The organism is Streptomyces achromogenes subsp. achromogenes (assembly GCF_000720835.1).
In the GTDB taxonomy this organism is placed as follows: Bacteria; Actinomycetota; Actinomycetes; order Streptomycetales; family Streptomycetaceae; genus Streptomyces; species Streptomyces achromogenes.
Genome location: NZ_JODT01000015.1, coordinates 55,406 through 111,228, shown reverse-complemented (window position 1 = coordinate 111,228; position 55,823 = coordinate 55,406). Strand labels below are relative to the sequence as shown.

Genomic DNA, 55,823 nt, shown 5'->3' with positions numbered 1-55,823 from the left:
GGCGACGGGCATGCGGTCGTTCCAGTGCTTATAGGCTTCGGCAGGCTGGTCCCGGTATACCGTGAACTGCTGGCTCACATACCCCAGTGGACTTGGCAGGCCCGGCGGGAGTTCGAATCCGAACGAAAGCTTCCTTCTTTCTGCCTGAGCCTTAGCGATCTCCCACTCGCCGATCCAGTTGGCGACACTCTTACCGACACTCGGAAGGGCCGTCAGCGAGAACAGATCAGGCGCGAGCGGGACAACAAACCCGGTGGACCCGATAATTACATTTCTGTTCAGTGCACCAACATTAGGTCCTAGGTCAACGAAGACATATTCTGCTGAGACCAGCGCAGCGGTCTCGGTGATGAGTCGATAGAAGGCGGTGCTCACCTGAAATCCCCGAGGGAGCCCCGCAAGGGCTTCGGTCCACCCAGTAGGAGCGAATTCCTCATATTCACTCAATCGGATGTCTCCCGGTAGGATCCAAGCTGTATCCCTGATCCGCACAGGAGAAATAATCTCCAACGCCCCGGAGCCCTCAACCACCGGACGAAGACACGAGTAGATTGTCTTTCCGGTATCGAAGAGCGACTCGACATTAGTTACGGGGATGGCAGCACTAGTGAGGTTAGCCTGAGCGTCGGCATCGATGAAAAGGACTCGCTTCTTCTTCGCGAGTGCGATTCCGATATTGTAAACGAGGGTGGTTTTTCCTACGCCACCCTTGTGGTTGAAGAATGAGATGATCTTCATTCGGCGCTCTCCATGATCTAGGGCGGATTCTGGTGCCTACGACATAGGCCGGCCCGATCGCCGCTAAGCGTCAGGCCGGCCGTAAGTTAGCCGCGCAGTATCACATCACGTTTCAGGGAAGATCTCAGCCCACCGATCCAACTCCGGCTCCCGCACCTCGATCTCTATCATGCGGCGATACATTGCCTCAGGAAAGGCCGAAAGAATCGAGTGGACGTCGCGAGGCGACCAGACGAATACGTCACGCAGGAAGCTCGACACGCTCTCGTTCACCTTGACGATGCACTCGTACTTCCGCTCAAGCGCGCTGGTCAGATCATCGGCCGACATAAGCGACACGTGCGACGCCGCATCGACCATGAGCGCAACTCGTCGGAAGCCGGCATACGTTGCACTGCTGACGAATTGCTCAAGCCCCTCCCACGACACGCTCTTTCCACGCACTTCAACGGTAAGCAATGGATCGCCGTCCAAAATCACTTGGACGTCACCAGGAAAGTCGCGAGAAGGGTCATTGATCCTCCGCGAGACGACCTCGCTGTAGACCATGTCAAGGCCAGCCGCAACACAAGCCTGCAGCTTTCGTGGAACGTCGTGGCCACTCACAACGAAGCTCTGAGTCTCAGCGATTAGGCTCGCCTCGACGATGGCACTCCCGACGGCAACGCGCTGCTTTTTGTTCGCCACAGAGATACACACGGCCAAGACAGCGACAAGCGCTCGGAACGACTCTTCAGTGGAATAGTCTTCTTCATCGACCCTAGCAAGGGCACTGCTTACTCGGTCCAGATAGGGGCGCGCCTTCGTCTGGACCCTGACGATCTCGCTGTAATGGTCGTAACGGAAGAATGGCTGATTGTTGATCGGCTCGCGGCCCGTAGCCCCCAGATCAAATCCAAGTTCTACGGACATCGGAACCACTACACCGTGGCAAAGGGTACGCAGAGAGAAGGCGCGATCGTCGTACTTCTCTTTGATAGAGCGTGGGTCAACCCTGTCATCACATGCACGCGCGAGCAGTGCTGTCACAAGCGCAGCCGTGTAAGTCCTTGGAGCATCTACCTCGCGTAGCGAAGTAGCCAGAAATATCCAATCTTCGAGGAATACATCATCCGAAGCGGCCGCCTCGTACGCCTTCCTCAAAACCTGCTCCGCCGTGCTCTTTTTAATTGTTATTCCCATTGCCCCCCCATGCCGCTCTAGATCAATTCAAGCTGTTCGTGTCCAGCCTGGCTAGGAATAGTAGTACCGCGAGAATCAAGATAGCCGAGTTGTTCCATCAGGGCCCGGACGACGACCTTCCCCAACTCCACCGGGACGGCATTACCGATCTGCCGCTGCACCTCGCGCTTCACTCCGGTGAAAACGAACTCATCAGGGAAAGTCATGATCCGCTTCATTTCGGCAACGCGAAACCTACGCGCTCGCTCTTCCCCGTTCGCGTTCTTCACGTTCTCCCAGTGAAATGGTCCGACCCATGGACCTGGCTGAGCCTGCAGCGTCGTAGAAGGGCGGTCTGGGTCCGCCTTCAGCAGGAAGGTCCAATAGCGGCTACGCCATTTGAACTCGTTGCGACCGCCATATCGGTCGGTGTGCCATAGGTAGTTTTGCCCAGGAGGAACTTCCGCAGCGAGTTCGGCGTAGGTTCCCTCAACAACTTCTCCAGCCTCAGGAACGTCCGGCAGTCCGGCAAGTGCCTCGCGAAGACTCGTGAACGGAATCTTGGTGTGATCAATCACCCGATCCCGCTCCGACTCGCCAGAGTGCGTGGTTTCGGGGAAGTGGAAAGCCTTACCGTCACGTCGCCCCACAACGAATACTCGCCTGCGGAGCTGCGGAACCCCATACTCGGCCGCAAGGAGCACACGGAACGTCGGGTTGTAGCCCGCATCCTTAAGGCCCGCAATGAGTCGGTCGAACTGAGCCTGATGGGTCTTGTACGTCAGGCCCTGCACATTTTCCAGGATGAAGGCTTCGGGCTTGCTCTCCCGAACCACACGGACGTACTCGTCAAGGAGGGAGGCATTGGGATCGGCGCTGTTGCGCTTCTCCTCGATCCAGAATCCGGACTTACTGAACGGCGTACAAGGAGGACCACCGATGACCAGGGTGGGATCGCCGGGCTTCAGCCCGCCGGCTTCCAGCAACTCTGCGGTCGGGATCGTTTGGATATCCCCACACAGCGTCTTGGTGTGCGGGAAGTTGGCCGACAGTGTATCCAGAGCGGTCTGCTCATAGTCAGTGGCAACCGCGACACGTAGCGGAGACCCGGAGCCGTCCTGGACCAGCGGTGGCTCAGCGCAGCTCTCGATGGCGCAGTCGAGGCCACCGGCCCCGGAGAACAGACTGATCACAGGAAGCTCATGGTTCACCGCGCCACCCTAACGTATCGCAACCTCGGGAGGACCGTGATCGCTACAGTGACACTGGCCAGCTCGCCACCATCCCCTCTGGCCCTCGTGCGCAGATGGCTACGACACCGGTTACCTCGAGCGCACCCGGCAGCCGGGCGGCACACGACCAGCCGCTTCCCGCTCGACTTGCGATGCTCGCCAGCGTCCTGCGGTATAGACAGCCCAGGCGTGGACTATCTGTGGACGAGCGGTCACATCTGCGGGCTGCTCGGCACCCGTGACCTGCACAGACGACTGGGACACAATCGCCCTCCGGAGCCGTGTGCGCAGGTTCGAATCCTGCCGGGGGCACTTCGCAGGAAGTGTCTGAAGACCCCGTCATCAGCGGAAACGCTGGTGGCGGGGTTTTTGCGTATGTGCGGGGAGGGCCGGCCGGGCCTCCGGTGGCGGCGCGTTCTCATCTGGTCGGGGCCTTTGGTGCGTGGGCCGGGGTCGGGGCCGGTTCCGGGGTCGGGCCCGCTGTGCGCATGCGGCCGTAGGCGTAGACGCAGCCTGCCAGGGCCAGGTCGGACAGGAGCATGTAGCCGATGGAGTAGGAGGACTTGGCGGTGTAGACGGCGCCCATGACCAGGGGTGGGACGAAGCCGCCCAGGCCCCCTGTCGCGCCGACGATGCCGGTGACGCTGCCCACCTGGGGCTGGGGGGTGACCCGGGAGACCAGGGCGAAGACCGAGCCGCTGGCCGTGCCGAGGCCGGCCGCCATCAGCAGCAGGCAGACCGTGGCGGTGGGGACCAGGACCGGGTCGAAGGACTGGAGGATCGCCAGGACCGCCACCAGGCCCAGCGCCCACGCCGTGACGACCGCCGGGTGGACGCGGTCCGCGAGCCAGCCGCCGAAGGGGCGGAAGACCACCGTGACCAGGGCGAAGCCGGCCGCCCGGGTGCCGGCGTCGGTGGGGTTGAGGCCGTACCAGGTGCGCAGGTAGGTGGGGAGGTAGACGCCGAACGCGACGATGCCGCCGAAGCCGATCGCGTAGAGCGCCGACAGCTCCCAGGTGACGCGGAGGCCGGCGGCCCGGGTGAGGCGCGCGGTCAGGGGGGTGGAGGGGATCCGGCGGTCGGGGCGGTCGTTGATCAGGACGGCGGCCAGGACGGCGTACACCGCCAGGGCTGCCGCCATGACCAGGAAGGGCAGGTGCTCGTCCCGGTGGTACATGCGCGGGGTGAGGAAGCCGGACAGCGCCACCCCGCCCATGCCCATGCCGAAGACACCGAGGGCCGCGCCCCGGCGGGCGGGCGGGAACCAGGAGTTGACCAGCGGCACGCCGATCGCGAACGTCGTGCCGCCGAGGCCGAGGACGAAGCCCACGAGGAGCAGGGCCACGTACGACGACCGGGCCGGGATCAGCAGCAGTACCGGGATGATCGTCAGGGCGCTGGTCAGCGGGAACATCAGGCGGGCGCCGTAGCGGTCGGTGAGCGCGCCGGCCGGGACCCGGCCGAGCGAGCCGACCAGGACCGGGACCGCGACCAGGAGGGACTGGGCCGAGGCGCCCATGTGCAGCCGTCCGTCGAAGTCGGCGGCGAGCGGGGCGACCAGGTTCCAGGCCCAGAAGGTGAGGGTGAAGCCGACGGTGGCCATGACCAGGTTGCGCCAGGCCGCCGCGGAGGGTCTGTCACCGGTCATCGTCACACTCCCAGGAGGTCGGCCCGGCCCTGACTGTCCCTCCCCTCGCGACGACTTCCATGGTCGGGGACCTGGTCGCGGTCCGCATCCCGGGACGTCTCAGTCGCCGTCCGGCGGGGTCCAGGCGGCCACCAGGTCCAGCAGGCCGGGGAAGCGGGCGTTCAGGTCGGCCACCCGGACCTGGCTGCGGCGCTCCAGGCCGTACTGGCGCTGCCGGGTGACGCCCGCCTCGCGCAGGGCCCGGAAATGGTGGGTCAGCGAGGACTTGGGGCGGTCCAGGCCGAACCAGCCGCAGGTGTGGTCGAACTCCTCCGATTCCAGGAGGAGTTTGCGGACGATCCGCAGTCTGAGCGGGTCGCTGAGCGCGCCCAGCACGGTTTCCAGCCTGATGTCGGCGGCGGCCGGTTCGGGCAGCGGGTCGGGTAGGCCGGGGGGCTCCGGCCGCTCCTCGACGCCTACGGCCGGCTGGGTCGCTTCGGTCCTCTGCCCGGTCAACTGCGGCTCCCCTCTCGCGGACTTCCTGTACGACTCCGATCGTACTGCATGCTAAGTTCGACTCCACTCGTACAAGTACGACTTGACTCGTACCGAAGTTCAGGGGAGGACTGTGCCATGACGACGGCGACCGCCGGTGAGCGTGCCCGGGAAGCGGTGGGCGGGGGTGAGGTGCCCGTCCGGTGGGTGTGGCTCGCGGCCTGGCCGGTGACGGCGGTGTTCGTGCTGTCCAACGCGGCCACCCCGCTGTATGTGCTCTGGCAGCGCGAGATGGGATTCGGCAGGGGCACGCTGACCGTGGTCTTCGCCTGTTACATCGCGGGGCTGCTCGGGTCCCTGCTGGTCTCCGGGATCGTCTCCGACCGGGTCGGGCGCAAGCCGGTACTGCTGCCCGCGCTGGGCCTCGCGCTCGTCGCCTGCCTGGTCTTCGCGACCGCGGGCGGCGTCGGCGCGCTGATCGCGGCCCGGCTGTGCACCGGTATCGCGGTCGGCGCCGTGGTCTCGGCGGGGATGGCCGCGGTGACGGACGTGGCGGGGCCCGCCCGGCGGCGGCTCGCCGCGCTGCTCGCCTCCTGCGCGATGGTGTTCGGGGCGGGGCTGGGGCCGTTGCTGGCCGGGGTGCTGTCCGAGACGCTGCCCGGGCCCGCGGTCACCGTGTTCGCGGTGGAGGCGGTGCTGCTGGTGTCGGCCGTGGTGGTCGTGGTCCGGATGCCGGTGGGCGCCGCTCACGAGGGGCGCGGTGAGGGTGGTCGCGGTGCCGGGGGGTGGGTGCGGGTGCCCGGGGTGCCTCGCGGCGCCGGAGGGCAACTCGCCCTGGGGATAGCTGTGTTCGCGCCCGGGATCACCGCCACCTCCTTCGTGCTGTCGCTCGGCCCGTCGCTGCTGGCGGGGCTGCTCGGCACGGGAAGCCGGGTGGTGTCCGGGGCGCTGGCGTTCGCGATGTTCCTGTCCGCCACGGGGGTGCAGTTCGCGGTACGGCGGCTGGGGCGGCACACCGTGCTGGCCTACGGCGCCGGTGCCACCGCCCTCGGTATGGCCGCGCTCGTCCTGGCCGTGCGCACCGGGTCGGTCGCGGCGCTGGCCGGGGCGGCGCTGCTGGCCGGGGCCGGGCAGGGGATGGGACAGCTCGGGGGGCTGTCCCTGCTGAACTCGGCCGTGCCGGGGGCGCGGCTCGCCGAGGCCAACGCGGCGCTGAACGTCGGGGGTTACCTGCCCGCCGGGCTCCTTCCGGTGAGCGCGGGATACCTGAGCGACGCGGTGGGCCTCACGACGGGCGCGACGGTCTTCGGCACGGTGCTGGCGGGGCTGGCCGTGGCGGGGGGCGGGGTGGTGCTGCTCGGGCGGCGGGCGTCTTCGGCCACCTGACATCCCGGGGCCCGGCGCACGCCTCCCCTCATGCCGTCCGCTTCCGGGACGCCGTCTTCTTCGTCGCCGTCTTCTTCCCTGCCGTGCTCTTCGCCGACGCGGTGCTCTTCGCCGACGCCGTCTTCTTCGCCGCCCCCTCCCCCGCCTTGGACGTCGACTTGCGGGCGGGGGCGGCCTTCTTCGCGGCCGGGGTCTTCTTCGTCGACGTGGACTTCTTGGCGCCCGTTTCCTTCGGTGCCGACGCGTCCCGGCGCAGTTGTCTGACCTCCGCCTCCTCCTCCGGCGCGCCCCGGGACTCGCGGGCCGCCCGGACGCTGTTCTCCAGGGCGGCCATCAGGTCCAGCACCTTGCCGCCGGCGGCCGGGGCCGGGGACTCGGGCGGGGTCTCGCCGGAGGCCTTCGCGGCGATGACCTCCTCCAGCGCCTCCCGGTACTCGTCGTGCAGGTCCTCCAGGTCGACCTCGCCGAGGGTGTCCATCAGGGCGTCCGCGAGGTCCAGTTCCTTGTCGCGGATGGTGACGTGCTCGTCCGGCGCGACGCCCTCCGGGGCCCGGACCTCGTCCGGCCACAGCAGTCCGTGCATGGCGATGGCGTCGCCGACCACCCGCAGCATGCCGAGCCGCTCCCGCCCGCGCAGCGCGTACTTGGCGATGGCGACCTTGTTGCTGCGCTTGAGGGCCTCGCGCAGCAGCGTGTACGGCTTGGCGGCCTGGGCGCCGCCGGCCGCGAGGTAGTACGCCGCGCCCATCTGGAGCGGGTCGATCCGGTCGCCCGGCACGAAGGCCACGATCTCGATGGTGCGGGCGGTGGGGATGGGCAGGTGGGAGAGGTCCTCGTCGCTGATCGGGATCATCGTGCCGTCGGCGTCCTCGTACGCCTTGCCGATCTCGGCCTGGCTGACCTCGCGGTCCTCCAGTTCGCACACCTTGCGGTAGCGGATGCGGCCGTTGTCCTCGGTGTGGATCTGGCGGAAGGAGATGGCGTGGCTCTCCGTGGCGTTCACCAGCTTGATCGGGATGCTGACCAGGCCGAAGGAGATCGCGCCGTTCCATATCGATCGCACGTGCCGCACCCTTCCATCGCCGTTTTCTCCGGTTTGTCTGGGATTGTCATCCTATGACGCCTATCACAGAGGTGGAGGGGCGCCGGGTCGCGCTCAGCAACCTGGAGAAGGTGCTCTATCCGGAGACCGGCTTCACCAAAGCGGAGCTGCTGCACTACTACGCGACCACCGCCGGCGCCCTGCTGCCCCACCTGCGCGACCGGGCGGTGTCCTTCCTGCGCTATCCGGACGGCCCCGGGGGGCAGCTGTTCTTCACCAAGAACGTGCCGCCGGGTACGCCCGAGTGGGTCACCACCGCCGAGGTCCCCCGCTCCTCCCCGGACAGCCCGGCCCGGATGGTGGTCGTCCAGGACCTGCCGAGCCTGGTCTGGGCGGCCAACCTCGTCGCCGAGTTCCACACCCACCAGTGGCTGGTGCGGTGCCCCGAGGAGGCGGACCGGCTGGTCTTCGACCTCGACCCGGGGCCGCCCGCGCACATCGTGCACTGCTGCGAGGTCGCCCTGTGGCTGCGCGAGCGGCTCGCGGCGGACGGGATCGAGGCGTACCCGAAGACCGCCGGGTCGAAGGGGCTGCACCTGCTGGCGGCGGTGCGCGGCAGCTCCTCCGAGCGGACGTCCGAGTACGCGAAGGCGCTGGCGGTGGAGGCCGAGCGGGCGCTGCCCCGGCTGGTGGTGCACCGGATGACGAAGAGCCTCAGACCGGGGAAGGTGTTCGTCGACTGGAGCCAGAACGCGGCCCGCAAGACCACGGCCACCCCCTACACCGTGCGCGCCCGCCCGGCCCCGCTGGTGTCCGCGCCGGTGACCTGGCAGGAGGTCGCCGACTGCCGCAATCCCGCGCAGCTGGAGTTCCGGGCCGACGACATCGCCCCGCGCCTGGCGGACCACGGCGACCTCATGGCACCCCTGCTGGACCCGGAGTCGGCCGCTCGGCTGCCGCGCGCAACGCCCGGTCCGGAGTCGGCCACTCGGCCGCCGTGAGCCACGCCCGATCCGGAGCCGGCCGCCCGGCTGCCGCACCCCACCCCGGACCCGGCCAACCCCTGCCACGGCCCACGCGGAACCCGGAGCCGGCCGCCTCACCCTGCCGTGTCGCGCTCGCCCGGACCGGCCGGGTCTCAGACCCTCAGCCAGACGTTCCGGTCCCGTGCCATCCCGTGCAGTGCCTCCACGTCGGCCGGCTTGAGCACCCCGCCCAGCCGGGCCAGGTCCGCCAGTTCCGGCTCCCGCAGGATCCGCACCCCGCGCGGCTGGGCCACCACGGTCACCTCGGCCGGGCCCACCAGGGCCAGCAGCGGGCGGACCTCGGCGGTCAGCGCGTAGGAGGCGCGGTCGGCGGCGGAGCGCAGCGGGCGCAGCAGCGGCTCGGCCTCGCGGCGGCCGAGGGCGACCAGGGGATCCACGATCCGGACCCGGGCCCGGCGGGCGTACAGGGCGTGGACGGCGAACAGCCCGCCGGGGCCGATCACCAGGTGGTGGATGCGGTCGCCGCCGGGCAGCGGGACGGAGTGCAGGGTGTGCCAGCCGGCGCCCTCCAGTCCGTCCAGTGCCCCGCCCACGGCCTGCTCGGCGGTCAGGGCGCGTCGTCGCGGGTCGGGGCGCAGCCGGTGCGCGGGGCCGGGGTGGCGGTCCAGGGCGACGAGCAGGGCCTCCCCGGGGCGGTTGGGGGCCAGGTCGTCGTCCGGGTGCAGGGTCAGCCGGGCGAGTTCGGCGGGGGTCGGGACCGGGGGCGGGCCCACGGTCACGGGGCCGGTGAGGAAGGGGTGCAGCGCCTGGAGGACGGCGTCCCGCTCGTCCTCGGCGAGGAGGTCGACCCGGCCCGTCCCGCGGTCGTACCAGGCCACGCCGGCTCCGTCCGCGCGGCAGACGTACAGCCGCTCACGACCGTGCCGGAAGGCCGGCACCACGCGCAGTCCGCTCATGCCATCACCCCTCGACCATGGGAACAGGCGGGGTGCTCCCGGGGCAAGACCGGTTACCTTGGTGTGCGGCCCTGTGCGGGGACTTGGGGAGGCACCGTTGCGGACCCGCGGAAAGCAGCCCGACGTACCGGCTCCGAAGAGCCCGTGGGACGAGATCGTGCCCGGCCTGTGGATGGGCGGTCACGAGTTCCGGGACCGGTCCGGGCGCCTGGAGCTCGCCGTCGTACGAGACGAGTTCGACGTGGTGCAGACGCTGCTGCGGCTGCCCGGGTACGGGCCCGGTCCGGGCGTGGAGCACCATGTGTGGCCGATCCCGGACGGGCCGCTGGACGGCACGCAGCTGGCCGGGGTGATCCGGCTGGCCCGGGCGGCGAACGACGCGCTGGACGCCGGGCGCCGGGTGCTCGTGCGCTGCTACCACGGGTACAACCGCTCGGGGCTGGTCGTCGCGCACGCGCTGGTCCAGCGGGGCGACACGGCCGACCAGGCGATCCAGCTGATCCGGGCCCGGCGCTCGGCGTGGGCGCTGCACAACGAGCTGTTCGTGGAGTACCTGCGGACGGGCCTGGCGACCGTACGGCTGCTGGAGGAGCTGGCCGAGTAGCCCGGGACGCGCCGGCACGCGGGGCGGAGGGCCCGCCGCGTCCCCGCCCACGGCACACACGCCACACCAAGCAGCACAAAGCAGACTTCGGTCAGAATGTAGGGATGCCGGCCCGTCGACCCGCCCGTACCGCCCTCGCCCTGGCCGCCGTCGCCCTGCTGTCGGCGACGGCGACGGCCTGCGGGGACACCGGCGGCCTGCGCGGCGCCGGGCCGACCACGACCGCCGTCAGCCCCACCCGGCTGTGGCCCGACCTCAGGCCCGCGTCCAGCCCGGCCTACCCGTACGCCGTGGCGACCCGGGAGACCGTCAAGGGCGTCACGGTCCCCGGCGGCGACATCCGGAAGGTCGACCCGGTGGACGTCGTGGAGGCGGAGCTGAAGGCGCACCCCGGGGACTACGGCCCCAAGGGGACGTACCACGCGACCGTGGACCGGATGCGGCAGTGCCGGCCGGGCGGCGAGCGGGACCGCTGCCCGCTGCTCAAGCCGTACCACCGGGACCTGACCGGGGACGGCCGGGCGGACCTGACGCTGGGCTTCCGGCTGTACCCGACCAACCAGACGGCGGTGCGGGTCTACACCGCCGAGGGTCACCGGCTGGTGCAGGTGCTGGCCGACAACGACGCGCTCCTCGGGGTGGAGCTGGCCGGGCGGGCGCTGATCGAGCGCTCCCCGGCCGACACCTCCGGCTACGAGTACCGCACCACCTGGGTGTGGGACCCGGGCCAGCGCGCGATGGTGTTCTCCCGCGACGAGTACCTGCACGTCGGCGACGGCCCGCATGGCCGGCGGACGCCGTCCCCCTCGGCCTCCCCGGGCGCGCGATGAGGCTCGCGCTGCCGCACTGGTCCGGTGCGCTCGCCGTCCGGGCCGCCGCGTTCATGACGGTGATGTGCTGCGCGCTGGCCGCGCTGCTCGGCGTGCTGGTGCACGTCTCGGTGACGGACCAGACGGTGGGCCAGGCCCGTGACCTGGCGCTGTCCCGGCTCGCCGACGCCACCGAGGCGTACGAGGCCGGGGACCGGCTGCTGCCGGGCGCCCGGGTGGACCCCGCGGAGCTGCCCCCGGCGCTGCGCGGGCTGGCGCTGTCCGGGCAGCGCGGCACGATGGTCGCGACCTACCGGGGGCGCCCCGCCATGTGGGCGGCGGGTCCGGTGGCCGGGCACCGGGCGCTGGGTGTGGCGGTCGACTACTCGCAGCAGTCCCGCACCATCGCCGGCCTGGACGAGTCGATCGTGTGGTCGTCGGCCCTGGCGATCGGGGCGACCGTGCTGGTCGGCGTGTTCGCGGTGACCCGGGTGACCCGGCGGCTGCACGGCACGGCGCGGGTGGCCCGCCGGATCAGCGCCGGCGACCTGGACGCCCGGGTGAACGATCCCCGTACGAAGGATCCGACCCGGCCGCAGGACGAGGTGGCCGCGGTGGCCGCCGCGCTGGACTCGATGGCGGCCTCCCTGCAGGGCAAGCTGCTGAGCGAGCAGCGGTTCACCGCGGATGTGGCGCACGAGCTGCGCACCCCGCTGACCGGGCTGCACGCGGCGGCCGAGCTGCTGCCGCCGGGCCGGCCGACGGAGCTGGTACGGGACCGGGTGGCGGCGCTGCGCACGCTGACGGAGGACCTGCTGGAGATCTCCCGGCTGGACACCGGACGGGAGCGGCTGGAGCTGGGCACGGAGGCGCTGGGCGCGCTGGCCGAACGGGTGGTGCGGGCCTCGGGCACCGACACCGAGGTGCGGGTCCTGCGGGACGCGTGGGTGGAGACCGACCGGCGGCGGCTAGAGCGGGTGCTGGGCAACCTGGTGGCCAACGCGCACCGGCACGGGGCGCCTCCGGTGGTGCTGACCGTGGACGGGCCGGTGGTGACCGTACGGGATCACGGGCCCGGGTATCCGGAGTACCTGGTGGCGCACGGCCCGCAGCGGTTCCGCACGGAGGGCGGGGCGATGGGGCACGGGCTGGGGCTGACCATCGCGGTGGGGCAGGCGGAGGTGCTGGGCGCCGCGCTGGGCTTCGGCAACGCGGCCGACGGGGGCGCGGTTGCCGTGGTGAGGCTGCCTGGGTGCGAGTAGGGGGCGGGGGCTTCGCTGCGTCGCGGAGTGCGGGTGCGTTGTGGTTGCCCGCGCCCACGCGGCGGAGCCGCATATCGATACAGCCCCGCGCCCCTTGAGGCGCTTCGCGCCCCGGGGCGCCTGCCCGGACAGACTGTGCCATTTCGGTAAGTTCCGGACATGACCAAGGCCGGAAGCACTCTGGAGGCGGCCACCGCTCCCGTGCGCGCCGTGCGTCTTCCCCGGCGGCGGGGTGTCGAGCTGTCCCTGCTCGTGCTGGCCGTCCTGCTGTCCGTGTACGGCTACTGCGCGGTGGGGCTGGCCCGGTCCGGGACCGTGCCGCCGGGTGCCGTCGGGTACGGCGCCGGGCTCGGGGTGCTCGCCCTGTTCGCGCACATCGCGGTGCGGATCCGGGCGCCGTACGCCGATCCGCTGCCGCTGCCCATCGGGGTGCTGCTCAACGGGCTGGGGCTGGTCCTGATCTACCGGCTGGACCTGGAGACACCGGGCGACCGGGCGGCCCCGACCCAGCTGGTGTGGTCCACGCTGGGCGTGGGGCTGTTCATCGGGGTCGTACTGGTGCTGCGCGACCACCGGACGCTCCAGCGGTACGCGTACGTGTGCGTGGTGGCCGCCCTGGTCCTGCTGGCGCTGCCGATCCTGTTCCCGGCGGTCAACGGGGCCCGGATCTGGATCCGCATCGCCGGGTTCTCCATCCAGCCCGGCGAGTTCGCGAAGGTGCTGCTCGCGGTGTTCTTCGCCGCCTATCTGGCCGCCAACCGCAGCGCGCTGGCGTACACCGGGCGCCGGCTGTGGCGGCTGCAGTTCCCGACCGGCCGGGTGCTGGGGCCGATCCTGACGATCTGGCTGGTGAGCGTCGGCGTCCTGGTGCTGGAGCGGGACCTCGGGACCTCGCTGCTGTTCTTCGGGCTGTTCGTGGTGCTGCTGTACGTGGCCACCGGGCGCACCGGCTGGATCGCGGTCGGGCTGCTGCTCGCCGTGCTCGGCGCCGTCGCCGTGGGACGGCTGGAGCCGCATGTGGGCGGACGGATCGAGGACTGGCTGCACCCGTTCGCCACCATCGACGCCGGGCAGGGCCCCAACCAGCTCGCCCAGTCCCTGTTCGCCTTCGCGGCGGGCGGGATCCTGGGCACCGGGCTGGGGCTCGGGCACTCCACGCTGATCGGCTTCGCCACCAAGTCGGACTTCATCCTGGCGACGGCCGGGGAGGAGCTGGGCCTCGCCGGGCTGGCGGCGATCGTGCTGCTGTACGCGCTGCTGGTGGAGCGCGGCTACCGGGCGGGCCTCGCGCTGCGCGAACCGTTCGGCCGGCTCCTCGCGGTCGGGCTGGCCTCGATCGTGGCGCTCCAGGTGTTCGTGATCGCGGGCGGGGTGACCGGGCTGATCCCGCTGACCGGCATGGCGATGCCGTTCCTCGCCCAGGGCGGCTCCTCGGTGGTCACCAACTGGGCGATCGTGGCGCTGCTGGTCCGGGTGAGCGACTCGGCGCGCAGCCAGTACGACGGCCGGGAGGCGCCGTGACCGAGTACGGCCCGCTGCCCGACGGCGGGCGGCCGATGGCCCGGTACATCCGGCACGCCCGCGCCTTCTGCGCCCTGCTGCTGGCGGCGCTGCTGGCCAACGCGGCCCGGGTGCAGGTGGTGCGGTCCCACGAGTACGACGGCAACACGGCCAACCGGCGGGCCGCGATCGCCCGGTACCAGCAGCCGCGCGGGAACATCCTGGTGGACGGCCGTCCGGTCACCGGCTCGGTGGACACCGGCGAGCAGCTGCGCTACGAACGCTCCTACGCCGACGGCCCGTTGTACGCCCCGGTGACCGGCTTCGCCTCGCAGCGGTACGGCACCACGTTCCTGGAGCACACCGAGGACGGGCTGCTGTCCGGCACCGATCCGCTGCTGCGCCCGCTGCCGCTGTGGAGCGACGTGAGCCGGGCGCGCGGCCGGGGCGGTGACGTGGTGACGACCCTCAACCGGCGGGCGCAGGAGGCCGCGTACCGGGGCCTGGCCGGGCGCAAGGGGGCGGTGGCCGCGGTGGAACCGGCCACGGGGCGGATCCTGGCGCTGGTGACCAGCCCGTCGTACGACCCCTCGGAGCTGTCGGGCAACAGCGAGGCGGTGGTGTCCGCCTGGGACCGGCTCAACCACGATCCGGAGAAGCCGATGCTCAACCGGGCGGTGCGGCAGACGTATCCGCCGGGGTCGACGTTCAAGGTGGTCACCGCGGCGGCGGCGCTGGACGCGGGCGTGGTCACGGACCTGGACGAGCGCACCGACTCCCCGGACCCCTACCGGCTGCCCGGCACCACCACCCGGCTGACCAACGAGGGCGACGGCTGCGCGGACGCCTCGGTGCGGGACGCCTTCGAGTGGTCGTGCAACACGGTGTTCGCCAAGCTGGGCGTGGACGTGGGGGTGCGGGACATGGTGGCCACGGCGCAGGCGTTCGGGTTCAACGACACCGAGGTGCGCATCCCCTTCTCCGTGGCGCCCAGCACCTTCGACCCGCACGTGGACCGGGCGCAGCTGGCGCTGTCGTCGATCGGGCAGTACAACACGCGGGCCACGCCCCTGCAGATGGCGATGGTCGCGGCGGCGGTCGCGGACGGCGGGGTGCTGCGTCCGCCGTACCTGGTGGAGCGGACCACCCGGCACGGCGGCGCGCTCCTGTCCGGGAGCGGGGCCCGGCCCGGCCGGCAGGTGATGCGGCCGGCCACCGCGGCGCGGCTGGCGGAGCTGATGGCCGGGGTGGTCCAGGAGGGCACCGGCACCAACGCGGCCCTCCCGGGCGTGCTGGTCGGCGGCAAGACCGGCACGGCCCAGCACGGGGTCGGCAACACGGGCGTGCCGTACGCCTGGTTCGTCTCCTGGGCGCAGTCCGAGGACGCGCCGGAGCCGGAGGTGGCGGTCGCGGTGGTGGTGGAGGACGCGGCGGCGGACCGGGGCGAGATCAGCGGCGGCGGCACCGCGGCCCCGATCGCGAAGGAGGTGATGCGGGCGGTGCTCGGCGGCTGAGCGCGGGGTCAGCCGGCGGGCTTCAGCAGCTCGGAGCGGACCCGCAGGGCGGTGCGCGCGGCCTTCGCCAGGTCCACGTCGTCGGGGTCGCGCACGGAGAGGTCGACCTCGCCGACGGCGGCCGCCGTGTTGCCGTCCGCCCAGGCGCAGACGCCGTAGGTCAGGGTGGTGGAGGCGCTCTTCTGGGTGAGCACCTGGCAGCTGACGGGGGTGGGGGCGCCGGCGGGGATGACGTCCGTCGCGGGCCGCTCCACCGTCACGCCGTCGGCCTCGGCGGCGCCCTTGAGCAGGCCCCGACGGATCGCGGGGGTGTGCTTGAACCGGCCGTACATGCCGGAGACGAGCAGCATGGATCGGGAGGCGTCGCCGGGCGGGCTGTAGCGGCCGACGGTGGCGTGGACGTCCTTGACGTCCCAGGCGCCGTCGGCCTCGTCCTCGACCTTCTTGCCCTCGGTGCCGGAGAGGTCCTCGGCGAGGGTGTACTCGCCGTCGAGCAGGCTGTGCGGCAGGACCAGCTTGTGCTCCGCCGCCGGGAAGCCGCTCCCGGCCACCGCGCCGAGCACGACGAGACCGGCGACGACGACCGTGACGACCGCGCCCACGATGCCGAGCACCAGCCCGACCCGGCGCTTCCTGGGCGGCGGCGCCATGGGCGGCACGCCCCAGCCGGGGTAGGGCTGCTGCGGCGGGTAGGGCTGCCCGGCGGGGTACTGCTGCCCGCCCGGGTACGGCTGCTGCGGGTACGGCTGTTGCGGCGGGTAGGGCGCCTGCTGGGGGTACGGCGAGCCGTACGGGCCGGGGGCGGCCTGCGGGGGCTGCTGCCCGTAGGGTCCCGGGTACGGCGGCTGCTGCTGCGGAGGCATGGACACGCCAGCACGCTACTGCACCGCGCCGACACCCCCGCCACCGCGCCCCGCACGCCCCACCGCCCGCGCGGCCCGTCAGTCCTCCGTCGCGCCCGACTCGATCGCCGCCTCCACCTCCGCCACCCGCTCCCGCTCCTCCGTGGCGAAGCGTTCGGCGTCCAGCCGGTCGGCCAGTTCCTCGTCCTGGGCCATGAGCAGGTCCAGGTTGGAGTCGCCGAGTTCGAAGACGCCCATGTCCACGTAGGCCCGCTGGAGGCGTTCGCCCCACAGGCCGATGTCCTTGACGCACGGGACGATGCGGCTGAACAGCAGCTTGCGGAACAGCCGGAGGAACTCGGACTGTTCACTGATCGCCTCCGCCTCGGCCTTCGGGATGCCGAAGTTCTCCAGCACCTCCGCCCCGCGCAGCCGGTCGCGCATCAGGTGGCAGCCCTCGATGACGAACTCCTCGCGCTCGCGCAGTTCGGCGTCGGTGAGCTGCCGGTAGTAGTCGCGCAGCGCCATCCGGCCGAAGGCCACGTGCCGGGCCTCGTCCTGCATGACGTAGGTCAGGATCTGCTTCGGCAGCGGCTTGTCCGTGGTGTCCCGGATCATGCCGAACGCGGCCAGGGCCAGGCCCTCGATCAGCACCTGCATGCCGAGGTAGGGCATGTCCCAGCGGCTGTCGCGCAGGGTGTCGCCGAGCAGTGCCTGGAGATCGTCGTCGACCGGGTACAGCAGGCCCATCTTCTCGTGCAGGAACCGGCCGTATATCTCGGCGTGCCGGGCCTCGTCCATGGTCTGGGTCGCGGAGTAGAACTTGGCGTCCAGGTCGGGCACCGACTCCACGATCCGCGCCGCGCAGATCATCGCGCCCTGCTCGCCGTGCAGGAACTGGCTGAACTGCCAGGAGGCGTAGTGCCGGCGCAGTTCGCCCTTGTCCCGGTCGGAGAGCTTGCCCCAATGGCGGGTGCCGTACAGGGACATGGCCTCCTCGGGCGTGCCGAGGGCGTCGTACGGGTCCACCTCCAGGTCCCAGTCGATGCGGGTCCGCCCGTCCCACTGCTTGTCCTTGCCCTTCTGGTACAGGGCGAGCAGACGGTCGCGTCCGTCGTCGTACTCCCAGGTGAACCGGGCCGCGCCGGTGGCGGGTACCCGCCAGAGGGAGTCTCCGGGGTCGTTCGCGTACAGGTCGTAGGTCCCCATATCCCCAGGCTCACGCGTGGTCGCCGGGTCAACAAGTCCTGCGCGAGGGATTGACGGCCTTACTGACAAGGAGTCTTATAAGAACAGGACGACTACCCCCGGGTAACGAGGTGAGGGAGCCATGACGACCCTGACGGAAGCGGACGCGCTGGAGGGGCTGCGCGACGCGCTGGGCCTGCTCAAGGACCGGGAACAAGTGGCCGAACGGCTGCTCGCCTCTTCCGCCAAACACTCCTTCGACCCGGACAAGGAGCTGGACTGGGACGCGCCCTTCGAGGAGGGCAAGTGGTTCTGGCCGCCGGAGCTGGTCTCGCTCTACGACACCCCGATGTGGCGGCGGATGAGCGAGGAGCAGCGCATCCTGCTCTCCCGGCACGAGGCCGCGGCGCTGGCCTCGCTCGGCATCTGGTTCGAACTCATCCTGATGCAGCTGCTGGTCCGGCACGTCTACGACAAGGCGGCGACGAGCGCGCACGTGCGCTACGCCCTCACCGAGATCGAGGACGAGTGCCGGCACTCCAAGATGTTCGCCCGGCTGATCACGCACGGCGGCACGCCCTGGTACCCGGTGAGCCGGGCCCACCAGAACCTCGGCCGGCTGTTCAAGACCATCTCCACGACGCCCGGTTCGTTCACCGCCACGCTGCTGGGCGAGGAGATCCTGGACTGGATGCAGCGGCTGACCTTCCCGGACGAGCGGGTGCAGCCGCTGATCCGGGGCGTCACGCGGATCCACGTGGTGGAGGAGGCCCGGCACGTCCGGTACGCCCGTGAGGAGTTGCGGCGCCAGATGGTGACCGCCCCGAAGTGGTCCCAGGAGTTCACCCGCGTCACCTCCGGCGAGTTCGCCCGGGTGTTCTCGGTCGCCTTCGTCAACCCGGAGGTGTACACGAACGTGGGTCTGGACAAGCGGGAGGCGATGGCCCAGGTGAAGGCCAGTGGGCACCGGCGGGAAGTCATGCAGACGGGTGCGAAGCGCCTGACCGATTTCCTGGACGACATCGGTGTCCTGCGGGGCGTGGGGCGGCGGCTGTGGCGGGCGTCGGGTCTCCTGGCGTAGGTCCGGCGGGCCCTTTTGGGGGGCGCGGGCGCGGCGCGCGTGCGCCCCGGCCACCCGCGAGCGCCGCATGGCGGCCACGCGACGGCGGTTAGGCTGACCGGCATGACCCAGTCGGCCACCCCCGCATACCGCCGCCTGAGCGTCGAGGAGCGAAAGACGCAGCTCCTCGACGCCGCGCTCTCGCTCTTCGCGCACCGCGCGCCCGAGGACGTGTCCCTCGATGACGTGGCGGAGGCGGCCGGAGTCTCGCGTCCCCTGGTGTACCGCTACTTTCCGGGCGGCAAGCAGCAGCTCTACGAGGCCGCGCTCGGGTCGGCCGCCGAGCAGCTGAACCAGTGTTTCGACGAGCCCAACGAGACGTCCGCGCTGTCCCGCCTGTCCCGCGTGCTGGACCGCTACCTGGAATTCGTGGACCAGCACGACACCGGTTTCAGCGCGTTGCTCCAGGGCGGCAGCGTGGTGGAGACCAAGCGCACCACCGCCATCGTGGACGGGGTGCGCCGGTCCGCCGCCGAGCACATCTACCAGCACATGGAGATCAGCGAGCCCGGCGCGCCGCTGCGCATGACCGTGCGGATGTGGATCGCGGCCGTGGAGGCGGCCTCCCTGATCTGGCTGGACAACGACAAGCAGCCGCCGCCCGCGGAGCTGCGGGACTGGCTGGTGGAGCAGTTCGTGGCCGTCCTGAAGGTCACCGCGGGGCGCGACCCGCAGACGGCCGCTCTCGTCGCCACGCTCGCCGAGGAGAACCCGGTGCCGGCCGCGTGAAGAGCCAGGACACCCCCTTCGAGGGCGGCCCCATGGACGGCAGGGTGCTGCCCGTCCTGCTCGGCCCCACCGGGCACCCCCCGAAGACGTACCGCATCCCCGTCCCGGACCCGGACGGCGGCCCGCCCACGGTGCTGGTCTACCGGCGCGAGCCGCGCGGGCACAGCCGGCGGCTCGGGCTGGTCCAGGGCTGGAAGTACCGGTACGACCCGGACGACACCACCGGCGGACGGCTCAGGTGGCCCTGGTCCAAGCCGACCGCACCGGCCGCCCCGGCCGCTCCCCCGCCCGACGCCCCGCGATCCGGCAAGCCGGGTGACACGAACGAGTGAAAGCGGTGGGCCGAACCGCGCAGCCTTCCCGCATATTGTGTGCCGACACGTCTGATTATCACCGTGCGACGGACGGCGGAGAGCCCGCCCTCCGCGCCCCGGAGGTGATGACGTGTCAGCAGTGCTCCGGCGTCTGGCCGGTACGGCCGCGGTCGCGGCCCAGGCCGTCCTCGCGCCCGTACCCGCCGCGGCCGTGCCGGATCCGCAGCCGCCCCTGTCCGCACCGGACACCCGGCCACCCCTGACCGCACCCGGCGAACAGCCTTCGGTGGCTGAGCTGCTGACGGATCTTCAGCGGCTGTACCGGCAGACCGAACAGGCCACCGAGACCTACAACGCCACCACGGAGAAGCTTCAGCGGCAGCGCGCCGAGGTGGCTCGGCTGGACGCCGAACTCGCCCGCTCCCGGCTGGCCCTGCGGTCCCGGCGGCTGGACGCCGGCCGGCTGGCCCGGCAGCAGTACCAGCACGGGGGCGGCCTCGGACCCTACGTCCGCCTCCTCCTCGCCCCCGATCCGCAGGCCGCGCTGGACGAGGGGCACGTCATCGGCGAGCTGGCGCGCGAACGGGCCCGTACGGTGGCCCGGCTGACCGTCGCGGAACGGCGCCAGGACGCCCTGGCCCGCGCGGCCCGCAAGGCCCTGGACACCCAGCTCGGCCTGGCCGCCCGGCAGAAGCGGCAGCGCGACGACGTCCGGACGAAACTGGCCGGCGTGGAGCGCGTGCTGGCCACCCTCACCCCGGACCAGCTCGCGGCCGTGGCCCGGCTGGAGGAACAGGGCGTCGCGAAGGCCCAGCGCGAACTCACCACCGCGGGTGCCCTGCCCGCCGACCGCCCGGCCGCACCGCCCGCCGCCGGCCCCGCCGCACCGGCCGCCGACCGCGCGGTCCGCTACGCCCTGGACCAGGTCGGCAAGCCCTACGCGTGGGGCGCGGCGGGCCCGGACGCCTACGACTGCTCGGGGCTGACCTCGCGGGCCTGGGCCCAGGCGGGCGTCCCGGTCCCGCGCACCAGCCAGGAGCAGTGGGACCGGCTCAGGAAGGTGCCGCTGCGCGGGCTGCGCCCCGGGGACCTGGTGGTGTACTTCCCCGAGGCGACGCACGTGGCGATGTACGTGGGGGACGGAAAGGTCGTCCAGGCACCGCGACCGGGCGGGCGGGTCACGGTCTCACCGATCGCCGCCCACCCGATCCTGGGTGCCGTACGTCCCGCTCCTGGACGACCCGGCCAGACCTAGCAGAACCGCTTGGTCGCCGCGTCCACGCCGGCGTTGAACCCCCGCTCGAAGTTCTCGTCCACGCGCGCGAACCCCCGCTGCGGCTCCCTCCTGTCGCAGTTCTCCCGCACGGCCGCGAATCCCTGCCGGAAGCCCTCGTTGAACTGCTCCTTGGCGTTCTTCTGCTCCCCCTCCGCGGCCGTGCCGCACCCGACCACGGGGCCGCCGATCTGCTGGGCGCTGACGGTGCCGCTCGCGTCGGTCACCGTCAGGGAGAAGCGACCGGTGGCGTCCGCCCTCACGCTGCCCTCGGACCCGTTGGCGGATTCCACGGCCACGGACCTGTTCGGCCTGAAGTCCCTGCCGCTGACCAGCAGGTTGTTGGGGTTGTCGGTGCCGGTGACGCTACAGGTAGGCGATGCCGCCGTCGCTGTGGGGGCGGAGAAGGTCACCGCCCCCAACGCGAGCGACGACACGGCCAGGGGCGCCAGAACCGCGAGGCGTACACGTCGACCGTTCATGGAAACTCCTCCATGGCTTGTCCCCCCTGCACACCTGAACCAGCGTCCCCCCGCCGTCATCAGGTGTCAAAAGGGGGCAAAACCATCAGGCTCCGGTGAACGATCCCAGGTAGGCGGCCGCCTTGTCCGGGTCGAAGAAGAAGTCCTCGAAGTCGGCCGGGTCGTTGAAACCGTTGGCGAAACGGTCCGCCACGGGCTGGAGCGACCCGGCCGCGCCGATGAGGTTCAGCACGTGCTCCGGCGGCGGCGCCAGCATGGCGTTGGTCCACTTGGTGACGTGCTGCGCGGTGGCCCAGTAGCGGTCGAAGGTGGCGCGCATCCACTCCTCGTCGAAGGGCTTGTCGCCGCGCTCCAGGATCGAGGCCAGGTACGCCGCCGCGCACTTGGACGCCGAGTTGGAGCCCTGCCCGGTGATCGGGTCGTTGGCCACGACCACGTCGGCCACGCCCAGGACGAGGCCGCCCGAGGGCAGCCGGCCGACGGGGTTGCGCACGGTCGGGGCGTAGCGCCCGGCCAGCGTGCCGCCCGCGTCGGTCAGTTCGACCTTGGTGGCCCGCGCGTACTCCCAGGGCGTGAACCGCTCCATGAGTTCCAGGGTCAGGGAGAGGTGCTCCGCCGGGTCCTTGACGCCGCGGAAGACGTCGAGCGGGCCGCCGGGTATGCCCTCCCAGAACAGGATGTCGGCGCGGCCGGAGACGGTCAGCGTCGGCATGACGAACAGCTCGCCGACCCCGGGGACCAGGTTGCAGCGGACCGCGTCGAACTCCGGGTGCTCCGGGCGCGGACCGAGCCCGTGCACGTACGCCACCGCCAGCGCCCGCTGCGGCTCGGCGTACGGGGAGCGCTCGGGGTCGCGGGCGAACATCGACACCAGCTCGCCCTTGCCGGCCGCGACCAGCACGAGGTCGTAGGTGCGGGAGAAGTAGTCCAGGTCGCCGACGGCCGCGCCGTGGATGACCAGCTGGCCGCCGCGCTGCGCGAACGTCTCCATCCAGCCGGCCATCTTGACCCGCTGGTCGACCGACTGCGCGTACCCGTCCAGCTTGCCCACCCAGTCGACGGCCCGCTGGGTGGGGCCCGGGTCGTGCGAGCCGGGCGCGGCGACCGAGACGCCGAGTCCCTCGATCTTCGGGGCCTGGGACTCCCAGAAGTTCAGCTTCAGGTCGCGCTCGTGCTGGAGTGCGGTGTGGAACATGCACTGCGTCGACATGACCCGGCCGGAGCGGATCTCGTCCGCGGTCCGGTTCGACATCAGGGTGACCTCGTAGCCGTGCGACTGCAGGCCGAGGGCGAGCTGGAGGCCGGACTGGCCGGCTCCGACGACGAGTATCTTCCGCATGCGGGTGAGGACTCCTATCAGGACTACTCGGGGGTTTCGTCCAGCGCGTGGCCGACGAGGGCCAGGAGGGTCTCGATCACCGAGAACCGCCGCCGCGCGTCCATGATCATGACAGGGATGTGCGCGGGTATGGTCAGCGCCTCCCGCACGTCCTCCGGCTCGAACCGCTCGCTGCCGTCGAAGTGGTTGACGGCGACGACGTAGGGCAGCCGGCAGCTCTCGAAGTAGTCCAGCGCGGGGAAGCAGTCCTTCAGGCGGCGGGTGTCGGCCATGACGACGGCGCCGATCGCGCCGCGCACCAGGTCGTCCCACATGAACCAGAACCGCTGCTGGCCCGGCGTGCCGAACAGGTAGAGCACCAGGTCGTCGTCGAGCGTGATGCGGCCGAAGTCCATGGCCACGGTGGTGGTGAGCTTGCCCGGGGTGGCGGACAGGTCGTCGGTGTCCTCGCTGGCCTCGGTCATCAGCGCCTCGGTCTGCAAGGGCGTGATCTCCGAGACGGAGGTGACCAAGGTGGTCTTGCCGACGCCGAAGCCGCCCGCCACCACGATCTTCGTCGCGATGGGGGCCCGCGTCCGGTCGGTCTGCCAGGACCTCAGGTCCTCGTCCGGCTCGCCGTAGGAGGCGACGGGGCCGGCGCCCCCGAAGGCGGCGGTGGCGTCAGAGACGGCGGAGTCCACTCAGCACCCTTTCCAGCAGCGCGCGGTTCGGCCGGCCGGTGCCGTGACCGGTACCGGTGCCGTACACACGGATCTTTCCCTGGTCCGCGAGGTCGCTCAGGAGGACGCGGACCACGCCGAGCGGCATCTTCAGCAGCGCGGCGATCTCGGCCACCGTGCGCATACGGCGGCACAACTCGACGATGGCCAGCATCTCCGGCATGCCCCGGCCTGCCTGCGAGCCGTTCGTCAGTTCCTTGCGCTCCTCGGGGGCCTCCAGCGCGGCCACGAACGTCTCCACGAGGAGGACGTGGCCGAAGCGGGTACGGCCGCCGGTGAGCGAGTAGGGGCGGACGCGGGCGGGTTTGCGGTCGCCGCCGCGTACCGGGAGCCGCTGCTTGCCGGGCTTGTTCACGGATCCGCTCACCGGGTGCTCCCCGCCGACTCGGCCTCCATGGACTTGCGCAGCTCGCTGCGGAGTTCGGGCGTCAGGACGTGCCCGGCGCGGCCCACGAACAGCGCCATGTGGTACGCCACCACGCTCATGTCGCACTCGGCGGAGCCGTGCACGCCGAGCAGCGAGCCGTCGCTGATCGACATCACGAACAGGCTGCCCTCGTCCATCGCGACCATGGTGTGCTTGACCCCGCCGTACTCCAGCAGCCGGGCGGCGCCCACGGTGAGGCTGCCGATGCCGGAGACGATGGTGGCGAGGTCGGCGGAGGACCCGCGCGGGCCCTTCGTCGGGCGGGCCGCACGGGACTGCTCCGTGTGGGCCGGGTCGGACGACAGCAGCAGCAGTCCGTCCGAGGAGACCACGGCGACGGACTGGATGCCGGGTACTTCCTCGACCAGGTTGGTCAGCAGCCAGTGCAGGTTACGGGCTTCGCTGCTCAGTCCGTAGGTAGTGGGCGCGGTCAACTGCTTGCCTCCTCGGCTGTGCCCCCCGTGGCTTCTTCGGCGTGTGCGTAGCCGGCCGGCCGTCGGTGGCCGGCCGTCTTCTCGGCGATCTCCGTCTCCACGTCGCGGTAGCCGGCCTCGGCGCCGCTGCGGAAGCCGCCGAGCCTGCGGCGCAGGGCTTCGGCGTCGATGCGGGTGTTGCGTGGGCGGGGCGGGGCGGCGGGGGCGGTGATCTTGGGTGTGCGCTTGGGGAGACCCTTGCTGGTGAGCCGCTCCGTCTCGTCTGACGGCGTCTCGTCGGCCTGCGTCTCGTCTGCCTGCGGCGCGTCGGCCGGTGGCTTCGCCCCGGCTTCACCGTCGGCTTCCGGATTCTCACCCGCACCACCCGTGCGGGTTTCGTCGTCGGGTGCGGGTGTCCCCTGTGGGGCGTGCTCGCCGTCGGCGGCCGCCGGGTCCTCCGTCGGCTCCTCCTGCGGTGTCGGCAGGAGGAGTTCCATCGTCGTCTCGGCGGGGGTCTCCGTCGGCTTGGGGCGGGTCTCCGTGGGATCGGTGGGCGGGGTGGCCTGCTCGTGGGTGTCGCGTACCGCCCGTTCGGCCAGGGCCACCAGCGGGTCCTTGGTGCGGGCCCGCAACTCGTTGGAGTTGGCCTCCGCGTCGGCGCCCGGCAGGGTGTACGTGCCCGTGGTGCTTCCGGACGCGGCCGCCGGCGGGAGGGCCGTCGGCGGGGCCTCGGCGAGGAGCTGCGCCGGCAGGACCACGACCGCCGCGGTGCCGCCCTGCTTCTGCTCGCGCAGCTGGACCCGCACGCCGTGCCGGTGGGCGAGGCGCGCGACGACGTAGAGGCCGAGACCGAGGCCGTCGGCGTCGTTCTGGTCGTGCAGGGACTGCGGGTCGAAGTCGGCGAGGCGGGCGTTGAGGCGGGGCAGGCGCTCCTTGGCCACGCCGATGCCCTCGTCCTGGACGGAGAGCATGACCTCGCCCGACTCCAGCAGCCAGCCGGAGACCTCCACCGGCAGCTCCGGCGGGGAGAACGACGTGGCGTTCTCCATCAGCTCGGCCAGCAGGTGGGAGAGGTCGTCGGCGGCGAACCCGGCCACGTGCGCGTGCGGCGGCAGGGAGGCGATGCGGACGCGTTCGTAGCGCTCGATCTCGCTGACCGCCGCGCGGACCACGTCGACCAGCGGCACCGGGCCGGGGTGCTGCTGGACGTGCTCGGTGCCCGCGAGGACCAGCAGGTTCTCGCTGTGCCGGCGCATGACCGTGGCGAAGTGGTCCAGCTTGAAGAGGGTCGCGAGGCGGTCGGGGTCCTGCTCGCGGTCCTCCAGGCCCTCGATGACCGCCAGCTGGCGTTCGACCAGGGCCAGGGTGCGCAGCGCCAGGTTGACGAAGGTGGAGCCGATGCTGGTGCGCAGCCGCTCCAGCTGGGCGGCGGAGTCGGCGAGTTCGGCGCGCAGTTCCTCGCGGGCGTCGGCCATCTTCTGGCGCTGGCCCACCAGGTGCTTGCGGTCGGTCTCCAGGGTGGCCACCCGCTCGTGCAGGGCGACGGCGTGCGCGTGCAGGGCGTTGACCGAGCGGACCACCTGGGCGAACTCGTCGTTGCGGCCGGTGAAGGCGATCGGGTCCTGGGCCGCCGGGTCCTCGGCCCCGGCCAGCCGGGCCGAGCCGCGGCGCAGCACCGACAGCGGGCGGGTCAGGCTGCGCGCCATGGCGGTGGCGACGCCGACCGCGACCAGCAGCAGTACGCCGAGGACGGCGACGCGGATCTCCAGGGCGGTGACGTCGTCGTCCCGGAGTTTCTCCAGGTCCTTGGTGCGGTGGTCGTAGAGCGCGGACTCGGCGCCGCGCATCAGGTCGACGCGGGCGGACAGGGCCGCGTCCAGCTTCTTGGTGCTGGTGGTCAGCTCGCTGTCGGCCAGGGTCGGCTGGTCGGTGAGCGCGGTGAGGAACTTCTCGGCCGAGTTGACCTCGGGGCCGGTGACCGTGGAGTCGTAGGAGTCGACGGCCGCCTCGGGGGCGGTGGCGCGGAAGTCGGCGAGGGCCGCGTCGGCGCGCAGCCGGGCCTGCTGGGCGGCGGCGGTGAGCGCGTCGCGCTGCCGGCGGTCGGTGTCGTCACCGCCGGCGGAGGTGGCGGGCAGGCCGGTGACGGGGTCGATGACCGTCCGGGTGGGGGCGGGGGTGTTCAGCGCGGCCAGCAGCAGGCCGCGGGCGGCGGCGGACTGCTGGACGGCGGAGTCCAGTTCGGCGAGGGCGTGGGTGCCGGAGCCGGCCCGCGGGGGCAGCTGCTCGGCCAGTTGCTCGGCGAGCCGGTGCAGTTCGGTGATCGCCGCCGAGTAGGCCTGGTGGGTCCGCAGGGCGTCGGTCTTGCCGGTGAGGGCGGCCCGGCGGAGCTTGTCGACGCCGTCGAGGGCGGTGCGCAGGCGGGCCGGGGTGTCGGTGTCCGCGCGCAGCTCCGCGACCTGCCGGTCCACGCGGGCGCTGCGGTCCTCGGAGGGCGCCTTTGAGCGGGGGCGGCCGGCCGCGACGTAGGAGGTGACCTGGTCGCGTTCGTCGGCCAGGGAGTGGGCGAGGGTGAGCGCGTCCTGGGTGCGGGCGGCGAGCGTCACCAGCTCCTGGGAGTCACCGACGTCCTGGGAGGCGGCGAGCAGCGCGGGCACGCCGGCCCCGGCCACGGCGGCGGCCACCACCGCGACGGCGACGATCAGCCGGGTGCGCACATGGGTGGGACGGCCGGTGCCCACGGGGGTCTGCGGGACGGTCCCCGCGGGGGCCGGCTGACTGCCTGTGCGCCGAGGCCGCTTTTTCTGCACCGGTGCTCGCATTCTCGAACTCGTCTACCCAGGGGCCCGGGTGGTACCCCGTCACTTCGGGGCCAAGTGGTGCGTACACCCGGTTCGTACGGTTCCCGACCCTCCCAGCGCCGGTGGGCAGTGGTCGCGCATCACCTGACCCGCCACCCGAAGGAGTGAACATCGGAGGGGAGTTGGCGGGCAAGTTCCTCCGGCGTGTGCCCGGCCCGGACGCGGCGGGCCGGTTGGACGCGCGCGGCAGGCTTTGGCAATATTCGCCACCACGTCTTCCCGGAGCGCCTCATTCCTGCCCAAACCAGGCGCCTGACCTGCGAGGTCGCGGGAATTGCCGGGCGCTCGCCGACCCATGGCGCGCCATGTGAAGGGCTCGTGCAGACTGACCGCGTGCGTACTGATCTCGTTTCGGAACCCGGTGACGCGACCCGCCCCAACGAGGACTTCGCCGGTGTCGGACTACCCGCCTGCGGACAGGGAGGTTGCGTGATCGTCCTGGACGGGGTGACACCGCCGGACGGCGGGACGGGCTGTCTGCACTCCGTGCCCTGGTACACCGCGCGGCTGGGCGGCGCGCTGACCGAACTGACCGTTTCCGGCCGAGATCTGACGCTGCCGGAGATTCTCGAGCGGGCGATCCGGCGCACCGCGGAGGCACACGCGGACACCTGTGACCTTTCTCACCCGCGAACGCCTCAGGCAACCGTCGCCCTGGCCCGCTGGTCCGCCGCCGAGGTCGAGTACCTGGTGCTGTCGGACGCGGCGCTGCTGCTGCGGGGGCCCGACGGGGTGGTGGCCCCGGTGCTGGACGACCGGCTCGCCCGGCTCCCCCGGTCCGCGCTGGCCTCGGACGCCCTGATCGACGCCCACCTGCGCAACAAGGAGGGCGGGTTCTTCACGGCCGCCGCCGACCCCGCCGTGGCGGCCCGCGCGGTCACCGGTGTGCTGCCCCGGCGCGAGGTGCGGGAGCTGGCCGCGCTGACGGACGGCGCGACCCGGTGGACGGAGATGTTCGGCGAGGGGGACTGGACGGCCCTGTTCGACGTGGTCGCCAAGGAGGGCGCCCGGTCGCTGGTCGAGCGGGTGCGGGAGCTGGAGGCGGCGGACCGGGAGCGGCGGGCCTTCCTGGGGCGGGGCAAGACGCACGACGACGCGACGGTGGTGTACGCGCGGCTGTGAGCCGCTATTTCGCCATGACGTCGTTCAGCTCGTGCAGCAGCCGGGCCAGTTCCGCGACCTCGCGGCGGTCCCAGTGGGACAGCTCGCGGACGTAGCGGGCGCGGCGGGCCTCGCGGACGGTGCCGACGCGGCGGCTGCCCTCCTCGGTGAGGGTGACCAGCCAGGCGCGGCCGTCGGCCGGGTCGGGTTCGCGGGCGATCAGGCCCAGTTCCTCCAGGGCGCGCAGTTGCCGGGACATGGTGGCCTTGCCGACCCCGATGTAGCCGGCGAGTTCGGTGGCCCGCTGGCCACCCTGCTCATCGAGCCGGATGAGCAGGCCGTAGGCGGAGGACTCCAGGTCGGGGTGGACCTCCCGGGCCATTTCGGCCTGGTTGGCCCGGGCGCGCCGCAGCAGCACGGTCAACTCGCGTTCCAGCGACAGGAATTCCTGGTCTGCACCACTGGGCGTCACCTGGCAGGCGGCGCCTGGCCCACCGCTGTTTCTGTCCTCGTGCACGTCAGCACCCCTGATCGGTTTCGCTGTCCTGAAAGTTTCTGTCACACGTCGTCATTGCCGCAGCTCGGTCAGTATTTCGCAGGCGTAGACCAACGGCGTCGTCCGGACCCCCTTCCACGCCGTCATCTACGTGCGTAGCTTCTTTACCACGCCCTTAATGGCATGCCCACGCCCAGTGGGCCCGGCGGTCACCCCCCACGCTCCCCACATCGCTCCCCCACTCCCCATCCGGAGGCACGCCATGACCGTGCTCAGACCCGGTCCCAGCCGTCGTACCCGCCCGCTGCGCCCGCGCCCCCTCGCCGTCCTGGTCACGGCCCTGCTCGCGGCGCTCTCCCTCACCCTCCCCCTCACCTCCGCCCGGGCCGCGGACGCCCCCGCCCGCGGCTCCGCCCACATGGGCATGGGCGTCCTCGCCCACGACGGGCGCAGCGGCACCCCCAGCACCGGCGACGTCACCCAGACCGAGGGCGTGGACGTCTCGGCGTACCAGGGCAATGTCGCCTGGTCCACGCTGTGGAACAGCGGTGTGCGCTGGGCGTACACGAAGGCGACGGAAGGCACGTACTACACCAACCCGTACTTCGCCCAGCAGTACAACGGCTCCTACAACGTGGGCATGATCCGCGGCGCCTACCACTTCGCCACCCCGGACACCACCAGCGGTGCCACCCAGGCCAACTACTTCGTCGACCACGGCGGCGGCTGGTCGCGGGACGGCAAGACCCTGCCCGGCGTCCTCGACATCGAGTGGAACCCGTACGGCGCCGCCTGCTACGGCAAGACCGCGAGCCAGATGGTGAGCTGGATCGCCGACTTCATCAACACCTACAAGGCGCGCACCGGGCGGTACGCCGTGATCTACACCGCCACCAGCTGGTGGACCCAGTGCACCGGCGACTACGGCGGCTTCGCGGTGAACGACCCGCTGTGGATCGCCCGCTACGCCTCGGACCCGGGGACGCTGCCGGCCGGGTGGTCGTTCTACACGATGTGGCAGTACACCTCCTCCGGTCCGACGGTCGGGGACCACGACAAGTTCAACGGCGCCCTGGACCGGGTACAGGCCCTGGCCAACGGCTGAGGCGACGGCCGGCCGCGAGCGCCGGACCGCTCCGGCGCGCGTGCCCCGGGCGCGGGCCGTTCCCCCCGGCCCGCGCCCCGCGTTCCGCCCGGCGTCGCTCCCCGGTCCGCGCCTGCGTTGGTGCTCCGCGCCGCCCGGGATCATGCTGGTCAGGAGAGCCTGCCGAGCAAGGGCGAGATGAGCGGCGATGGAGCGACCAGCGACGTACACGGCCACGGCCACCATCGATGAGCGGGGCATCCTGACCGGCTGGAGCGACGGCGCGCGGCGGCTGCTCGGCTACGACTCCCCGGCGGTGGTCGGCCGGCCCGCCGCCGCCCTGCTCGCCACCGATCCCGCCGGCGCCCGCCGGACCCTGGCCGGCCGCGGCCGCTGGCACGGCACCCTCCCGCTGCGCCACCAGGACGGCCGGCGCCTGGAGCTGGACGTCCTCGCCCACCGCCGCACCTCCCCCGCCGGGCGCACCGACTGGCTCGTGGTGAGCGCGGTGACGGCCCGGCCGCAGCCGCCCCGGGGCGACCCCCTGGAGGAGTGGACCTTCCTCCAGTCGCCCTTTCCGCTGGCCGTCTTCGACCCGGACCTGCGCCTGCTGCGGGCCAACCGCCGGCTGGAGCACGCCCTCGCCCTGCCCGAGGCCGCCATGCGCGGGCTGCGCCTGATCCACATCGTGCCCGGCGCCGCGAGCGAGGAGGCCGAGCGGTCCATGCGGGCGGCGCTGGAGTCCGGCCGGCCGCAGGAGGCGCACGGCCGGCTCGGCCCGGACTTCGGCCGGACCGCCGTCCTCACCCCGCTGAAGGATGCCGACGGCCGGGTACGGGCCGTCTGCCTGTCCGTGTCACGGCCGGCCCCGGACGCCGGCGGGCCGCGCCCGGCGGACGGGACCGGGCCGCACGCCACGACGGCGGCGGACCAGATCCTCGCCGCCCAGGAACTCGGCAAGGTCACGGTCCCCCGGCTGGCCGACGTGATGGCGGTCGACCTGCTGGACCGTCCGCGCTCCGGCGACGGGGCCGGCGGCCCGCAGCCGGGGCAGGTCGTGCTGCGCCGGGCCGCCCTGCGCGCGGTCCCGGACGGCGAGGGGGCCGGCCGCGGCACCTGCGTGGGCGAGGCGGTGGTCTGCCCGGCCGGCTCGCCGCCCGCCCGCTGCCTGGCGACGGCCCGCCCGCTGCTGTACGACACGGCGGAACCGGGCATCGCCGAGTGGGCGGCGCTGGACCCGTGCGCCGGATGGCTGCGCGCGTCCGGCACCCGGTCCCTGCTGGCGGTGCCGCTGGTCGCCGGGGGCGGCACGCTCGGCGTGGCCCTGTTCGGCCGGACCCGGCAGCGGGAGCGGTTCGGGCCGGAGGACGTGCGGCTCGCCGAGGAGCTCACCGCCAAGGCCGCCGCCTGCATCGAACAGGCCCGCGCCGAGGCCCCGGCCCCCGGCACCGCGCCGCTGCGGCACGGCCTGCTCCCGCACCCGCTGCCCGAGCAGGCCGCCCTGGAGATCACCACCCGCTGTCTGCCGGCCGCGGGCGGGTCCGCGCCGGGCGGCGACTGGTTCGACGTCATCCCGCTGTCGGGGGCGCGGGTGGCGCTCGTCGCGGGCGACGTGGCGGGCCGCGGCATCCGCGCCTCGGCGACCGTGGGCCGGCTGCGCACGGCGGTGCGCACCCTGGCCGACGTCGACCTGCCCGCCGACGAGCTGCTCGCCCACCTGGACGACCTGGTGCTGCGGCTGGCCGCCGACGAGAGCAGCGCGGACCCGGCCAGCGAGACCGCCGGCGGCATCGGCACCACCTGCCTGTACGCCGTCTACGACCCCGTCTCGCGCCGGTGCGTGGCGGCCCGGGCCGGGCATCCGCCGCCGGCCGTGGTGACCCCGGACGGCGCCGTCCGTCTCCTCGACGTGCCCGCCGGACCGCCGCTCGGACTGGGTGGGCCGCCCTTCGAGACGGTCGAGACGGAACTGCCCGAGGGCAGCCTCGTGGCGCTGTGCGCGAACGGCCCGGCCGAGCCCCCCGACCAGGTCATCGGCCGGGCCCTGGACGAGGTGTCCGGCGCGCCGGACGGCCCGGCGCCGTCGCTGGACTCGGTGTGCGACCGGGTCCTCACCGAGCTGGCCGGCCCCCGCCCGGACAGCCGGCTCTCCCTGCTGCTGGCCCGCACCCGGGCCCTGCGCGGGGACCGGGTGGCCTGCTGGGAGCTGGACCACGAGCCGACCGTCGTCTCCCGGGCCCGCCGGTACGTGGAGGAGCAGCTGTCCGCCTGGGAGCTGGAGGAGGCCGCGTTCACCACCGAGCTGATCGTCAGCGAACTGGTCACCAACGCCATCCGCTACGGCCGCCCGCCCGTCCGGCTCCGGCTGCTGCGCCCGGGCTCCCGCCTGATCTGCGAGGTGTACGACGCCAGCGGCAGCACCCCGCACATGCGCCGGGCCCGGATTTACGACGAGGGCGGCCGGGGCCTGCTGCTGGTCGCGCAGCTCGCCGAGCGCTGGGGCACCCGGCACGAACGGACCGGCAAGACGGTGTGGGCGGAGCAGACCCCGGCCGCGCTCTGAGGGAAAGCGCCGGCCCCGGGGCACGGCGAAGGCCCGGGCCTCCCTCACGGGACCCGGGCCTCGCCTTTCCCATGGCGTCCGTCACGCCGCCACGGGAACCGCCGGCTCCGCGCCGGTCGCGGCCGGCGCGAGCGCCAGTTCCAGGACCTGGCGGACATCGGTGACGGTGTGGACGTCGAGCTTGTCCAGCACCTCGGCCGGCACGTCGTCCAGGTCGGGCTCGTTGCGCTTGGGGATGATCACGGTGGTCACCCCGGCGCGGTGGGCGGCGAGCAGCTTCTGCTTCACGCCGCCGATGGGCAGGACCCGGCCGGTCAGCGAGACCTCGCCGGTCATCGCCACGTCCGTGCGGACCAGCCGGCCGGACAGCAGCGAGGCGAGGGCCGTGGTCATCGTGATGCCCGCGCTGGGGCCGTCCTTGGGCACCGCGCCCGCCGGGAAGTGGATGTGCACGCCCCGGTCCTTCAGGTCGGCCACCGGCAGCTCCAGCTCGGCGCCGTGGCTGCGCAGGAAGCTCAGCGCGATCTGCGCCGACTCCTTCATCACGTCACCCAGCTGGCCGGTGAGGGTCAGGCCCGCCGCGCCCGTCTCCGGGTCGGCCAGGGACGCCTCCACGTAGAGCACGTCGCCGCCGGCGCCGGTGACCGCGAGACCGGTCGCCACCCCGGGCACCGCCGTACGGCGCTCGGCCGGGTCCTGGGCGGACTCGGGCACGTGGTGCGGCCGGCCGATCAGGTCCCGCAGATCGCCGTCGGTGACGGTGAACGGCAGCTCCCGCTCGCCCAGTTCGTGCTGGGCGGCCACCTTGCGGAGCAGCCGTGCGATCGAGCGCTCCAGGGTGCGCACGCCCGCCTCGCGCGTGTACTCGCCGGCCAGCTTGCGCAGGGCGCTCTCCTCCAGGGTGACCTCGTCCCGGTCCAGGCCGGCCCGCTCCAGCTGGCGCGGGAGCAGGTGGTCGCGGGCGATGACGACCTTCTCGTCCTCGGTGTAGCCGTCCAGGCGGACGATCTCCATGCGGTCGGCGAGGGCCTCCGGGATGGCCTCCAGGACATTGGCGGTGGCGAGGAAGACCACGTCGGAGAGGTCCAGCTCGACCTCCAGGTAGTGGTCGCGGAAGGTGTGGTTCTGCGCCGGGTCGAGGACTTCGAGCAGGGCGGCGGCCGGGTCGCCCCGGAAGTCGGAGCCCACCTTGTCGATCTCGTCCAGCAGGATCACCGGGTTCATCGACCCGGCCTCCTTGACCGCGCGCACGATCCGGCCGGGCAGCGCGCCGACGTACGTACGGCGGTGGCCGCGGATCTCGGCCTCGTCGCGGACGCCGCCGAGGGCGACCCGGACGAACTTGCGGCCCATGGCGTGCGCGACGGACTCGCCGAGGCTGGTCTTGCCGACGCCGGGCGGGCCCACCAGGGCCAGCACCGCGCCGCCGCGCCGCCCGCCGACGACGCCCAGGCCCCGGTCGGCGCGCCGCTTGCGCACGGCCAGGTACTCGGTGATGCGTTCCTTGACGTCCTCCAGGCCCGCGTGCTCGGCGTCGAGCACGGCCCGGGCGCCCTTGATGTCGTACGCGGAAGCGCTGTCATCGGTCCGCTCGTTCCACGGCATCTCCAGGACGGTGTCCAGCCAGGTGCGGATCCAGGAGCCCTCGGGCGACTGGTCGGAGGCGCGCTCCAGCTTGTCGACCTCCTTCAGGGCGGCCTCGCGGACCTTCTCCGGCAGGTCGGCGGCCTCCACGCGGGCGCGGTAGTCGTCGGACTCCTCCCCCTCCTGCTCGCCGTTCAGCTCGCGCAGCTCCTTGCGCACGGCCTCCAGCTGACGGCGCAGCAGGAACTCGCGCTGCTGCTTGTCGACGCCCTCCTGGACGTCCTTGGCGATGGTCTCGGCCACCTCCTGCTCGGCGAGGTGGTCGCGCAGCTGCTGGGTGGCGAGGCGGAGGCGGGCCACCGGGTCGGCGGTCTCCAGCAGTTCGACCTTCTGCTCGGTGGACAGGAAGGGCGAGTAGCCGGAGTTGTCGGCCAGCGCGGAGACGTCGTCGATGGCCTGGACGCGGTCCACGACCTGCCAGGCGCCGCGCTTGCGCAGCCAGCTGGTGGCGAGCGCCTTGTACTCCTTGACCAGTTCGGCGACCTGACCCGGCAGCGGGTCCGGCACGCTCTCCTCCACGGCGGCGCCCTCGACCCAGAGCGCGGCGCCCGGTCCGGTGGTGCCGGCGCCGATGCGGACCCGGCTCCGGCCGCGGATCAGGGCCCCGGGGTCACCGTCGGCCAGCCGGCCCACCTGCTCCACCGTGCCGAGGACGCCGGTCCTGGCGTACGTGCCGTCGACGCGCGGCACCAGCAGCACCTTGGGCTTGCCGGGTTCGGAACGGGCGGCGGCCTGCGCGGCCTCCACCGCGGCCCGCACCTCGGCGTCGCTCAGGTCCAGCGGAACCACCATGCCGGGCAGTACCACCTCGTCGTCGAGCGGCAGCACGGGCAGGGTCAGCGTGAACGCCGGTGACTCAGCAGCCATGATCTCCCCTTAGGCAGTCAACTTGAGCTATGCCGACTCAATGTTCCGGCGGAGCCGATTGTTCCCGGGGATTTGTTCGCTCTGAGCGATCAGCCGCTCCGGCCGGCGGAGCCACTCGTCCGTGGGCGTCCTGCCCCATTCCCGTGACCGCCCGGCCCCGTTCGAGCAGGATGGGGGACATGACTGCCGTGTACGACACTCCCGTGGTCCTGGATCGACGCGAAGGCCCGTACGGCGAGGTGGTGCTGCGCAGGCACGGTGCGCTCCTGCAGATCATCGCCAACGGCTGCTTCCTGATGGACACCTCCGACGGCCGCTCGGAGCGGCTGCTGGTCGACGCCGCCCGTGCCGCGCTGGACGGGCGCGCGGCCCCCGCGGTGCTGATCGGCGGGCTGGGCGTGGGCTTCTCGCTCGCCCACGCCGCCGCCGATCCGGGGTGGGGCCGGATCACCGTGGTGGAGCGCGAGCCCGCCGTCATCGACTGGCACCGGGACGGCCCGCTCGCCGAGATCTCCGCCGGCGCCCTCGCCGACCCCCGCACCACGATCGTCCGAGCCGATCTCGTCGCGTACGTCAATGAGACATCCGACACGTTCGACGCGCTCTGCCTCGACATCGACAACGGGCCCGGCTGGACCGTCACCGAGGACAACGACAGCCTCTATTCACCGGCCGGACTGGCGGCCTGCGCAAGGGTGTTGAGGCCCGGCGGAGTACTCGCGGTGTGGTCCGCCGAACCCTCTCCGGAATTTGAAGGAACCTTGCGGAATGCCGGGTTCCAGCAGGTGCGTACCGAAGAGGTGCCCGTTGCCCGGGGCGTTCCCGACGCCGTCCACCTCGCCGTCCGACCTGGATAGCGACAGCGCGGTGAGTCCCCGTAATGTGCTGCCCTGACGCGGATCATTCAAGCGATCATTCAGGCGTCGGACGCAGACATGGGATCACCCCACGGATTCCGGAAAGCAACACAACAGGGGCGGGCGATGGAGCAGACACACACCTCCCAGAGCGGCGCGGCGACGACCACCCCGGGCGCGCAGCGCCGGGTGCTGGTCGTCGAGGACGACCCCACGATCGTCGACGCCATCGCGGCCCGGCTGCGTGCCGAGGGATTCCTGGTGCAAACGGCGGCCGACGGCCCGGCCGCCGTCGACACGGCCGAGGCCTGGCAGCCCGACCTGCTGATCCTCGACATCATGCTGCCCGGCTTCGACGGGCTGGAGGTGTGCCGGCGGGTGCAGGCCCAGCGCCCGGTGCCGGTGCTGATGCTGACCGCGCGGGACGACGAGACGGACATGCTGGTCGGACTCGGCGTGGGCGCCGACGACTACATGACCAAGCCGTTCTCCATGCGCGAGCTGGCGGCCCGGGTGCACGTACTGCTGCGCCGGGTGGAGCGGGCCGCGCTGGCCGCCGCCACGCCCCGCACCGGCATCCTGCGCCTCGGCGAGCTGGAGATCGACCACGCCCAGCGCCGGGTGCGGGTGAAGTCCGAGGACGTCCACCTGACCCCGACCGAGTTCGACCTGCTGGTGTGCCTGGCGAACACCCCGCGCGCGGTGCTCTCCCGGGAGCAGCTGCTGGCCGAGGTGTGGGACTGGGCGGACGCCTCCGGCACCCGCACGGTCGACAGCCACATCAAGGCGCTGCGCCGCAAGATCGGCGCGGAGCGGATCCGGACCGTGCACGGCGTGGGCTACGCGCTGGAGACACCGACCCCGTGAGCGGCAGCGGGCGCCAGGCCGCACGGAGGAGCCCCGGGACCCTCGGCGAGGAACCCTGGGGCGGCGTACGCCCGTTCTCGATCAAGACCAAGCTGGGCGCGCTGGTCGTCATCGCGGTGCTCATCACCACCGGCCTGTCGCTCGTCGCGGTGCACACCAAGACGGAGCTGCGCTTCATCACGGTCTTCTCGATGATCGCCACCCTGCTCATCACCCAGTTCGTGGCGCACTCGCTGACCATGCCGCTGGACGAGATGAACACGGTGGCCCGCTCCATATCGCAGGGCGACTACACGCGCCGGGTACGGGAGAGCCGCCGCGACGAACTCGGCGACCTGGCCCAGACGATCAACGTCATGGCCGACGAGCTGGAGGCCCAGGACAACCAGCGCAAGGAGCTGGTGGCGAACGTCTCGCACGAGCTGCGCACCCCGATCGCCGGGCTGCGCGCGGTGCTGGAGAACATCGTCGACGGGGTCACCGAGGCCGATCCGGAGACCATGCGGACGGCCCTGAAGCAGACCGAGCGGCTGGGCCGGCTGGTGGAGACCCTGCTGGACCTGTCCCGGCTGGACAACGGCGTGGTGCCGCTGAAGGCACGCCGGTTCGAGGTGTGGCCGTACCTCTCGGGCGTGCTGAAGGAGGCCAACATGGTGGCCTCCGTGCGCGCGGACATGGCCTCCGGCTCGGGCAGCCACACCCGCAAGGACGTCCATCTGCACCTGGACGTCTCGCCGCCGGAGCTGACCGCGCACGCGGACCCCGAGCGCATCCACCAGGTCGTCGCCAACCTGATCGACAACGCGGTCAAGCACAGCCCGCCGCACGGCCGGGTGACCGTGAAGGCGCGGCGCGGCCCGCAGCCGGAGTCGCTGGTGCTGGAGGTCCTGGACGAGGGACCCGGCATCCCCCGGTCCGAGTGGCACCGGGTGTTCGAGCGGTTCAACCGGGGTGCGGTCACCCGGCCGCACGGCCCGGGCAGCGACGGCGGCACCGGGCTCGGGCTGGCGATCGCCCGGTGGGCGGTGGATCTGCACGGCGGCCGGATCGGGGTGGCCGAATCCGAGCGTGGCTGCCGGATCATCGTCACTCTTCCGGGACTGACTTCCCTGGCGAGTTGACGTAGGGTCCGAACCGGAAGCACAAGATCCACGACGGTCCCCGGCGGTTTCGCGCGGCAGGACACGTGTGATCGGCGCAGACCCGGGCACCCGCCTGACGACGGCGGCGACGGGCTGCGCCGGTGCATCCTTTCACCTGCGGAACCACGCTTGTTTCCCGCCATATCAAGCCCCGAAACAAGATTTCTGATGTGACTTACGCGACGATGACCTTGCTCGACCTGACCTTCCCGGCCAGGGAGGCGTAGCCTTTATTCCCGCTGTCCATCACCTTGTGAAGCGGAAGAGGGCGGTTGCCGCCGTGTCGCCACAGTCCCCCAGTAACTCATCGAGTCTCTCCACCGACGACCAAGCCGGGAAGAACCCCGCAGCAGCGTTCGGTGCGAACGAATGGCTCGTCGACGAGATCTATCAGCAGTACCTCCAGGACCCGAACTCCGTAGACCGCGCCTGGTGGGACTTCTTCGCCGATTACAAGCCGGGGGCTCCGGCCACCCCGGCCCCGGCGGGTGCCGCGGCCACGGGGGCCGCGCAGACCACCCCGGCCCCGCAGGCACCCGCGGCCCCGGCCCCCCAGGCCGCCGCCCCGGCCCCGAAGCCCGCCGCGGCCCCCGCTCAGGCCCCGGCCCCGGCGGCTCCCGCCGCGCCCGCGGCGAAGGCCGCCCCGGCCAAGCCGGCGCAACCCGCACAGGCGCCCGCTCAGCCGAAGCCCGGTGCAAGCACCGGCTCCACTGGAGCGGCTGACGCCGCGCGGTCTTCGGCGAAGGAGGCCCCCGAGGGCCCCGAGCTGGTCACGCTGCGCGGCCCGTCCGCCGCCGTGGCGAAGAACATGGACGCCTCGCTGGAGATGCCGACCGCCACCTCGGTCCGCGCCGTCCCGGTGAAGCTGCTGTTCGACAACCGGATCGTCATCAACAACCACCTCAAGCGCGCCCGCGGCGGGAAGATCTCCTTCACGCACATCATCGGGTACGCGATGGTGCAGGCCATCAAGGCCATGCCGTCGATGAACTGGGCGTACGGCGTCAAGGACGGCAAGCCGACCCTGATCAAGCCGGCCCACGTCAACCTCGGCCTGGCCATCGACCTGGTCAAGCCCAACGGTGACCGCCAGCTCGTCGTGGCCGCCATCAAGAAGGCCGAGACGCTGAACTTCTTCGAGTTCTGGCAGGCCTACGAGGACATCGTCCGCCGCGCCCGCGACGGCAAGCTGACGATGGACGACTTCTCCGGCGTCACGGTCTCCCTGACCAACCCCGGCGGCCTCGGCACCGTCCACTCCGTGCCGCGCCTGATGCCCGGCCAGTCCGTGATCATGGGCGTCGGCTCCATGGACTACCCGGCGGAGTTCCAGGGCACCAGCCAGGACACCCTGAACAAGCTCGGCGTCTCCAAGGTCATGACGCTCACGTCGACCTACGACCACCGGGTCATCCAGGGCGCCGCCTCCGGCGAGTTCCTGCGCCAGGTCGCCAACCTGCTGCTCGGCGAGAACGGCTTCTACGACGACATCTTCGAGGCGCTGCGCATCCCCTACGAGCCGGTCCGCTGGCTCAAGGACATCGACGCCAGCCACGACGACGACGTCACCAAGGCCGCCCGCGTCTTCGAGCTGATCCACTCCTACCGGGTCCGCGGCCACGTCATGGCCGACACCGACCCGCTGGAGTACAAGCAGCGCAAGCACCCCGACCTGGACATCGTCGAGCACGGCCTCACCCTGTGGGACCTGGAGCGCGAGTTCGCCGTCGGCGGCTTCGCCGGCAAGTCGATGATGAAGCTGCGCGACATCCTCGGCGTGCTGCGCGACTCGTACTGCCGCACCACCGGCATCGAGTTCATGCACATCCAGGACCCCAAGCAGCGCAAGTGGATCCAGGACCGGGTGGAGCGCCCGCACTCCAAGATGGAGCGCGAGGAGCAGCTGCGCATCCTGCGCCGGCTGAACGCCGCCGAGGCGTTCGAAACCTTCCTGCAGACGAAGTACGTCGGCCAGAAGCGCTTCTCCCTGGAGGGCGGCGAGTCCGTCATCCCGCTGCTGGACGCGGTGATCGACTCCGCGGCCGAGTCCCGCCTGGACGAGGTCGTCATCGGCATGGCCCACCGCGGCCGCCTGAACGTGCTGGCCAACATCGTCGGCAAGTCGTACGCGCAGATCTTCCGCGAGTTCGAGGGCAACCTCGACCCGAAGTCGATGCACGGCTCCGGCGACGTGAAGTACCACCTGGGCGCCGAGGGCACCTTCACCGGCCTGGACGGCGAGCAGATCAAGGTCTCGCTGGTCGCCAACCCCTCCCACCTGGAGGCGGTCGACCCGGTCCTGGAGGGCGTCGCCCGCGCCAAGCAGGACATCATCAACAAGGGCGGCACGGACTTCACGGTGCTGCCGGTGGCGATCCACGGCGACGCGGCCTTCGCGGGCCAGGGCGTGGTGGCCGAGACCCTGAACATGTCGCAGCTGCGCGGCTACCGCACCGGCGGCACGGTCCACATCGTCATCAACAACCAGGTCGGCTTCACCGCGGCCCCCGAGTCCTCGCGTTCCTCCATGTACGCGACGGACGTGGCCCGCATGATCGAGGCCCCGATCTTCCACGTCAACGGCGACGACCCCGAGGCCGTCGTGCGCGTGGCGCGGCTCGCCTTCGAGTTCCGCCAGGCGTTCAACAAGGACGTGGTGATCGACCTCATCTGCTACCGCCGCCGCGGTCACAACGAGTCGGACAACCCGGCCTTCACCCAGCCGCTGATGTACGACCTGATCGACAAGAAGCGCTCGGTGCGCAAGCTGTACACCGAGTCCCTGATCGGTCGCGGCGACATCACCCTGGAGGAGGCCGAGCAGGCCCTGCAGGACTACCAGGGCCAGCTGGAGAAGGTCTTCACCGAGGTCCGCGAGGCCACCTCGCAGCCGGCCACCGGGGACGTCCAGGCGCCCCTGGACGGCTTCCCGGTCGCGGTCCCGACCGCGGTCTCCACCGAGGTCGTCAAGCGGATCGCCGAGTCCCAGGTCAACATCCCGGACACCATCACCGTCCACCCGCGGCTGCTCCCGCAGCTCCAGCGCCGGGCGGCCATGGTCGAGGACGGCACGATCGACTGGGGCATGGGCGAGACCCTCGCCATCGGCTCCCTGCTGCTGGAGGGCACCCCGGTCCGGCTGGCCGGCCAGGACTCCCAGCGCGGCACCTTCGGCCAGCGCCACGCGGTGCTGATCGACCGGGAGACCGGCGAGGAGTACACCCCGCTGCAGTACCTCGCCGAGGACCAGGCGCGGCTGAACGTCTACAACTCGCTGCTGTCCGAGTACGCGGCGATGGGCTTCGAGTACGGCTACTCGCTGGCCCGCCCGGACGCGCTGGTGATGTGGGAGGCCCAGTTCGGCGACTTCGTCAACGGCGCCCAGACGGTCGTCGACGAGTTCATCTCGTCGGCGGAGCAGAAGTGGAGCCAGACCTCCGGCGTCGTCCTGCTGCTCCCGCACGGCTACGAGGGCCAGGGGCCGGACCACTCCTCCGCGCGCCCCGAGCGGTTCCTCCAGCTGTGCGCGCAGAACAACATGACCGTGGCCATGCCCACGCTGCCGTCGAACTACTTCCACCTCCTGCGGTGGCAGGTGCACAACCCGCACCACAAGCCGCTGGTCGTCTTCACGCCGAAGTCGATGCTGCGCCTGAAGGCCGCCGCGTCCAAGGCGGAGGAGTTCACGAACGGCCAGTTCCGCCCGGTCATCGGCGACAGCACGGTCGACCCGGCCGCGGTCCGCAAGGTCGTCTTCTGCGCCGGCAAGGTCTACTACGACCTGGAGGCCGAGCGGCAGAAGCGGGGCGTCACGGACACGGCGATCATCCGCATCGAGCGCCTGTACCCGCTGCCGGGTGACGAGCTCCAGGCGGAGGTCAACAAGTACCCGAACGCCGAGAAGTACCTCTGGGCGCAGGAGGAGCCGGCGAACCAGGGTGCCTGGCCGTTCATCGCGCTCAACCTGATCGACCACCTGGACCTGGCGGTCGGCGCGGACATCCCGGCCGGCGAGCGGCTGCGGCGCATCTCGCGTCCGCACTCCTCGTCCCCGGCGGTGGGTTCCGCGAAGCGGCACCAGGCCGAGCAGGAGCAGCTGGTGCGTGAGGTGTTCGAGGCGTAGGCCTCAGATGCCCGAGGCGTAAGCCTCCCGCGAAAAGGGCCCGGTACCGAGTTCTCGCTCGGCACCGGGCCCTTTCGCCTGTTCCGCCTGTTCCGGCTGGTCAGGAGGGGTTGCGCCGGCGTCGTGCCCGGCCCTGTGCCCCGCTTCTGTCCGCTCTACTCGTCGTCCTCGTCGTCGAGCCGGGCGAGCCAGGTGGCCAGCCGCTCCACGGGCACCTCGAAGTCCGGGTTCAGGTCCACGAACGTGCGCAACTGCTCGGCGAGCCACTCGAAGGTGACCTCTTCCTCGCCACGCCGCTTCTCCAGCTCCTCGATACCGCGGTCGGTGAAGTACATAGGGGCTACGTCTCCTGCTTGAACATCCAGCCGGCAACTCTCCCCACCAGCGTATGCCGCCGCCGACGCGCCCCGTCCCCGGGCGGCCTGTCCCCCCATGCCGGCATGCCTCCCTCGAAAGAGTGTCTTGACTTCACCTCACCGCGATATATCGTGTTTGAGAGAGGACGCGATATGGCGTGTCCGACCGCGCTCCGGCCGAGGAGGTCCCATGTCCGAGTGGTCCGTCACCGCACCTCAGAAGCTGACCTTCGACGGCCCGGTGCGCGATCTCCGGGTCCGCGTCGTCAACGGCACGGTGAACGTCGTCGGCACGGAGGAGGACACGGCGCGGCTGGAGGTCTCGGAGCTGACGGGGCCGCCCCTGGTGGTCACCCGCAACGGCTGCACGCTGACCGTGACCTACGAGGACCTGCCCTGGAAGGGCTTCCTCAAGTGGCTCGGCCGCAAGGGCCGGCACCGCAGCACGGTGGTCTCGCTCGCGGTCCCGGCCGGCACGCGCGCGGAGGTGGGCGTGGTGGGCGCCGGCGCGGTCGTCTCGGGCGTCCGCGGTCCCGTGGTGCTCAGGGGGGTGAACGGCGACACCACCCTGGTCGGCGTCTCGGGCCCGGTCCGCGCGGAGACCGTCTCCGGGGACCTGGAGGCCCAGGCGGTCACCGGGGAGCTGACGTTCCACTCGGTCTCCGGAGATCTCACCGTCGTCGCGGGCTCCGGCCCGTCCGTGCGCGCCGAGACCGTCAGCGGCTCGTTGATCGTCGACCTGGATCCGGGCGGCCCCACGGACGTCGGCCTGACCAGCGTCTCCGGCGAGATCGCCATCCGCCTGCCGCACCCGGCGGACGCCGAGGTGGAGGCGAACACCACGAGCGGCGTGGTGTCCAACGCCTTCGAGGGGCTGCGGGTGCACGGCCAGTGGGGCACGCACAAGATCACCGGCCGGCTGGGCGCGGGCACGGGCAGACTGCGGGCCACCACGGTCTCGGGCTCGATAGCCCTGCTGCGCCGGCCGCCCCGGGAGGAGGAGCACCCCGGCGCACCGGAAACCGGCACCGGCACCGGCACCTCACCGAAGGCCTCCTCCGCGCGCACGGCACCCCACCCGGCCGGTCACTCCCCGGTCGCGCCGGGGGAGAATGCCGTTTCCGGCCAGGACGCCGCCGCCACCGGCGCACCGGCCGACGGCACGACCGACAAGAAGGTGCTCTGACATGCCTCCCGTCTTCGCCCACGGCCGCCTCCGCCTGTATCTGCTCAAACTGCTCGACGAGGCCCCGCGCCACGGCTACGAGGTGATCAGGCTCCTGGAGGAGCGCTTCCAGGGCCTCTACGCCCCCTCGGCGGGCACGGTCTACCCGCGCCTGGCCAAGCTGGAGGCGGAGGGTCTGGTCCGGCACACCACCGAGGGCGGCCGCAAGGTGTACGCCATCACGGACGCGGGCCGTGCCGAACTGGCCGACCGCAGCGGTGAACTGGCCGACCTGGAGCTGGAGATCCGCGAGTCGGTCGCGGAACTGGCCGCCGAGATAAGGGCCGATGTGCGGGGCGCGGCCGGCGACCTGCGCCGCGAGGTGCGTGCCGCCGCGTCCGAGGCCCGCCGGGCGCGGACGTCCGGGGGCGACTTCCCTTACGGGGAGTACGGCGATCCGGGCGACAAGGACGCGTGGTGGGCCACCAAGGAGGAGATGCGCCGGGTCAAGCAGGAGTGGAAGGAGCAGGCCCGGCGCGCGAAGGACGAGAGCCGCCGGGCGCGCGAGGAGGCCGAGCGGGCCCGCCGCCAGGCCCGGGAGGCGCAGGCACGGGCACGGGCGCAGGCGCAGGAAGAGGTGCAGCGCATCGCCCGGCGCGTCCAGGAACGCGTCCAGGACCGCTTCACGCGCGGCGACTGGCCCACGGGCCTCCGCGAGGGCCTGTCCGAACTGGCGAAGGAATTCGGCGACTTCGGCAAGGAATTCGCCAGGGACTGGACCAAGGACACGGGCAAGGACCCGGGCAAGGACTTCGCCGGGGACTGGACCGGGGGCACGGGCGAGGAGTCCGGCGAGGACGGAGGCTTTCCCCGCACCACGGAGGAGACGCCCCGCCCCGCTCCGCCCTCGGAGCCGCACTACACCCCGGCCACGGAGGACTTCCCCGCCGAGTACGAACCGACCTGGGCCCACGAGACGCCCACCGGCGACCCGGCCCGCGACCTGGACCGTCTGCTGGACCGCTTCCGCGACGACATCCGCGACGCGGCCCGGGACAACGGCATCACGCCGGTCCAGCTCCAGGAAACCCGCCACCACCTCACCAGGGCGGCGGCCCACATCGCGGCGATCCTGCATCCCCACAAGTCCTGACCGCAACGCCCCGGAGGCAAGTCCTCCGGGGCCCCGGACGGGTCACTTCTCGGCCGACCGGGCCGAGTGGGCGGGTGGGCAGACCCTCGTCACCTCCTCGAACGTCACCCCGAAGTCGGCCAGCACCTCCCCCGCCACGCCGGGCAGAACCGTGAGCGCCAACAGCAAATGCTCACCCCCGACAGACCGCTCCCCCCGCCCGAGGGCCACCCGCAACGCCCGCTCCAGCACGTCCTTGGCCCCCCGGCCGAACCTGGGCCGGCCTCCGCTCCACCGCCCCGGACTCCCCGCATCCCCGGTCATCGCCCCGACCCCGTGCGCCTCCTCCACCCGGGCCACGATCTCCCCCACATCGATCCCCAGCCCGGCGAGCGCGTCCGCCTCGGCCCGGGTCAGCCCCGCCCGGCGCCGCGCCTCCCCCACCGCCTCCCGCACCGCGTCCCGCGACTCCCCGAGCCCCAGGGCGGACAGCGCGAACGAGGCCCGGCCGCCCTCGCTGCCGAGCAGCGCGAGCAGTACGTGCTCGGCATCGACGGTCCGCGCCCCGCCGCTTCGCGCCTGCTCGATCGCACCCTCGATCACCGCCCGCGCGTCCTTGGTCAACCGCTCGAACATCAACGCCTCCCGTACTTCTTGTGCACGGCCTGCTTGCTGACACCCAGCTCCGCGGCGATCTCCTGCCACGACCAGCCCTGATCGCGCGCACTGCGCACCTGTACCGCCTCCAACTGCTCCAGCAGCCGCCGCAGCGCGGCCACGGCCCGCAGCCCGACCCGTGGATCACGGTCGCCGGCCCGCTGGGCGAGATGGGTTGCCTCACTCATGCCGTCAACATAGGTTGACGCTCTCCATCCGTCAACCTATGTTGACGACCAGTCCGCGAAAAAGGCGGGCCCGGCACCCCGGACCCGCCCTCGGTTCCCAACTCCCCCGGAAAGCTAGGAGTTGGTCAGCACGATCTTGCCGAACTGCTCCCCGGACGCGAGCCGTTCGAAGCCCTCGCGCGCCCGGTCCAGCGGAAGCTCCTCGTCGATCACGGGCCGCACACCGGTCGCGGCACAGAAGGAGAGGAGGTCCTCCAGCTCGTCCTTCGTGCCCATCGTGGACCCGACGACCTTCAGCTCCAGGAAGAAGATCCGCGTCAGCTCGGCATGCGAGGGCCGGTCCCCGCTGGTCGCCCCGGAGATGACCAGCGTGCCACCGGGCCGCAGCGACTTCACCGAGTGGGACCAGGTCGCGGCGCCCACGGTCTCGATGACGGCGTCCACCCGCTGCGGCAGCCGGGCCCCCGGCTCCACTGCCTCCACGGCGCCCAGCTCCACGGCCCGCTTCCGCTTCGCCTCGTCCCGGCTGGTGGCGAAGACCCGCAGTCCGGCCGCCTTGCCGAGGACGATCGCGGCCGTGGCGACACCTCCGCCCGCGCCCTGCACGAGGACCGAGTCCCCGGGCCGTACCCCGGCGTTGGTGAACAGCATCCGGTACGCCGTCAGCCAGGCCGTCGGCAGACAGGCGGCCTCGGCGAAGGACAGCTCCTTGGGCTTGGGCAGCACGTTCCAGGTCGGTACGGCGACCTGTTCGGCGAAGGTGCCCTGATAGCGCTCGGTGAGGATGGAGCGCGGCTCGTGCGGGCCGACGCCATGGCCGCTCTGGCCGATGACGGAGTGCAGGACGACTTCGTTGCCGTCCGCGTCGACACCGGCGGCATCGCAGCCGAGGATCATCGGCAGCCGGTCCTCCGGGAGGCCGACGCCCCGCAGGGACCAGAGGTCGTGGTGGTTGAGGGAGGCGGCGCGCACGGTGATCGTGCTCCAGCCGGGACGGGCCTCGGGAGCCGGACGCTCCCCCAACTCGAGGCCGGTGAGCGGCTGGTCGCGGTCGATTCGGGCAGCGTAGACAGCGAACATGCAGCCGACGATAGGTGCGCGGCGCGGCCGGCGGAACCAGGCCCCCCTGTGACACATGCCCTCTTGCGCAACGGCACCCGTACGACGCAGGACCGCGGCCCCCCACGAACCGCACCCCGGCCCGCCCCCGACCGGCACCCCGTGCCCCGCACCCCCCAACCCCGACCGACGCTTCCGAACCCCCGGCTCGCACGCCGCCACCCCCAGCGACAAAAACGGCCCCGCCCAAGCGGGCGGGGCCGTTCAGTGCCGGGTCAGCGGCGGGCGACGCCCTCCGCGCGGGCCGCGGCCGCGACCGCCGCGGTGACGGCGGGAGCGACCCGCTCGTCGAACGGCGAGGGGATCACGTAGTCGGCGGCGAGGTCGTCGCCGACGACCGCGGCCAGCGCCTCCGCCGCGGCGATCTTCATTCCCTCCGTGATCCGCGTGGCCCGCACCTGGAGCGCGCCGGCGAAGATGCCGGGGAAGGCCAGCACGTTGTTGATCTGGTTGGGGAAGTCCGAGCGCCCGGTGGCGACGACCGCCGCGTACTTGTGCGCGACGTCGGGGTGCACCTCGGGGTTCGGGTTGGCCATCGCGAACACGAAGGCGCCCTGAGCCATGGAGGCCACGGCCTCCTCCGGGACCGTACCGCCGGAGACGCCGATGAAGACGTCCGCACCCGCCAGGGCGTTCTCCAGCGAACCGGTGAGACCGGCCTTGTTGGTGAATCCGGCCAGCTCGCGCTTGACCGGGGTCAGGTCGTCCCGGTCGGCCGACACCACGCCCTTGCGGTCCGTCACCGCCACGTCCCCGATGCCGGCCTCGACCAGCATCCTGGCGATGGCGACACCGGCCGCGCCGGCGCCCGAGATGACGGCCCGCAGCTGCCCGATCTCGCGTCCGCTCAGCCGCGCCGCGTTGCGCAGCGCCGCGAGCGTCACGACGGCCGTGCCGTGCTGGTCGTCGTGGAAGACCGGGATGTCCAGTCGCTCCTGGAGCCGGCGCTCGATCTCGAAGCACCGGGGGGCCGAGATGTCCTCCAGGTTCACTCCGCCGAAGGAGGGAGCGAGCCGGACGACGGTCTCCACGATGTCGTCGACGTCGGTGCAGTCGAGGGCGATCGGGACCGCGTCCACGCCGCCGAACTGCTTGAACAGGATGGCCTTGCCCTCCATCACGGGGAGGGATGCCTGGGGACCGATGTCCCCGAGCCCGAGCACGGCCGTACCGTCGGTGACGACGGCGACCACATTGGATTTCCACGTGTAGTCGTTGACCAGCTCCGGCTGTTCCGCGATCGCGGTGCACACGCGCGCGACGCCGGGCGTGTACGCGAGGGAAAGGTCGTCCTTGTCGCGGACCGGCACGGTGGCCTGCACGGCCATCTTGCCGCCGCGGTGCAGCGCGAACGCCGGATCGAAGGAATCGAGGGGCTCGGCCCCGCCGTCCTGGTCCGTTGTGTTGTCGCTGCGAGGATTGACGATCTCCGCTGCCACTTTGTCTTACCCCTTAGGTATGCATGGTTTGAGGGTCGACCACTCCTGGTGAGGGGTGGGCGGGCACCGCGTACGGCCCGTTTGCTGATACGTGCGAGGCCATACGCGACGGGCGCGCCGCACACGCGCCCTGAGCCCCGGATGAGGGGTGTAAAGAACCTTCTTACCGGACGGACGGTGCCCGCGACGAGTCCAATAGGTCCAAGGTCACATCCCGGAACGGGCGGGCGACGGGCAGATGACGCGCGACCGACGGACCGAAATGGCTGGAAATCGCGCGGGCCGCAGAGGGGTCCAGACGACCACATGGTGAGACACGCCGAAGATTCTCCGGCCGGCGGAGCGGATTACCGCAGATGGTCCTGCGGCTATGGACCGGGGTTGTACCGACCTGATCCGTTTCGGGGGTCACCCGTTATCCGATTTTGACATAGCGACTCCCCTGAATGGCGTAGTCCGAATGGCAAGATGCCGTAAACCCACGAGGTCGCGACACCCGAAGGTGTGTGTTTCCGTCGACCCATCGGCAACTCTTCCCATCCGCCGGAGGAACCACGATGACCGCAAGCTCCACCCGTCGTACCACCGCCGCGCGCTCCCGTCTTGCCGCGGTCGGTGCGATCGCGGTCGCAGGCGCCCTGCTGCTCACCGGCTGCGGTGACCAGACGAAGGACAAGAACAAGGACTCCGGCAGCGCGTCCGCCGACAGCGCCCCGCTCGCCGGCAAGCTCCCGCAGGACATCCGGGGCAAGGGCAAGATCCGGGTCGGTTCGGACATCGCGTATGCCCCGGTGGAGTACAAGGACTCCGCCGGCAAGGTGGTCGGCCTGGACCCGGACCTGGCGGAGGCCCTGGGCAAGCAGCTCGGGGTGACGTTCGAGTTCCAGAACGGCACGTTCGACGCCCTGCTCACCGGTCTGCGTTCGGACCGGTACGACATCGCGATGTCGGCGATGACGGACAACAAGAACCGTCAGGAGGGCGTCGACCCCGAGACCGGCAAGCACGTCGGCGAGGGCGTCGACTTCGTCGACTACCTGACCGCCGGTGTCTCCATATACACCCGCAAGGGAGACACCGAGGGCATAAAGACCTGGACCGACCTGTGCGGCAAGAAGCTGGCCGTGCAGCGCGGTACCACCTCGGACGACCTGGCCAAGCAGCAGGCCAAGAAGTGTCCGAAGGGCAAGAAGCTCTCCATCGAGGCGTTCGACGACAACCAGCAGGCCCAGACCCGGCTGCGCTCGGGCGGCGTGGATGCCGTGTCCGCCGACTTCCCGGTCGCCGCGTACGCCGTGAAGACCTCCGGCGGCGGCAAGGACTTCGAGCTGGTCGGCGACCAGGTCGAGGCGGCCCCGTACGGCATCGCGGTCTCCAAGGACGAGACCCAGCTGCGGGACGCCCTCCAGGCGGCGATGGACGCGATCATCAAGAACGGCGAGTACCAGAAGATCCTCGAGAAGTGGGGCGCCCAGGACGGCGCCGTCAAGCAGTCCGTCATCAACGGCGGCAAGTGACCCGCGACCTGCAAGCAGCGGCCACCGAGAGGCACTCCCCGTGACTGACATCGACAAGACGGCGGGTCCCAAGGACACGCCCCCGGCCGGCGCCGAGGCCATCAAGGCCATTCCGGTGCGGCACTACGGACGGTACGTCACCGCCGTCATCGCGATCGCGGTCCTCGTCGCGATCATCAACGCGTTCGCCCAGGGCAAGATCAACTGGCACGCGATACCCGACTACTTCTTCGACGACCGGATCATGACCGGTGTCGGCAAGACCCTCCTGCTGACGGTCCTGTCGATGCTGATCGGCATCGTCGGCGGCATCATCCTGGCGGTGATGCGGCTGTCGAAGAACCCGGTGACCTCGGCGATCGCCTGGTTCTACATCTGGTTCTTCCGCGGCACCCCGGTCCTGGTCCAGCTGTTCCTCTGGTTCAACCTGGGCCTGGTCTTCGAGTACATCAACCTGATGCCGGTCTACAAGGACTACTGGTCGAGCTTCATGACGCCGCTGCTGACGGCGCTGCTCGGCCTGGGTCTGAACGAGGCGGCGTACATGGCCGAGATCTGCCGGGCGGGCCTGCTCGCGGTGGACGAGGGCCAGACCGAGGCGGCCCACGCGCTCGGCATGAGCCACGGCAAGACCCTGCGCCGGGTGGTGATCCCGCAGGCGATGCGGGTGATCGTGCCGCCGACGGGCAACGAAGTGATCAACATGCTGAAGACGACCTCGCTCGTGGCGCAGGTCCAGTTCTCGGAACTCTTCCGCTACGCCCAGGACATCGGCCAGAACTCCGGCGCCCCGGTGGAGATGTACTTCCTCGCCGCGGCCTGGTACCTGATCATGACCTCGGTGCTGAGCGTGGGCCAGTACTACCTGGAGCGGTACTACGCCCGCGGCTCCAGCCGCACCCTCCCCCCGACCCCGTGGCAGAAGGTGAAGAAGCATCTGACGACCTTCTCCAGCAGGAAGGTCACGGCATGACCGACAAGCTGAGCAAGAAGCAGGACACCCGGCCGCGGGACGCCGTCCCCATGGTCAAGGCGGAGGGCGTGCACAAGTCCTTCGGCCAGGTCGAGGTGCTCAAGGGCATCGACCTGGAGGTGAAGCCGGGCGAGGTGTTCTGCCTGATCGGCCCCTCCGGCTCCGGGAAGTCGACGTTCCTGCGCTGCATCAACCACCTGGAGAAGATCAACGCCGGACGGCTGTACGTCGACGGCGACCTGGTCGGCTACCGCCAGCAGGGCGACAAGCTGTACGAGCTGCGGGACCGCGAGGTCGCCATGAAGCGGCGCGACATCGGCATGGTCTTCCAGCGCTTCAACCTGTTCCCGCACATGACGGCCGTGGAGAACGTCATGGAGGCGCCGGTCCAGGTGAAGGGCGCGAGCCGCGGTGAGGCCCGGGAGCGGGCCATGCAGCTGCTGGAGCGCGTGGGCCTGGCCGACCGGGCCGGGCACTACCCCTCCCAGCTCTCCGGCGGCCAGCAGCAGCGGGTGGCGATCGCCCGGGCGCTGGCGATGGAGCCGAAGCTGATGCTGTTCGACGAGCCGACCTCGGCCCTGGACCCGGAGCTGGTCGGTGACGTCCTGGACGTCATGCGGGACCTCGCCGAGTCCGGCATGACCATGGTCGTCGTGACCCACGAGATGGGCTTCGCCCGCGAGGTGGGCGACAGCCTGGTCTTCATGGACGGCGGCGTGGTGGTCGAATCCGGCCACCCCAGGGACGTCCTGACCAACCCGCGGCACGAGCGGACGCAGTCCTTCCTGTCCAAGGTGCTGTGAGCGGCGCGTGCGGGGCGGTACGGGCCACCCGTACCGCCCCGCACGCCTGCCCGCCTACCTCAGCGCGAGCAGCAGCGTGTCCGACGGGGAGCACCACACCGGCCTGGCCTCGGCGAACCCCTTCTCGCGCAGCACGCGCGCGTGCCACTGGACCGAGGGCATGTCCCCGTCGGCGTGCTCGCCGTAGATCTCGAAGCGGCGGGCGGTCGGCTCGGCGAGGACCGGGTCCTGCGCCGCCAGCTGCCACCAGTCGGCCCAGTCCAGGGCGCCGTCCCGCTTGGCCTGTTCCATGCGGGCGTGCCGCTGGGCGCGCTCGGCTTCGTTGATCCGGGGCGTGGTCTCGTCGATCATGTGGTCCGCGTTCATGAAGACACCGCCGTCGCGGACCAGTCCCGCGATCCGGCCGTAGAGGGCCGCGAGGGGTTCGGCGTGCAGCCAGTGCAGGGCGGTGGCGGTGAGCACCGCGTCGTAGGAGTCGTACGGCAGCTTCGCCGGCCAGTCGGGGTCCTTCAGGTCGGCGGTGACGAGCGTGACCCGGTCGTCGCCGTCGAAGGTGCCGTGCGCGATGGCGAGCAGCGCCGGGTCCAGGTCGACGCCGGTGCTGGTGGCCTCGGGGAAGCGGCGCAGCAGCCGGGCGGTGATGCTGCCGGTGCCGCAGGCCAGGTCGAGCACGCGGGGCGCCGTGCCCACGAGCGCCTCGACCATGTCGAGCATGATCCGGAAACGTTCCTCGCGGTCCGGCATGTACCACTCCTGCTGCCGGTCCCAGCTCTCCTGCCAGGCCGCCCAGTCGGTTCCGGTACTCGTCGTCATGAAATCCGGCTCCCCTCATCTCACGTAATACCCTGGAAGCACGACCGGCTGTTACCCGACCGCAGATCCGACCATAAGACGCCCGCGTAAGGACTACAAGTGGAACTGGCCTATTACTCGGATTACGCCGTACGTCTCGTCAACAGCGAGGAGCCGGCCCGGGGCACGGACACCCTGACCACGGTCGAGGCCGTCCGCGACCTCTTCGGCGTCAACGCGTCGGCCGCCCGCCGCGCCACGGACGCCGACGTGACCCGCTTCCGCTCGGTCCGGGCGCGGCTGCGCGCGGTCTTCGAGGCCGCCGACCAGGGCGACGAGACCCTGGCCGTGGACCTGCTGAACTCACTGCTGCTGGAGTTCCCGGTCAGCCCGCAGATCTCCGGGCACGACTACCGGGACGACGACGGCCGGCCGCTGTGGCACATGCACCTGGCCGACCACCCCTCCAACGCCACCGCCGGCTACGCGGCGATCGCGGCGATGGGCCTCGCCTTCCACCTCACCGAGTACGGCGTCGACCGCCTCGGCCTGTGCCAGGCGCCCCCGTGCCGCAACGCCTACCTGGACACCTCCACCAACCGCTCCCGCCGCTACTGCTCGGACCGCTGCGCCACCCGCGCCAACGTGGCCGCCTACCGGGCCCGCAAACGCCTGGAGGCCGACCGGTCGGGCAGCAGCGGCCGGACCGCCGAGAGCGCCCAGCGCACCAGCGCGAGCGGCGAGCGCTGACCGGCCCCGGCCGGCCGGAACCGGAACAGCGCCTTGCCCAGGATCAGTTCCTCGGGCACCACCCCGTAGTCCGTGCTGTCCCCGCCCGCGTAGGGGTTGTCCCCGAGCACCCACCAGCCGCCGTCGCGCCGCTCCACCGCCCGCTTGACCACCAGCAGGTCCTGCTGGAAGGGATGGCGCAGGACCACCACGTCACCGGGCCGCACCACACCCCCGTAGCGCACCAGCAGTTGGTCCCCGTGGTGCAGCGTGGGCACCATGGACGGGCCGGTCACCTCCGCCAGCCCGAAGGGCGCCATCCCCCTTCCCCGCTCGGTCTCCTGCGACAGTTCCGGCATCCCCGGCACCTCCCCGGTCCGTTCCTCCACCAGTCTCAGTCTCACCCTGGACTTTTGTCCTAAGCCCTAGGGGGCAGCCGAGAAATCGCGTTCCTCAGGGAGTAATGTCGCACCTGAGAAGACGATCACGAGGAAGGAATGCTCCATGCTTTCCCGCCTGTTTGCCCCCAAGGTCAAGGTCAGCGCCCACTGCGACCTGCCCTGCGGCGTGTACGACCCGGCCCAGGCCCGCATCGAGGCGGAGTCGGTGAAGGCCGTCCAGGAGAAGATGGCCAGCAATGACGACCCCCACTTCCAGGCTCGCGCCACCGTCATCAAGGAGCAGCGCGCGGAGCTCGCGAAGCACCACGTCTCCGTCCTGTGGAGCGACTACTTCAAGGCGCCGCACTTCGAGAAGTACCCGGAGCTGCACCAGCTGGTCAACGACACCCTGAAGGCGCTCTCCGCCGCCAAGGCCTCCACCGACCCGGCGACGGGCCAGAAGGCTCTGGACTACATCGAGCAGATCGCCAAGATCTTCTGGGAGACCAAGCAGGCCTGACCGCCTGAGCACCTCCTGACCGCACCCGGCCCGCGGACCCGCGCCCATCACGGCGCGACCGCGGACCGGGTGCGGTTTTCTCACGGGGTGGTCCCGGCAGGGAGCTGTGGGAGGCTGGGCGGGTGACCGCACTGGAGGACCTGAGACGACTGCGGCGCGTGCGCGACCGCATGGACCGGGAGTACGCCGAACCGCTCGACATGACCGAGCTGGCCCGTGACGCCCTGATGTCCCCGGGCCACTTCCAGCGCAGCTTCCGCAAGGCGTTCGGCGAGACCCCGTACGGCTATCTCATGACCCGCCGGATCGAGCGGGCCAAGACCCTGCTGCGCCGGGGCGACCTCACCGTGACCGAGGTGTGCCTCGCCGTCGGCTGCACCTCCCTCGGCTCCTTCAGTTCCCGCTTCACCGAGCTGGTCGGCGAGACACCGAGCGCCTACCGCGCCCGCGATCACGAGGAGAGCGCCGCGATCCCGCCGTGCGTGGCCCGCAGGCTGACCCGGCCGCGCCGCCGCCCGTACTGAGGCGCTGGATGCCGGCCGGATCTAGGGTGAGCCCATGGACGTGAAACTCGCGCAGTGTTTCCTCGCGGTGGACGATCACGACAAGGCCATCGCCTTCTACCGCGATGTGCTGGGCATGGAGATCCGCAACGACGTGGGCTTCGAGGGGATGCGCTGGGTGACCGTGGGCTCCCCGCTCCAGCCGGACGTGGAGATCGTGCTGGAGCCGCCGGACGCGAGCCCCGACGCCTCGCCCGCGGACAAGCAGGCCCTGGGCGAACTCCTCGCCAAGGGCCTGTTGCGCGGGGTCATCTTCACCACGCCCGACTGCGACGCGCTGTACGAGCGGGTGCGGGAGTCCGGCGCCGACGTCCTCCAGGAGCCGATGGACCAGCCGTACGGGGTCCGGGACTGCGCCTTCCGGGACCCGGCGGGCAACCAGCTCCGTTTCATCGAACGCCCGGCGTCCTGACGGGCCGTGGGCGCGGGCCGGTTCAGCCCCAGGGCTCCACGTCCACCACGGCCTCGACCGGCAGCGGCCCGTACACGTGCGGGAACTCCTCCCCGCCCGGCTCGGCGGACTCGTAGCGCACCGGCGCCCCGACCCTGGCCGGGTCCACGACCAGGACGACCAGCTCGTCCGGGCCGTCGTAGCCGCCGTAGAGGAACGCGGCCACGCGCGGGAGCTGCTCGCGGCTGGAGAAGTGGATGAAGCCCTCCTCCTGGAGGGTGCGGCCCCGGGTGGACAGCTCATAGGCACCGCGCTCACGCGCCGCCTCCCACCGGGAGCGTTCGGTGATGTGCAGGATGTACGGAAGTTTCGGCATCCACCCACGCTACGGCGTCCCCGGCCGTCGACCGGTCCTGTTCACGGCGTCCCCGGACGCTCAGGTGCTCGGCCGCCGTCGTTCCGCATCCCGGCGGAGCGGCCCGGGCCACGAGGGGGGCCAGGGTCGGATCCGGACGCGGGGGCACGGGGGCCGGCGGTGGCCGGCCGGTCGCTCTCCGGGCCGCCGGAGCCGGTGTACGCCGCGCAGTCGGGGTTGCGGCACGGGCCGCGGCCCCAGACCGGCACCCAGGCGCCCAGCGTCTTGTGCCGCTTGACGACCGTTTCCACGGGCTGTCCACAGACGGGACAGACGGATTCCTCGCCGCCCATGCCCTCAGCGTAGGCGCCCTCCTCGCATCCCGCCGCCCAGGCCGGGGACGGGAAGGCGGTGCCCCGCACACTGTGGGGGTGTGCGGGGCCTCCGACCGGAGCCTCCGTCGGCCCGTGCGGGGTCAGGAGCCACACGGACCCGGAGTCTCCGGGTTCTCCTCGGCCGCCGGCCGGCGGCGCTCAGTTGCTGCGCCGGGTGACGAACTCGGCGAGCGCCAGCAGACCGCCCGCCGCCTCCGGGTCGGGGACCGCGCGGGCCAGTTCCTGCATGGCCCGGGCCATCCGGTCGGCCGCCTCGGCCTGCGCCCAGTCCCGGCCGCCGGCCCGCTCCACCGCCAGTGCGGTGCGCGCGATCTCCCCGGCCTCCGCCTCCTCGGCGAGGTACGGCTTCCCGTACAACGCGGCCAGCTCGGACGCCTCCGGCGCTCCGGAGGTGAGCGCCGCCACCACCGGCAGGGACTTCTTGCGGGCGGCGAGATCCGCGCCGACCGGCTTGCCGGTGTGCCGCGGGTCTCCCCATATCCCGATCACGTCGTCGATCAGCTGGAAGGCGAGCCCGGCCTGGCGGCCGAACCCGTCCAGCGCGGCCACCTCCTCCGCACCGGCTCCCGCGTACAGCGCGCCGAGCGCG

The 55,823-nt window shown here is 71.7% G+C and carries 54 protein-coding genes (2 of these 54 running past the window's edge); 27 read left to right on the top strand and 27 right to left on the bottom strand.

Annotation, left to right across the window (positions count from 1 at the left end):
* The 5 genes from IH25_RS39480 to IH25_RS0116575 form a co-directional block, all read right to left on the bottom strand.
* On the bottom strand, positions 1–738 hold the 5' portion of the coding sequence (locus IH25_RS39480; protein WP_078844275.1) for a ParA family protein. 252 nt of this gene lie to the left of the window's left edge; only the first 738 of its 990 coding nucleotides appear in the window; the start codon lies at positions 736–738; its stop codon lies off the left edge, out of view.
* 105 nt (positions 739–843) lie between these two features.
* Complete coding sequence (locus IH25_RS0116590) at positions 844–1,920, bottom strand: restriction endonuclease, SacI family (protein ID WP_078844274.1); 1,077 nt, start codon at positions 1,918–1,920, stop codon at positions 844–846.
* A gap of 17 nt (positions 1,921–1,937) precedes the next feature.
* Positions 1,938–3,110, bottom strand: a complete 1,173-nt coding sequence (locus IH25_RS0116585; RefSeq protein ID WP_037655055.1) for a DNA cytosine methyltransferase — start codon at positions 3,108–3,110, stop codon at positions 1,938–1,940.
* A gap of 439 nt (positions 3,111–3,549) precedes the next feature.
* Positions 3,550–4,779, bottom strand: a complete 1,230-nt coding sequence (locus IH25_RS0116580) for an MFS transporter (protein WP_051753964.1) — start codon at positions 4,777–4,779, stop codon at positions 3,550–3,552.
* Positions 4,780–4,878: 99 nt separating this feature from the next.
* Complete coding sequence (locus tag IH25_RS0116575; protein ID WP_030609992.1) at positions 4,879–5,274, bottom strand: ArsR/SmtB family transcription factor; 396 nt, start codon at positions 5,272–5,274, stop codon at positions 4,879–4,881.
* Positions 5,275–5,391: 117 nt separating this feature from the next.
* On the opposite strand from IH25_RS0116575, the gene IH25_RS0116570 reads away from it, so the two are divergent.
* A complete protein-coding gene (locus tag IH25_RS0116570; protein WP_037655053.1) occupies positions 5,392–6,639 on the top strand; it encodes an MFS transporter in 1,248 nt (415 codons plus the stop codon).
* Positions 6,640–6,667: 28 nt separating this feature from the next.
* On the opposite strand, the gene ku is transcribed toward IH25_RS0116570, so the two are convergent.
* Positions 6,668–7,702: a non-homologous end joining protein Ku gene (ku, locus tag IH25_RS0116565; RefSeq protein ID WP_030609989.1), complete on the bottom strand. Its 1,035-nt coding sequence runs from the start codon at positions 7,700–7,702 to the stop codon at positions 6,668–6,670.
* A 53-nt stretch (positions 7,703–7,755) separates the two neighbouring features.
* On the opposite strand from ku, the gene ligD reads away from it, so the two are divergent.
* Entirely contained in the window at positions 7,756–8,682 is a 927-nt protein-coding gene (gene ligD, locus IH25_RS0116560; protein ID WP_051753963.1) for a non-homologous end-joining DNA ligase, read from the top strand.
* A gap of 137 nt (positions 8,683–8,819) precedes the next feature.
* Here ligD and IH25_RS0116555 read toward each other — a convergent pair whose 3' ends face one another.
* Positions 8,820–9,623: a nuclease-related domain-containing protein gene (locus IH25_RS0116555; protein WP_030609985.1), complete on the bottom strand. Its 804-nt coding sequence runs from the start codon at positions 9,621–9,623 to the stop codon at positions 8,820–8,822.
* 97 nt (positions 9,624–9,720) lie between these two features.
* Between IH25_RS0116555 and IH25_RS0116550 the strand changes: the two genes are divergently transcribed.
* From IH25_RS0116550 to IH25_RS0116530, 5 genes are all read left to right on the top strand, one after another.
* Positions 9,721–10,227 (top strand): protein-tyrosine phosphatase family protein, encoded by a 507-nt coding sequence (locus IH25_RS0116550; protein WP_030609983.1) that lies wholly within the window; start codon positions 9,721–9,723, stop codon positions 10,225–10,227.
* 104 nt (positions 10,228–10,331) lie between these two features.
* Positions 10,332–11,057 carry a hypothetical protein gene (locus IH25_RS0116545; protein WP_030609980.1) on the top strand — a complete coding sequence of 242 codons (726 nt, stop codon included), beginning with the start codon at positions 10,332–10,334 and terminating at the stop codon, positions 11,055–11,057.
* The gene (locus IH25_RS0116540) at positions 11,054–12,298 is read left to right on the top strand and encodes a sensor histidine kinase (RefSeq protein ID WP_030609976.1); all 1,245 of its coding nucleotides are present in this window, start codon (positions 11,054–11,056) and stop codon (positions 12,296–12,298) included. Before IH25_RS0116545 ends, IH25_RS0116540 begins: the two co-directional genes overlap by 4 nt.
* Before the next feature lie 159 nt (positions 12,299–12,457).
* The gene (locus tag IH25_RS0116535; protein WP_030609973.1) at positions 12,458–13,819 is read left to right on the top strand and encodes an FtsW/RodA/SpoVE family cell cycle protein; all 1,362 of its coding nucleotides are present in this window, start codon (positions 12,458–12,460) and stop codon (positions 13,817–13,819) included.
* 35 nt (positions 13,820–13,854) lie between these two features.
* A complete protein-coding gene (locus tag IH25_RS0116530; protein ID WP_030609971.1) occupies positions 13,855–15,312 on the top strand; it encodes a penicillin-binding transpeptidase domain-containing protein in 1,458 nt (485 codons plus the stop codon).
* An 8-nt stretch (positions 15,313–15,320) separates the two neighbouring features.
* On the opposite strand, the gene IH25_RS0116525 is transcribed toward IH25_RS0116530, so the two are convergent.
* Positions 15,321–16,175, bottom strand: a complete 855-nt coding sequence (locus tag IH25_RS0116525; protein ID WP_245172804.1) for a hypothetical protein — start codon at positions 16,173–16,175, stop codon at positions 15,321–15,323.
* 78 nt (positions 16,176–16,253) lie between these two features.
* Positions 16,254–17,363: a ferritin-like domain-containing protein gene (locus tag IH25_RS0116520; RefSeq protein ID WP_030609966.1), complete on the bottom strand. Its 1,110-nt coding sequence runs from the start codon at positions 17,361–17,363 to the stop codon at positions 16,254–16,256.
* Positions 17,364–17,484: 121 nt separating this feature from the next.
* On the opposite strand from IH25_RS0116520, the gene IH25_RS0116515 reads away from it, so the two are divergent.
* The 4 genes from IH25_RS0116515 (at position 17,485) to IH25_RS0116500 (ending at position 20,760) form a co-directional block, all read left to right on the top strand.
* Positions 17,485–18,423, top strand: coding sequence for an AurF N-oxygenase family protein (locus tag IH25_RS0116515; RefSeq protein ID WP_030609963.1), 939 nt, complete (start codon positions 17,485–17,487; stop codon positions 18,421–18,423).
* A gap of 102 nt (positions 18,424–18,525) precedes the next feature.
* Positions 18,526–19,191, top strand: a complete 666-nt coding sequence (locus IH25_RS0116510) for a TetR/AcrR family transcriptional regulator (protein ID WP_030609958.1) — start codon at positions 18,526–18,528, stop codon at positions 19,189–19,191.
* Positions 19,188–19,523: a hypothetical protein gene (locus IH25_RS0116505; protein ID WP_030609956.1), complete on the top strand. Its 336-nt coding sequence runs from the start codon at positions 19,188–19,190 to the stop codon at positions 19,521–19,523. Before IH25_RS0116510 ends, IH25_RS0116505 begins: the two co-directional genes overlap by 4 nt.
* Positions 19,524–19,635: 112 nt before the next feature.
* The gene (locus IH25_RS0116500; protein ID WP_030609953.1) at positions 19,636–20,760 is read left to right on the top strand and encodes a C40 family peptidase; all 1,125 of its coding nucleotides are present in this window, start codon (positions 19,636–19,638) and stop codon (positions 20,758–20,760) included.
* Here IH25_RS0116500 and IH25_RS0116495 read toward each other — a convergent pair.
* The 6 genes from IH25_RS0116495 to IH25_RS0116470 form a co-directional block, all read right to left on the bottom strand.
* Positions 20,757–21,260, bottom strand: coding sequence for a hypothetical protein (locus IH25_RS0116495; RefSeq protein WP_030609950.1), 504 nt, complete (start codon positions 21,258–21,260; stop codon positions 20,757–20,759). The genes IH25_RS0116500 and IH25_RS0116495 overlap by 4 nt on opposite strands.
* An 85-nt stretch (positions 21,261–21,345) precedes the next feature.
* On the bottom strand, positions 21,346–22,599 hold the full coding sequence (locus IH25_RS0116490) for a styrene monooxygenase/indole monooxygenase family protein (RefSeq protein WP_030609935.1): 1,254 nt from the start codon (positions 22,597–22,599) through the stop codon (positions 21,346–21,348).
* 23 nt (positions 22,600–22,622) lie between these two features.
* A complete protein-coding gene (locus IH25_RS0116485; RefSeq protein WP_030609930.1) occupies positions 22,623–23,279 on the bottom strand; it encodes a GTP-binding protein in 657 nt (218 codons plus the stop codon).
* On the bottom strand, positions 23,260–23,685 hold the full coding sequence (locus IH25_RS0116480; protein WP_030609927.1) for a DUF742 domain-containing protein: 426 nt from the start codon (positions 23,683–23,685) through the stop codon (positions 23,260–23,262). Before IH25_RS0116480 ends, IH25_RS0116485 begins: the two co-directional genes overlap by 20 nt.
* Positions 23,682–24,179 carry a roadblock/LC7 domain-containing protein gene (locus tag IH25_RS0116475; protein ID WP_030609924.1) on the bottom strand — a complete coding sequence of 166 codons (498 nt, stop codon included), beginning with the start codon at positions 24,177–24,179 and terminating at the stop codon, positions 23,682–23,684. Before IH25_RS0116475 ends, IH25_RS0116480 begins: the two co-directional genes overlap by 4 nt.
* Positions 24,176–26,977: a nitrate- and nitrite sensing domain-containing protein gene (locus IH25_RS0116470; protein ID WP_030609921.1), complete on the bottom strand. Its 2,802-nt coding sequence runs from the start codon at positions 26,975–26,977 to the stop codon at positions 24,176–24,178. The genes IH25_RS0116475 and IH25_RS0116470 overlap by 4 nt, the downstream gene beginning before the upstream one ends.
* 372 nt (positions 26,978–27,349) lie before the next feature.
* On the opposite strand from IH25_RS0116470, the gene IH25_RS0116465 reads away from it, so the two are divergent.
* Complete coding sequence (locus IH25_RS0116465) at positions 27,350–28,138, top strand: protein phosphatase 2C domain-containing protein (protein WP_030609918.1); 789 nt, start codon at positions 27,350–27,352, stop codon at positions 28,136–28,138.
* A 4-nt stretch (positions 28,139–28,142) separates the two neighbouring features.
* Here IH25_RS0116465 and IH25_RS0116460 read toward each other — a convergent pair whose 3' ends face one another.
* Positions 28,143–28,634, bottom strand: a complete 492-nt coding sequence (locus IH25_RS0116460; RefSeq protein ID WP_030609915.1) for a MarR family winged helix-turn-helix transcriptional regulator — start codon at positions 28,632–28,634, stop codon at positions 28,143–28,145.
* Positions 28,635–28,875: 241 nt separating this feature from the next.
* On the opposite strand from IH25_RS0116460, the gene IH25_RS0116455 reads away from it, so the two are divergent.
* Positions 28,876–29,718: a lysozyme gene (locus tag IH25_RS0116455; protein WP_030609912.1), complete on the top strand. Its 843-nt coding sequence runs from the start codon at positions 28,876–28,878 to the stop codon at positions 29,716–29,718.
* A 187-nt stretch (positions 29,719–29,905) separates the two neighbouring features.
* Entirely contained in the window at positions 29,906–32,260 is a 2,355-nt protein-coding gene (locus IH25_RS0116450; RefSeq protein ID WP_030609909.1) for an ATP-binding SpoIIE family protein phosphatase, read from the top strand.
* Between the two features lie 81 nt (positions 32,261–32,341).
* Here IH25_RS0116450 and lon read toward each other — a convergent pair whose 3' ends face one another.
* Entirely contained in the window at positions 32,342–34,771 is a 2,430-nt protein-coding gene (gene lon / locus IH25_RS0116445; protein WP_030609907.1) for an endopeptidase La, read from the bottom strand.
* 179 nt (positions 34,772–34,950) lie between these two features.
* Here lon and IH25_RS0116440 point away from each other — a divergent pair, with 179 nt between their 5' ends.
* The 4 genes from IH25_RS0116440 to IH25_RS0116425 all read left to right on the top strand — a co-directional run bounded on the left by IH25_RS0116440 (position 34,951) and on the right by IH25_RS0116425 (position 41,760).
* The gene (locus IH25_RS0116440; RefSeq protein ID WP_030609904.1) at positions 34,951–35,628 is read left to right on the top strand and encodes a spermine/spermidine synthase domain-containing protein; all 678 of its coding nucleotides are present in this window, start codon (positions 34,951–34,953) and stop codon (positions 35,626–35,628) included.
* A gap of 126 nt (positions 35,629–35,754) precedes the next feature.
* The gene (locus tag IH25_RS0116435; RefSeq protein ID WP_030609901.1) at positions 35,755–36,495 is read left to right on the top strand and encodes a response regulator transcription factor; all 741 of its coding nucleotides are present in this window, start codon (positions 35,755–35,757) and stop codon (positions 36,493–36,495) included.
* Positions 36,492–37,616, top strand: a complete 1,125-nt coding sequence (locus tag IH25_RS0116430; protein WP_030609898.1) for a sensor histidine kinase — start codon at positions 36,492–36,494, stop codon at positions 37,614–37,616. Before IH25_RS0116435 ends, IH25_RS0116430 begins: the two co-directional genes overlap by 4 nt.
* Positions 37,617–37,917: 301 nt before the next feature.
* On the top strand, positions 37,918–41,760 hold the full coding sequence (locus IH25_RS0116425) for a multifunctional oxoglutarate decarboxylase/oxoglutarate dehydrogenase thiamine pyrophosphate-binding subunit/dihydrolipoyllysine-residue succinyltransferase subunit (RefSeq protein WP_030609896.1): 3,843 nt from the start codon (positions 37,918–37,920) through the stop codon (positions 41,758–41,760).
* Between the two features lie 155 nt (positions 41,761–41,915).
* Here IH25_RS0116425 and IH25_RS0116420 read toward each other — a convergent pair whose 3' ends face one another.
* Complete coding sequence (locus IH25_RS0116420; RefSeq protein WP_003992906.1) at positions 41,916–42,095, bottom strand: DUF6104 family protein; 180 nt, start codon at positions 42,093–42,095, stop codon at positions 41,916–41,918.
* Between the two features lie 211 nt (positions 42,096–42,306).
* Here IH25_RS0116420 and IH25_RS0116415 point away from each other — a divergent pair, with 211 nt between their 5' ends.
* Together IH25_RS0116415 and IH25_RS0116410 are read left to right on the top strand one after the other, a co-directional pair.
* On the top strand, positions 42,307–43,302 hold the full coding sequence (locus tag IH25_RS0116415; protein WP_030609893.1) for a DUF4097 family beta strand repeat-containing protein: 996 nt from the start codon (positions 42,307–42,309) through the stop codon (positions 43,300–43,302).
* Position 43,303: 1 nt separating this feature from the next.
* Entirely contained in the window at positions 43,304–44,434 is a 1,131-nt protein-coding gene (locus tag IH25_RS0116410; RefSeq protein WP_030609890.1) for a PadR family transcriptional regulator, read from the top strand.
* 42 nt (positions 44,435–44,476) lie between these two features.
* On the opposite strand, the gene IH25_RS0116405 is transcribed toward IH25_RS0116410, so the two are convergent.
* From IH25_RS0116405 to IH25_RS0116390, 4 genes are all read right to left on the bottom strand, one after another.
* A complete protein-coding gene (locus IH25_RS0116405) occupies positions 44,477–45,049 on the bottom strand; it encodes a Clp protease N-terminal domain-containing protein (protein ID WP_030609887.1) in 573 nt (190 codons plus the stop codon).
* Positions 45,049–45,258: a helix-turn-helix domain-containing protein gene (locus IH25_RS0116400; protein ID WP_030609883.1), complete on the bottom strand. Its 210-nt coding sequence runs from the start codon at positions 45,256–45,258 to the stop codon at positions 45,049–45,051. Before IH25_RS0116400 ends, IH25_RS0116405 begins: the two co-directional genes overlap by 1 nt.
* Positions 45,259–45,372: 114 nt before the next feature.
* Positions 45,373–46,338, bottom strand: coding sequence for a zinc-binding dehydrogenase (locus IH25_RS0116395; protein ID WP_030609880.1), 966 nt, complete (start codon positions 46,336–46,338; stop codon positions 45,373–45,375).
* Positions 46,339–46,592: 254 nt separating this feature from the next.
* Positions 46,593–47,816, bottom strand: a complete 1,224-nt coding sequence (locus IH25_RS0116390) for an NAD(P)-dependent malic enzyme (protein ID WP_030609877.1) — start codon at positions 47,814–47,816, stop codon at positions 46,593–46,595.
* Between the two features lie 557 nt (positions 47,817–48,373).
* Between IH25_RS0116390 and IH25_RS0116385 the strand changes: the two genes are divergently transcribed.
* The 3 genes from IH25_RS0116385 to IH25_RS0116375 are packed head-to-tail and all read left to right on the top strand — an operon-like array spanning position 48,374 to position 51,109.
* A complete protein-coding gene (locus tag IH25_RS0116385; protein ID WP_030609874.1) occupies positions 48,374–49,333 on the top strand; it encodes an ABC transporter substrate-binding protein in 960 nt (319 codons plus the stop codon).
* A gap of 40 nt (positions 49,334–49,373) precedes the next feature.
* A complete protein-coding gene (locus tag IH25_RS0116380; RefSeq protein WP_030609871.1) occupies positions 49,374–50,306 on the top strand; it encodes an amino acid ABC transporter permease in 933 nt (310 codons plus the stop codon).
* A gap of 50 nt (positions 50,307–50,356) precedes the next feature.
* Positions 50,357–51,109, top strand: coding sequence for an amino acid ABC transporter ATP-binding protein (locus IH25_RS0116375; protein ID WP_030609868.1), 753 nt, complete (start codon positions 50,357–50,359; stop codon positions 51,107–51,109).
* 54 nt (positions 51,110–51,163) lie between these two features.
* On the opposite strand, the gene IH25_RS0116370 is transcribed toward IH25_RS0116375, so the two are convergent.
* Positions 51,164–51,922: a class I SAM-dependent methyltransferase gene (locus tag IH25_RS0116370; RefSeq protein ID WP_030609865.1), complete on the bottom strand. Its 759-nt coding sequence runs from the start codon at positions 51,920–51,922 to the stop codon at positions 51,164–51,166.
* Between the two features lie 99 nt (positions 51,923–52,021).
* Between IH25_RS0116370 and IH25_RS0116365 the strand changes: the two genes are divergently transcribed.
* Entirely contained in the window at positions 52,022–52,651 is a 630-nt protein-coding gene (locus IH25_RS0116365; protein ID WP_030609862.1) for a CGNR zinc finger domain-containing protein, read from the top strand.
* Here IH25_RS0116365 and sodX read toward each other — a convergent pair.
* A complete protein-coding gene (gene sodX / locus IH25_RS0116360; RefSeq protein ID WP_037655073.1) occupies positions 52,555–52,989 on the bottom strand; it encodes a nickel-type superoxide dismutase maturation protease in 435 nt (144 codons plus the stop codon). The genes IH25_RS0116365 and sodX overlap by 97 nt on opposite strands.
* Before the next feature lie 145 nt (positions 52,990–53,134).
* Between sodX and sodN the strand changes: the two genes are divergently transcribed.
* The 3 genes from sodN (at position 53,135) to IH25_RS0116345 (ending at position 54,505) form a co-directional block, all read left to right on the top strand.
* Complete coding sequence (sodN, locus tag IH25_RS0116355) at positions 53,135–53,530, top strand: superoxide dismutase, Ni (protein ID WP_030609856.1); 396 nt, start codon at positions 53,135–53,137, stop codon at positions 53,528–53,530.
* Positions 53,531–53,652: 122 nt separating this feature from the next.
* Positions 53,653–54,054: a helix-turn-helix transcriptional regulator gene (locus tag IH25_RS0116350; protein WP_030609853.1), complete on the top strand. Its 402-nt coding sequence runs from the start codon at positions 53,653–53,655 to the stop codon at positions 54,052–54,054.
* A gap of 34 nt (positions 54,055–54,088) precedes the next feature.
* The gene (locus IH25_RS0116345) at positions 54,089–54,505 is read left to right on the top strand and encodes a VOC family protein (protein WP_030609850.1); all 417 of its coding nucleotides are present in this window, start codon (positions 54,089–54,091) and stop codon (positions 54,503–54,505) included.
* A gap of 22 nt (positions 54,506–54,527) precedes the next feature.
* Here the strand turns inward: IH25_RS0116345 and IH25_RS0116340 are convergent, their stop codons facing one another.
* From IH25_RS0116340 to IH25_RS0116335, 3 genes are all read right to left on the bottom strand, one after another.
* Positions 54,528–54,860 (bottom strand): DUF952 domain-containing protein, encoded by a 333-nt coding sequence (locus IH25_RS0116340; RefSeq protein ID WP_030609846.1) that lies wholly within the window; start codon positions 54,858–54,860, stop codon positions 54,528–54,530.
* Between the two features lie 41 nt (positions 54,861–54,901).
* Complete coding sequence (locus IH25_RS42290; RefSeq protein ID WP_078844279.1) at positions 54,902–55,192, bottom strand: hypothetical protein; 291 nt, start codon at positions 55,190–55,192, stop codon at positions 54,902–54,904.
* Between the two features lie 180 nt (positions 55,193–55,372).
* On the bottom strand, positions 55,373–55,823 hold the 3' end of the coding sequence (locus IH25_RS0116335; RefSeq protein WP_030609843.1) for a family 2 encapsulin nanocompartment cargo protein polyprenyl transferase. 692 nt of this gene lie beyond the right edge of the window; only the last 451 of its 1,143 coding nucleotides appear in the window; its start codon lies off the right edge, out of view — the gene reads right to left on this strand; the stop codon is at positions 55,373–55,375.

Coding starts and splice junctions, on each gene's coding strand:
- IH25_RS0116590 (WP_078844274.1), bottom strand. CDS start 1,920: ATGGGAATAACAATTAAAAAGAGCACGGCGGAGCAGGTTTTGAGGAAG.
- IH25_RS0116580 (WP_051753964.1), bottom strand. CDS start 4,779: ATGACCGGTGACAGACCCTCCGCGGCGGCCTGGCGCAACCTGGTCATG.
- IH25_RS0116570 (WP_037655053.1), top strand. CDS start 5,392: ATGACGACGGCGACCGCCGGTGAGCGTGCCCGGGAAGCGGTGGGCGGG.
- ligD (WP_051753963.1), top strand. CDS start 7,756: ATGACGCCTATCACAGAGGTGGAGGGGCGCCGGGTCGCGCTCAGCAAC.
- IH25_RS0116555 (WP_030609985.1), bottom strand. CDS start 9,623: ATGAGCGGACTGCGCGTGGTGCCGGCCTTCCGGCACGGTCGTGAGCGG.
- IH25_RS0116545 (WP_030609980.1), top strand. CDS start 10,332: ATGCCGGCCCGTCGACCCGCCCGTACCGCCCTCGCCCTGGCCGCCGTC.
- IH25_RS0116540 (WP_030609976.1), top strand. CDS start 11,054: ATGAGGCTCGCGCTGCCGCACTGGTCCGGTGCGCTCGCCGTCCGGGCC.
- IH25_RS0116535 (WP_030609973.1), top strand. CDS start 12,458: ATGACCAAGGCCGGAAGCACTCTGGAGGCGGCCACCGCTCCCGTGCGC.
- IH25_RS0116530 (WP_030609971.1), top strand. CDS start 13,855: ATGGCCCGGTACATCCGGCACGCCCGCGCCTTCTGCGCCCTGCTGCTG.
- IH25_RS0116525 (WP_245172804.1), bottom strand. CDS start 16,175: ATGCCTCCGCAGCAGCAGCCGCCGTACCCGGGACCCTACGGGCAGCAG.
- IH25_RS0116520 (WP_030609966.1), bottom strand. CDS start 17,363: ATGGGGACCTACGACCTGTACGCGAACGACCCCGGAGACTCCCTCTGG.
- IH25_RS0116515 (WP_030609963.1), top strand. CDS start 17,485: ATGACGACCCTGACGGAAGCGGACGCGCTGGAGGGGCTGCGCGACGCG.
- IH25_RS0116510 (WP_030609958.1), top strand. CDS start 18,526: ATGACCCAGTCGGCCACCCCCGCATACCGCCGCCTGAGCGTCGAGGAG.
- IH25_RS0116495 (WP_030609950.1), bottom strand. CDS start 21,260: ATGAACGGTCGACGTGTACGCCTCGCGGTTCTGGCGCCCCTGGCCGTG.
- IH25_RS0116490 (WP_030609935.1), bottom strand. CDS start 22,599: ATGCGGAAGATACTCGTCGTCGGAGCCGGCCAGTCCGGCCTCCAGCTC.
- IH25_RS0116470 (WP_030609921.1), bottom strand. CDS start 26,977: ATGCGAGCACCGGTGCAGAAAAAGCGGCCTCGGCGCACAGGCAGTCAG.
- IH25_RS0116455 (WP_030609912.1), top strand. CDS start 28,876: ATGACCGTGCTCAGACCCGGTCCCAGCCGTCGTACCCGCCCGCTGCGC.
- IH25_RS0116450 (WP_030609909.1), top strand. CDS start 29,906: ATGGAGCGACCAGCGACGTACACGGCCACGGCCACCATCGATGAGCGG.
- lon (WP_030609907.1), bottom strand. CDS start 34,771: ATGGCTGCTGAGTCACCGGCGTTCACGCTGACCCTGCCCGTGCTGCCG.
- IH25_RS0116440 (WP_030609904.1), top strand. CDS start 34,951: ATGACTGCCGTGTACGACACTCCCGTGGTCCTGGATCGACGCGAAGGC.
- IH25_RS0116435 (WP_030609901.1), top strand. CDS start 35,755: ATGGAGCAGACACACACCTCCCAGAGCGGCGCGGCGACGACCACCCCG.
- IH25_RS0116420 (WP_003992906.1), bottom strand. CDS start 42,095: ATGTACTTCACCGACCGCGGTATCGAGGAGCTGGAGAAGCGGCGTGGC.
- IH25_RS0116415 (WP_030609893.1), top strand. CDS start 42,307: ATGTCCGAGTGGTCCGTCACCGCACCTCAGAAGCTGACCTTCGACGGC.
- IH25_RS0116410 (WP_030609890.1), top strand. CDS start 43,304: ATGCCTCCCGTCTTCGCCCACGGCCGCCTCCGCCTGTATCTGCTCAAA.
- IH25_RS0116405 (WP_030609887.1), bottom strand. CDS start 45,049: ATGTTCGAGCGGTTGACCAAGGACGCGCGGGCGGTGATCGAGGGTGCG.
- IH25_RS0116400 (WP_030609883.1), bottom strand. CDS start 45,258: ATGAGTGAGGCAACCCATCTCGCCCAGCGGGCCGGCGACCGTGATCCA.
- IH25_RS0116395 (WP_030609880.1), bottom strand. CDS start 46,338: ATGTTCGCTGTCTACGCTGCCCGAATCGACCGCGACCAGCCGCTCACC.
- IH25_RS0116385 (WP_030609874.1), top strand. CDS start 48,374: ATGACCGCAAGCTCCACCCGTCGTACCACCGCCGCGCGCTCCCGTCTT.
- IH25_RS0116375 (WP_030609868.1), top strand. CDS start 50,357: ATGGTCAAGGCGGAGGGCGTGCACAAGTCCTTCGGCCAGGTCGAGGTG.
- IH25_RS0116370 (WP_030609865.1), bottom strand. CDS start 51,922: ATGACGACGAGTACCGGAACCGACTGGGCGGCCTGGCAGGAGAGCTGG.
- sodX (WP_037655073.1), bottom strand. CDS start 52,989: ATGCCGGAACTGTCGCAGGAGACCGAGCGGGGAAGGGGGATGGCGCCC.
- sodN (WP_030609856.1), top strand. CDS start 53,135: ATGCTTTCCCGCCTGTTTGCCCCCAAGGTCAAGGTCAGCGCCCACTGC.
- IH25_RS0116345 (WP_030609850.1), top strand. CDS start 54,089: ATGGACGTGAAACTCGCGCAGTGTTTCCTCGCGGTGGACGATCACGAC.
- IH25_RS0116340 (WP_030609846.1), bottom strand. CDS start 54,860: ATGCCGAAACTTCCGTACATCCTGCACATCACCGAACGCTCCCGGTGG.
- IH25_RS42290 (WP_078844279.1), bottom strand. CDS start 55,192: ATGGGCGGCGAGGAATCCGTCTGTCCCGTCTGTGGACAGCCCGTGGAA.